Below are 57,504 nucleotides of genomic sequence, written 5' to 3' on the forward strand. Positions count from 1 at the left end.
CGCGTACTCCATTGCCGGACCGGCCGCGGTGGACCGCGATTGGGCCTACCTGGGCACGTGGCTGAACCAGGGCTACGCCATTGTCGCCGCCGACTACGCGGGACTGGGCACACCGGGCGATCACCCGTACCTCAACGGCACGGTCGAGGCGCACAATGTGGTCGATGCGGTCAAGGCCGCGACCAGCCACTATTCCTCGCTGGCGAAGAAGTGGGTGGTGGTCGGCCAGTCGCAGGGCGGCGGTGCGGCGGTCGTGACCGCGCGCTACGCGACCGAATTCGGCGGACCCGGCCTGGACTACCGGGGCGGTGTCGGCACCGGCGTACCGGCCTATATCGAGGACATTCTGCTGCCGCTGGGGCCGGGCGTGCCGCCGGTCAAGCTGCCCGCGCACAGCACCGGTTATGTGCTGTACATCCTCAATGGCCTGCGGGCCACGTATCCGGAGCTGAATATCGAGTCCTACCTCAATGATTCGGGCCGGTACTGGCTCGATCGCGCGAACGGCTCCTGCCTGGAGTCGCTCGGCGAGGAGCTGACCGCGAACAATGTGGTGGTCGGCAATCTCTTCTCGCGGCCGCTCTCGCAGATCCCGGATCTGCAGGGCATGCTGTCGCGAGTGATGGGCCTGCCCGAATCGGGTTATGACAAGCCACTTTTCCTGGGCCAGGGCCTGCTCGACACCGATGTGATCATGCCGGCGACGCTGGCGTTCGCGGCCAAGCTGCAGGCGAACGGTCAGCCGGTCACCCTGCACACCTATCCGACCAACCACGACGGCACCGTGAATGCCTCACTGCCGGACTCGGTTCCGTTCGTGCGCAACCTTTTCTCCTGATCAGCGCCCTCTTCCCGACTGAAATCTAGCATCGCTAGACAAACTAACCGCGCCACTGTTATGGTTGCTTCAGTTCCTAGCGCTGCTAGATTTCAGTAGGAAGAGGCACCTGATGCTCACCACCACCGGCCAGATCATCGCCATCGCCGCCGTACTCGCCAATGGTGCCGTCTACGGCACCGATATCTGCGCCACCGCCATCACCCGCTCGGTCAACAAGCATCTCGACGATGCGCAGGTGACCATCGCCGCCGGCTGGGGCCACTACTACGGCGACAAGCGCATGCCGATCTTCGGCGCGGGCGGCGTCATCACCGCGGTGCTCACCACAGTCCTCGCCTTGGTCTCCGGTCAGACCGGCGCGGCAATCGCCGCCGGTATCGCGGTCGTGGCCCTGCTGAGCTGGCTGGGTTTCTACGTCCGAATCGCCAAGCCGGTCAACACCGCCCAGACCGCGGCCGCCAAGTCCGGCATCATCCCCGCGAATGCCCGCGCCCTGCAAGACAAGTGGGACAGCATCCTCCCCTACCGCGTCGCCCTCCAGGCCATCGCCATGACCGGCCTCGCGTCCGCGATCGCACTGTTCTGAGCCCTCGGCAAGGCGTCCGCACAGCCGAAATCGGCCCCACACCACAGGGTGTGGGGCCGATTCGATTACGGCTCTTCAGGAGCTGAACGTCCGCGGATGCGGTTGGCTCCGAAAAGACCCATGGTGGTGACGAATACCGTCACCGCCGCCGGCCAGCTGTCCAGCAGCCCGGCCCCTATTGCGAGCCCAGCACTCACCGCGACGGCGAGTAGGGGCGATACCGACGAACCGGGTGGTCCCGTTTCTTCTGGTGGATTGTGGTGAGTAGCCATGCGAACTCCATTGGTCAGCCATGGTGGACGAGGGGAAGTGCGGCCGATCCGATTTCGAAGATCATCGACTCACCTCCTCCCCCGCACATGCCCGCCCCCGACCGGCAGTCGGAGATCCGCAGCGCCCCTGGGGATTCCGCCAGGAACCGGCAGGCACCTCGGGCTCCGCGGGTCCCTGGCGCAATGCGAGCAAGCACATGACATCCATCAGCGAGACCCCGAGTATCGCCGCATTCAGCGCGGCCATCTCGGCATCGAATTCCCCACCTGGACTGAGGAGTTCGACGAATATCATCTCTGCAAGCGCGATGCCCGCGACCGCCTGTCGACGGTCCAGCCGGTAGTGCGTAGGAAGGTAGGAAAGCACCCACCGCCCCCGGTGCGGCTCCGGCACATCGATCCGGAATGCGACCTCGTGAGCCACATCGCTGGCGATGAGCCAGTTCCCAGCAGAAATAATTGCCATTGATCCAATCCTTTACCGCCGCAAGGACTTCTCCCCGTTTCCGTCCTTGTCGAATAGATCAATTCTGGCGAGTGAGACCGCCGCACACGATCCCAGCGCCCCGAAGAATTTCTTGGCATACCGCAAGTCATTGACCAGCGGAAATATCGGCGGTACAAGGAAATATTCACAATCGGCGGGGGCGGGTCCACGGGCTACCGCAGCGGGAGGGGCACGGTGTCACAGAACAGTGAATCCGGCGCGTACGGGGCAGACGCACGAAAGGAGCTGCGGCGCATTTTACGCGACTCCGGTCTGCGCGAACACGAAGTGCTGGAACCTCTTGCGGCGGAATTGCGTCAGCGCGGGTGCCGGCCGCGCAAGGCATGGCGACTGGCCAATGAGCTGACCCAAGAGGCGGCGGCGGCGGACTACAACCGGCTCACCGGTAAGCCCACGGCCCCGATGAAGGCCAGTCGCATCTCGGAATTCGAGTCGTGGCCGGGTGAGCGCGGCGCGATGCGGAACAGGCCGCGGCCGACCATCGAGGTATTGCGCGTACTGGCCGCGGCCTATCGGACCGGTTGGCATCAACTGGTGGACACCGACGATCTGGCGTGTATGCCCCGCGCGGACCGATTGGCGTATCGCGAGGAGGTGGCCCGGCGCTGCACAACACTGCCGTCGGAAGCGGGTGCCGGGGTACCCGGGGAGATGCTTCCGTTCGTGGGCCGGCAGCGGCAGGTGGCGGAGTTGCGCCAGCGCATTCAACGGCATCTCGAGCACAATGGGCCCGCGGTGCACGTGGTGAACGGGTTGGCGGGCATCGGCAAGACGGCGCTGGTGCGCTTTGTGGTGGACGCGCACGCCGAGCACTACCCAGATGGTCTGATCTGGGAGGATCTGCACGGCCACACCGCCGGTCGATCGCCGCGCACCGCGGCGGATGTCCTGGAGCAATTGCTGCTCAAGATCGGGGTGGCCCCGGAGATCATCGACGTCGATCCGGAGCGTCGCGCGCACCGCTGGCGGGACGAGATGCGCGGCCGCCGAGTGCTGATCGTCTTCGACAATGCGCTGGACAGCCAGCATGTGCGCCCACTGCTGCCCCGGTCCCGGGATTGTCTGGTGATCATTACGAGCCGCCGCCGGCTCACCCGGCTGGCGGAGGCGGCTTCACCGGTGCAGCTGGATCCGATGACCATGACCGAAGCCGAGGAGCTCTTCCTCGAATTGAGCCATCTGCCAACAGGTTACGACGCCAGCGCGGTCCGGAGAATTCTGGAGACGGCGGGCCGGTTGCCATTGGCGATCAGGTTGATAGGCGGTCAGATCGCACACGGTGGCGAGGATATGCTGGCCGCGCTGGCCGCCGAATTCGACAGTCTCGCAGACAATTTGCGGCAGGCACCCGAGGATCCGGCGGCGCTGGAATCAGTGGCCGATCATATTCTGGACCGCTTCACCGCGGAGGGCGAAACCCTGCGCGCCGCTTTCGAATTGTCGTATCAGCGCCTGCCGGAGCCGGAGCTGCGGCGGGTGGTGCGGCTGCTCGGCTGGTTCCCGGGGCCGGAGATCACCGCCGGCACGCTGGCACCCATGGCCGCGGTGTCGGAGGCGACCGCGGGCACTCTCATCAGCCGGGTCTCCGAGGTGGGCTTCCTGGACCGGGCCCAGCGCCTGCCGGAACCAGCCGGGGTGGCCCGGGCGCCGCGTCCGGAGCGATACCGCATTCACGATGTGACACGGCTGTTTTCGCGAGCCCAGGCCGATATGGAGGATCCGTCGAGTGAGCACGCCGCAGCGATAGACCGGCTGGTCCGGCACTGTCTGACGATCGCGCGCCGGGCAGGCACCGAACTGCCGTACGAGATGGCGGGCAGCTTCCCGAATCCCTCGCCGCCGGCGCCGGCCACCCCGGCGGTGACGGACGCGATGGAGTGGTTGACCGGGGAACGAGAGATGCTGCTCGGCTGTATTCGCGCGGCCGGGTCCGGCGCCGAGACCGGTGAGCTCGCCCGGCTGCTCGGTTCACAATTGTCGAAGTCGGGTTACTGGTCGGATGCGCGCTGGTTGTTCGTGCGGGCGCTGGCCATTACCCGCGGGAACACAGATCGCACCGAGGAGTGCGACATCCTCTACGAATTGGGCACGGTGCATCGCCGTTCGTGTGACTACGACACCGCGTCCAAGTGTTTCGAGGAGGCCCGCGCCATTGCGGACGAGCTCGCCGACGAGTGGCGCACCTCGGCCGCCCTGTGGGGTTATGCCGAGGTCACCAGGCATATCGGCAGTTATGAACGGGCCCGGCACGCCTATCTCGAATTGCTGGAGATCGGTCAGCGACTGGGGCATCCGAAGTTCGAGGGCTTCGCACTACGCGGGCTCGGCCATATCGAGCGGATGCGCGGCGCGCCCGAACCCGCCCGCGATCACTACCTGGGTGCGCTGGGCATCGCCGGACACATCGGTGACCGCTACAGTCTGGGCTGGTCGCTCTGGGGCCTCGGCTTGACCACCCGGGATACCGGTGATCTGGAAACCGCGCGCAGCCAGCTGACCGATGCGCACGCCATCGCACTCGAACTGGATGATGCACTGCTGCAGGCCGATACGGTGTGCGCCCTGGGCCATATCGCACGCGACACCGGCAATCTCGATGCGGCCCAGGAGTTCTACTCCGCCTCGATGGATATCGCCCGCCGCAATCGCGACCCGCACGGTGAAGCCGATGCCCTCGATGCGCTGGCGTCCATGGTCACGCAGGTCGGACCCGAATGGCGCGTCTGCGATTTCCTGGCCAAGGCACTGACGCGCTACGAGAGCATGGGTATGCAGATCGCCGACCGAGTGCGAACCGACCTGTACCGCGCCGTGGCAGTGTGCGCGGAACGCAATGTGCAGCTCCCCGATCAGGTTCGCGAGGCATTGCACACCCTCGGGATCGACCCGTGAGCATCCGGAGCCGGCTCAGCTGCCCCGGTAGGTCGAGAAGGCGAAGGGGGAGAGCAGGAGGGGGACGTGGTAGTGCCGCTCGTCGGTGACCGTGAACGCGATGGTCACCTCGGGGTAGAAGGCGTCGACGGCCTGCGCTTCGAAATATGCTCCGGTCGCGAAGAGCAGGCGGTAGTCACCGACCGCGAGTTCGCTGCCCAGTCCGGCGATGCGCCCGTCGGCGTCGGTGCGGCCCGACCCCAATTCCTCACCACCCCAGCCGAACAGCGTGACCTCGATGCCGGCGGCGGGTGTGCCGCGCACGGCGTCGAGCACATGGGTACTCAGTGAGCTCATACCGTGACCCCCGTATTCAGCAGGCGGCGCAGCCGGATCCGGTTGATCTTCGCCAATTCCTCTCGCACGATGCGCCTTTCGGTGGCCGGTTCGTTTCCGAGACGGGCGGTGAGCACGTCCAGTAGTTCCTCCGGTGTCCGCCCGGTGGCGCACACCAGATACACGTGCCCGAATCTTGCCTCGTACTCCCGGTTTCCGGCGGCAATCGCGGTGCGCACGGCGGTGTCGGCGGCGGCCATTCCGGCTTGTTCGCGCGCCGAGTTCGCGCTGTCCGGCCGATCCCCGATGCGGGGGTGTCCGGCGAGCGCCCGGTCGATCTCGGCTTCGCTGATCTCCCCGAGCTCCGTATCGGCGGCGCGCAGCACCTCGTCGATGGTCGTGTAGGGCCGTCGCGCCGCCACCGCCTGCGCCCAGGCGGGCGACGAGCAGCATGTCAGCAACATGTCCGCCGCCGCCGTTTCCGGCAGTGCGGCGAATTCGTCCAGGCCGATCGTGTTCTCCGTCATCGCTCTCCAGGATCGGTCATGGTTTCCACCTGCGCCACTCGGGCAGCGAATATCGGCGCGCGGCGCTACCCTCGCGGGCATGAGCTCCGAATGCCGCGCCGAGAGCGTGCGGGCAAACCCTTCGCATTGCCTTCGGATCGCGGAATTGCCATGGCTGGCGATACCGCATCCTTGATTGTGCTCGGTTCGAAGCACCGAGCGGGCGCGTGTGTGAATGCCACGGGAAATTCTGGGGCCGGGACTTATTTGCATGGAAGAGCGGATATGGTGTGCGTCACGTGTGATGACCTTGCGACGGGGATCGAATGGGACTACCCGTGCGGCACACGGTGATCGGGAGCAAGTAAATGCGGGATATCGTCGACGACCTACTTCGCGTATGGCACAGCGGGCGAACGGGCGGCCTGGCCACCCTGGTGCGGACGGTCGGACCGACACCCCTGCCGATCGGTGCGGCCATGGTCGTGGATGCGGAGGGCCGGGCCTTCGGTTCGGTCTCGGCGGGATGCGCGGAGGCCGCTGCCTACGAGGCGGCCCTGGAGGCCGCGCGGACCGGCCGGCGCGGGCTGCACCGCTTCGCGCCCGGCAGCGGTCTGGATGCCGGCATGGATTGCGGCGGCACCCTCGATGTCTTCACGGAACCGTTCTCACGCAGGCATTTTCCCGAATTCCCGGATGTGGCCGCCGATATGGTCGCCCAGCGCCAGGTCACCGTGTTCACCGTCGTGTGGCATAACGATCCCGATGTGATCGGGCAGCATCTGATCACCGATCGCAAGCACGGCACCGAGCTGGTATCGCTGCCGGATTCGGATGTGTTCGTCTCCTCGTTCACCCGCCCGCCGCGCCTGATCATCGTGGGCGCCAATGCGATTGCCGGTGCGCTGGCGATCCAGGCCAAACTGCTCGGCTATCGGGTGACGGTCTGCGATGCCCGCGCCACCTTCGCCAATGCCGATGCCTATCCCGGCTGCGAAGTGGTGGTCGACTGGCCGCACCGCTATCTGAACACCCTGTCGGCGGCGGGTGAGATCACCTCCAGCACTGCGGTGGTGGTGCTCTCGCACGACGCCAAATTCGAGATACCGCTGCTCACCATCGCGCTGCGATTACCCGAGCTGGGCTTCCTGGCCGCCTTGGGTTCGACCGCCGCGAACGCCCATCGCATGGAGGCGCTGCAGGCCGGCGGCTTCGATGACGAAACCCTCTCGCGCCTGCACGCCCCGGCGGGGCTGGATCTGGGTGCCCGCACCCCCGCCGAGACCGCCGTATCCATTGCCGCCGAATTGCTGGCGGTCCGCAATGAAGCCACCGCCGAGCCGCTCTCCAGTCTGGGCGGCTCGATCAGTCAGCATTCGTCGTCGCTGGTCTCCTGATCAGGCGATCGGCGCCTTCAACTCGGGATGCTCCGCGTAGACCTCTTTGAGAATCGACATATCGAAGAGCTTGTCGGCCGTAATGCTGATCTTGGCCTTGCCCAGCGCCGCAATGTTTTTCGCGATGAGATCGTCCGACATGGTGAACAGCCCGTTGGCCTGCGATTCCGGCGAGACGACAAGACCGTTCTGCGCCGTGACCTCCTTGGTCTGCTCACCGATTTCGAGCCGCTGATCCTTGCCGTACACCTCCACGGCCAGTCGTGCCGCCTCGGCGGAATTCGCGACCGCGTCCCGCCAGCCCTTGATATCGGCGGCCAGCCAGGCCTTGAGCTTCTCGCGCTCATTGTCGATCGTCCGCTGATTCACCGTGAGCGATTCGGCGACGAGCGGTAGCCCGAAGTCGGCGAAGAGGAAATTGGCATTGGCGAATCCCTTGGCGGCCAAGGTGATCGGCTCATTGGTGACGTAGCTGACCCAGCCGTCGACCTCACCGTTGGCGAGCGGTGACGGATCGAACTGCGCCGGCACGATGGTGACATCGCTCGGCGACATGCCGTTCGCGGTCAGCAGCGCGTTGAAGATGAGCTGATTGGTGTCCTGCACACCGATCTTGCGGCCCTTCATATCCTGCGGCGAGTGAATGGGCTTCGCGGCGGAGCTGACGATGCAGAAGGGGTTCTTCTGATACGTGGCGCCCACGATCTTGGCGTTCAGGCCCTCCAGCACCGCGGGCGCGGTGGTCTGCGGGGCGGACATGCCGATCCAGATCTTGCCGGTGGTCAGTCCGGCCTCCACCGAGGTGCTGGCCGCACCGCCCGCGACCAGATTCACCGATCCGAACCCGGCATCCTTGAAGTAGCCCTTCGAATCGGCGAAGTACTCACCCGCGAATTCGATGTTCTTCAACCAGGACAGCTGTACGGCCACCGTCCCGTATTTCGACCCGTCACCGGTGGTGCCATTGTTCGACCCGGACGAATCCTTGCCGCAGGCGGCGAGGACTCCGCCACCGGCGACAACGCCGGCGGTCAGCCCGGCAAAACGGAAGAAGGATCGCCGATCCAGGGACAGCGGAGAGACCGGAACCGGCCGAGACATACGACTCATAGACCGAATCTAGGGTGTGTCAGTTTCCATCGTTTTACTTTCGCATTTCCACTACCACCCGAGTCCCGGGCAGCAACGCACTGGCAGTCAATCCGAACATGGCGTGGAAGGCATCGCTGAAATGACTCGGCGACGCGAATCCGGCGTCGATTGCCGCGGTGGTGAAATCGCCGCCCTCCCCCACGGCCCGCGCGACGTGCGCCATTCGCGCCCAGAGCCGGTACCGGCGGAAGCTGGTCCCGGTCTCCGCGGAGAACAGATGCAGGAATCGGGAGACCGAGAGATTCGCCGCCGCGGCGAGTTCGGCCGCCGTGGGGTTGGCGGCAAAATCGCTGCGAATCGTTTTCAGCGCGGCATCGATCCGCGGATCCATGGCCACCGGATCGATGTAGAAGAAGAGCATCCGGTCCCCGCCGGCAATGACCTGATGTGTCGTGCGCGGCGGAATGAGCGCACTGCGCACCACCCGCTCGGCCCCGTCGGCGGTCCGCAGCGTGAAGGGCGCGTCGACTCCCACCGCCAGGCAGTGCACCGATCCGGAGTGTGCGTCCAGGCGCAGTGACGGGCCCAGGTAGACCGCGTAGCCCGGCCCGAGCCACACAGTGGCCGGACAGCACGATTCCGGAAGCGGACCATCCTGCACGTCAGCGATCATCGCATAGGGCCGCAGGTCGCGGACCAGTGCAATGACTCCGGGAGGTTCTGTGAGTGCCGTGTTGATCGCCGTCGTCGCGGTGTTCTTTCTGCTGATGGGCGGGTATGCCCTGGCCGCGCCCGCGGCCGTGGTGCGGCCCTTCGGTTTTCGGGTCGAGACGGCGGTGGCGCGGTCGGAGATCCGGGCCGTGTACGGCGGATTCGGTATTGCCGTGGCCGCGCTGCTGGTGGCGGCAGCGGCGAATGTGGGTGGTATTCGCACGGGGGCGGTCCTGGCGGTGGCCGCCGCGCTGGGCGGGATGGCGGCCGGGCGCATTGTTTCCCGTGTGGTGGACCGCGCCGTCGGGTTCTATCCGGTGTGGTTCTACTGCGGTGTGGAGTTGGTCGCGGCCGGGTTGCTCTGTGCCGCTGCGTGATCCGGGGTCAGTCGTGGCCGCGCTGGGGGGCGAAGCGGGCGAGGACCAGGTTTTCCAGGACGCCGACTACGGCATAGGCGCAGACCGAGACGACCGTGACCAAGGCGATCGAAGCCCAGAGGCGGTTGTACTGGAAGGTGGGGATGGCGCGGATCAGGCCCGCGCCCAATCCGGTTCCGCTGCCGAGCCATTCGCCGAGCAGGGCGCCGATCAGGGCGCCCGGTACCGAGACCCGGGCAGCCGCGAAAACCGAGGGCAGGGCGGCGGGAACCGAGACCATGCGCATGGCGGTCCACGGTGAGCCGCCGTATGCGGCAACAAGTTCCATGGCCTGGCGGGGAGCGCCGCGCAGGCCGGTCATGATCATGACCAGGGCCGGGAAGAACACGACGACGGCCGTCAGGACGGTGACGCCGAGCAGTCCGCGGCCGAATACCAGCACGATGATCGGGGTCAGCGCCACCAGCGGCACCGAGCGCAGCAGCATGGCGACCGGCATGAAGGCCTGTGCGATGGCGGGTACGCCGACGAAGAGGGCGGCCACCAGCAGCGCTCCGCCCATGCCGAGGCCGAATCCGACGGTGGCGTCGCGCAGGGTGATTCGCATTTCGGCGAAGAGCGCCTGGCGAGCCGTATCCGAGTTCGGACCGGTCACCAGATAGGTCCAGACATCGCCGGGACTCTTGCCGACCAGACCGACCTGCGGGTACAGCGCCAGGAATCCGTACCAGAGCACCACCAGCAGGATGAGCGAAACCACCAGTGGCAGCAGGAATTTCCCGATGGGCCGCAGCACCTGCAACGCCTTCAGTGTTCTCATGGCGGGCTCGTTTCTCATTGCGCCTCGGCTCGGGTCCACGGCAGCGCCAGCCGCGCCACCAGGGCCACCACGGCGTAGCCGAGTCCGGCGAGAGCGGCGGCGGCCAGGGCCATGCCCCAGGTGCGCGGCACATTGTAGGAGGTCTGCGCGGCGGTCAGGGCCACCCCGATACCGCTGTCCACCCCGCCCAGATATTCGCCGATGATCGCGCCGAGCACCGCGGACGGCGCGGCGATCTTCAAGGCCGCCAAGGTATTCGGCAGCGCCGAGATGAGCTGCACCTGCCGCATGCGCTGCCAGCGCCCGCCGCCGTACGCGCGCACCAGATCGAGACTGGTGCTGTCGGCCGAGCGCAACCCGGTCACCGCACCGACCATGGTGGGAAAGAAGCAGTACATGGCGGCCAGGAACACCGTCGGGGTGCGCCCGCCGAAAACCACCAGGATGATCGGCCCGAGCGCGAGCAGGGGCGTGCAGTAGCTGAGGATGGCCAGCTGGGTGACCAGCATTTCGATCGGCGGAATCAGCACGACCAGCAGCGCCAGCACGATCGCGAGCGCATTGCCCCACAGGAACCCCTGCAGCGCGCCCTGTGCCGTGACCCGGAAGTTGGGCCCGTACAGCGCCCAGCCGTCGCTGTACATGGTGTGCAGCACCAGCCACGGTCCCGGGATGGTCCCGTTCGCCACCTTCATGGCCGCCAGCACCGCCCAGACCGCGACCAGTGCCACGATCCCCGCCAGTCCGCCGAGTCCGGTCGTGGGGATGCGGGCGCGAAGCGCGGCCCAGTCGCGAGTCTGCGCGACCTCGACTTCCGTTGCCACGCCGGTCATTCCGCCACCACCCCGCCGTGACCGGTGCGGCCGAACAGCAATTCGGAGAGGTAATCGCAGAGTTTGTGGAATTCGGGGGTGCGCATCATCTCGGGCGTGCGCGGGCGCGGCAGGTCGATATCCACCATCTCGACCACGCGGCCGGGACGCGGACTCATGACCGCCACCACATCGGAGAGGAAGACCGCTTCGGCGATGCCGTGCGTGACCATCAGTGTGGTGGCGGGCTTTTCGGTCCAGATGCGCAGCAGTTCCAGATTCAGCCGCTGGCGCGTCATATCGTCGAGTGCGCCGAAGGGTTCGTCGAGCAGCAGGATGGAGGGTTTCACCACCAGGGCGCGCGCGATCGAAACCCGTTGCCGCATACCGCCGGACAGCTGTGCGGGCTTGGCCTTCTCGAAACCCTCGAGCCCGACCAGCGCGACCAGGTCCGCGATCAGCGCCGGATCGGCGGGCAGCCCCGCGACCTGCAGCGGCAGCTTGATATTGGATTCCACACTGCGCCAGGGCAGGAGCGCCGAATCCTGGAAGGCGATGCCGAACTCGTGCCGCCGCCGCAGCTCGGCCGGGGTCTCGCCATTGATGCGGGCGGTGCCGGCGCTCGGGGTGTCGAGTCCGGCCAGAATGCGCAGGATGGTGGATTTCCCGCAGCCGGACGGGCCGAGCAGGGACAGGAACGCCCCCTGCGCGGTATGCAGATCCACCGCGTCCAGCGCGGCGACGCTGCGCCGCCCGGACCGGAAGGTCTTGCTCAGACCGCTGATATGAATGCCTGTTCCTCCGGCGGCAACGTCCGAACTCACTGGGCCGACTTCCGAACTCATAGGGCCACGGTAAAGGCCGGGAATTGCGCAGACATTGCGAATCGGGCGACGAGATGACCAACCTGTTACGGCCGATGGCCCAACTCGATTACCGAACCTTCACCAGGCGGCGGGTTCGAACCAGTCCCGGGCTTCCCGGCGGAAGAGCAGCACGATCACCACGAGCGCACTGATCGGCCCGAGCGGCCCCGGCGGATGCCCCTCGGTAATGGACGGCACCGTCCAGAACATGTCCAGCGCGGCCAGCAGAATCGCCCCGATGCGCACCGACTGCCCGACGGACCGGAAGGTCAACGCCACCAACCCGAGCAGCCAGCTGGGCAGGAACGGTACGGCCGTCTCCATCGCGGACCGGGCTCCCAGCAACCATCCGGACGATGCGGTGCACAAGATTCCCACCACGGCCATCCCGACCGCGATCACCTGTGCCGCGCGCACCGCCCGCGGCATTCGGTATGTCTCATCCAGGTCCGGCCCCTGATCGGGCGGCATTCGGAGGTCCGACATCCCACCGAATTTACCCCGTCATCCACCCCCGCCCCCGAAACCACGCCGCACCGCGGGGGCCACTACGGCCGGGCGGCAACGGGTTCGAGTTCGGTCACCCGAACGGTGGGAGTGAGGCGATCCCGGAGCACACGGTCGATCTCACCCGCGACCGGAATGACAACGGCCGCCGCGGAGGTGGCGACCGCATCGATGAGCAGGGTCGGCCAGTGCGGGGCCGGATTAGCGGACAGGCCGGAGATGACCGCGGCGACGGCCGCGTCTCCCGCACCGGTGGGATTGCCCGCGAGCGCCTTCGGGAGCGCCGCGGACCAGGCCCGGCCGCCGGTCACGGCGATCATGCCGAGCCCACCGCGGGTGACGATGACCGCGCCCACGCCGTCCGCGATGAGCGGATCCACGGCAGCCAGGATTTCCGAGGCGGTACCGGCGGGACGGCCGGTGAGCCGTTCCAATTCCTCGATATTGGGCATGAGGACCACCCCGGGCACCTTGGCGGAGAGTTCGAGGGCCGCGCCGTCCACATCACAGATGGTGGGCACCCCGGCGCGCACGGCGGTCCGGGCGAGCTCGGCGGGCATACTCGCGTCGACGCCGCCGGGCAGCGATCCGGCAATCACCATGCCGCTCATATCGGACAGCATTCCGGCCACCCGCACCCGCAGCTGGTCCACGGCGTGCGGTTCGGAGATGCGCGGGCCGGGCTCCCACAGCGCGGTGGCGGTGCCGTCATCGGATTCGCTGATCACGACGGTGCGGCGCACCCACGGCAGCGCGTGCACGAAGTCGACCGGCATCTCCAATTCGGCCGCAGCGGCGAAGGAGTGGTCCGAGAATCCGGTGGCGCGCGCGTACTTGCCCAGCTGATTGAGCACCCGGTTCACATTGATGCCGCGACCGCCGAGCCGCTGGTCCACCGATCGCACCCGATGCGCACGACCCCGCTCGAAATGCTCGACCCGGTACGTCATGTCGTAGGCGGGGTTCATGGTCACGGTGAGGATCACCACTACAGCTAGTCCACGTCCGAGCAACGGACGCAACCCCCAAACCTCGCGAAAGGGCAGCAAAGAGGTTCGCAAAGGCAGCAATTCGTGCGAGGAAGACTTGCTGGTCGACAGCTCAGTTCGGCACGGCGCGCAGCGTGCGGGCCGCGATGACGCGCAGGTGATGTTCGACGTCCCGCTGTATGCCGAAACGTCCCGGACCTAGGTACTTTCGCGGATCCGAGGCTCCGGGGGCGGCGGCCAGTGCGATGCGGACGGCCTCGGTGAGCGCGATATTCAGGCGCGTGCCGTAATTGATCTTGACCATGCCGTGCCGGACGGCCGCGCGCAGACCCTCGTCGGGCACTCCGGAGGAGCCGTGCAGCACCAGCGGAATATCGAGAGCCGCGGCCAGGCGGGTGATGAGCTCCTCGTCCAACTGTGCCGCCCGCGTCTGCATGGCATGCACCGAGCCGACTGCCACGGCCAGAGCGTCCACGTCGGTGGCGGCGGCGAAGGCGGCGGCCTCGTCCGGATCGGTGCGCACGCCCGGGGCGTGTGCGCCGTCCTTACCGCCGACCTCGCCGAGTTCGGCTTCCACAAAAACCTCCCGCGCATGACACCAGCGCGTGATTTCCGCTGTCGCGGCGACGTTTTCGCCGTACTCGAGAGCCGCGCCGTCGTACATGACCGAGCCGAGTCCGAGCTCGACCGCCTCCCGGATCAGCGCGGTATCCGTCGCATGATCCAGATGCACCGCGAGATCGGCCGTACTGTCCTCGGCAATGGCCAGGCATGCGCGGCCCAGTGGCTTCAGACCACCGTGATACTTCACCGTATTCTCCGAAATCTGCAGTATCGCAGGCCTTTCGGTGGCCTCGGCGGCAGCGGCGATGGCTTCCGCATGCTCGAGCGTGATCACATTGAAGGCGCCGAGTCCCCCCGGCCCTGCTAGCTCGATCAGTCGCGGGACGGGTCTCAAAGGCATGGCTGCTCCTGGATATTCGGCCCGCCCACCGGTTCCACCCGAACCTGTCGAATGAGGCGATCCCGCAGTTCGTGGTCGATCTCGCCCGCCACCGGCCGGGCCACGGCCGCCGCCGAGGTGGCGACGGCATCGGCAAGCAGTGCGGGCCAGTCGATTCCGGCGACCAGACCGGCGATGACGGCAGCGGCGGCGGCATCACCCGCACCGGTCGGATTACCGGTGATCACCTCCGGCAGGCGTGCGGACCAGGCGCCGGTCGCGGTGACGGCCACCATGCCCGCGCTGCCCCGGGTGGCGATGATCGCGGCGACTCCGGCCTCGAGCAGCGGCTTCGCCACCGCCACCACGTCGGCCGCGGCGCCCGGCGCGGTACCGGTCAGGGCAAGCAGCTCATCGGTATTGGGCATGAGCACCACACCCGGCACCCGCGCCGCCGCGTGCAGCGCCGCACCGTCCACATCGCAGATGACGGGGATTCCGGCGGCGACCGCGAGCCGCGCCAGCTCGGCCGGGAAGCCGGACCGCACCCCGCCCGGCAGCGAACCGGAGATCACCATGCCGCGCGCCGCGGGCAGCAGTTCTCCGATCCGGCGGCGCAGGTCCGCCGTATCGCGCTCAGGATCGGCCAATTCCGCACCCGGCTCCCACAATCCGGTGGTGGTGCCGTCGGCCTCGCTGAGGACGACGGTGCGCCGCACCCGCGGCAGCGCCGTCACGAAGTCGACCGGCAGTTCGCGCGCCGCCTCGACGGCGAAGGCGTGATCGGCGAATCCCATTGCCACGGAACTGTTCCCCAGCGTGTTCAGCACTCGCGAGACATTGATTCCCTTACCGCCGATCCGCTGGGTCAGCACCGGAACCCGCTGCACCGCACCGTATTCGAACCGATCGAGCCGATAGGTCAGGTCGTAGGCGGGATTCATGGTCACCGTGAGAATCACAGCCAGCGCCCCCGAGACAGCACGCGGCGCAATGCCAGGTCGTGGTCGACCACCAGAAGATCCGCATAACCCCCGGCGCGCACCTCACCGATATCGGCGAGACCGGCAATGCCCGCCGGTGTCGCGGTGGCCGCGCGCACCGCATCGGCCAGCGGCACACCGCATTCACGCACCGCCCAGGCCACGCATCGCAGCAGGTGCGCGGTGCCACCGGCGATGGAACCGCCGGCAATACGCGCCACCCCCTCACTGACCTGGACATCCTGCGAGCCGAGCCGGTAGGTGCCGTCCGGCATCCCGGCTGCCGCCATGGCATCGGTGATCAGCGCGACCCGCCCCGGAGCGGCGGCGAAGGCCAGTGCGCCGAAACCGGCGTCGACATGCACCCCATCCCCGATCAGCTCCACCGAGGCCGCGCCACCCGCCGCAGCCGTGAGCGCGGCGGCCACCGGCCCGGCCGATCGGTGGTGCAGCGGTGGCATCCCGTTCCCGAGATGCGTCACCGAACTTGCCGGACCTTGGGGCCGCATGGCCGCCCGGAAGCACGCGAAATCGGCATCACTGTGACCGAGTGAGACCGTCACCCCGTGATCAGCCAATAGCCTTGCCACCGAATCGAATCCGGGCAGCTCCGGAGCCAGGGTCATCATCCGCAGATGCCCACCGGCAGCCGCGAGCAGCCGCCGGACCAGCCCCGCATCCGGATCGATCAGATACCGCGGATCGTGTGCGCCGCAGCGTATTCCCGCCAGAAAGGGCCCCTCGGCATAAATCCCCCCGATCACCCCGGACTCGGCCAGTTCCCGCAGCGCCGCGACCTGCGCCACCATGTCGTCCGGCGCGGCGCTGACGATCCCCGCCAGCACGGTGGTACTCCCCCGCTTCCGGTGATACTCCGCGGCCCCCGCCGCCTCCCCCTGATCCACGGTGTCGAACCGATGCCCCGCACCCCCGTGCACATGAATGTCCACCAGCCCGGGCAGCAATACCCCTTCGAACAGCGGTTCCGCCGAATTCGGGTGCCGCGCAGCCCATTCGGCAAAGGTGTGCACCGCGGTGATCCGCTCCCCCGCCACCGACACCACACCGTCGTCGATGGCATGGGTCGCCGACAGGATCCGCCCCCGAACCCGCACCCCCGCGATGCTCACGCCAGTACACCGCATCTGGCGAAGAGGGCGGCGCCGGTGAGGCCGGCGCGGGCGCCGAAGGCGCCGATGACCACCTCGGGCGGGGGGACCACGCGCAGGCGTTCGGTCAGGGCCTGGTGCAGGGGGTGGGCCAGGGCGTCGCCCGCGCCCGCGAGGCCGCCGCCGAGCACGATCAGTTCGGGGCAGGTGGCGTGGATGACGCCGAGCAACCCGTCGGCGAGCGCGTCGACGGCATCGTCGAGAACCGCGCGAGCCTCCGAATCATGGGCGAGACGGTCGAAGACGACCGCCGCACTGAGGCATTCGGTGCCGGTGCGCCGGGCGTAGGCGCGGGCGATGGCGGCGGCCGAGGCCACGGTCTCGACGCAGCCGGTATTGCCGCAGGGGCAGGGCAGGCCGTCCTTGCGGACCGCGATATGGCCGTATTCCCCGGCTTGGCCGATGCCGCCGCGCACGAATCGCCCACCCACGGACAGGGTTCCGCTGATGCCGGTGCCGATGATGACCACGCAGACCGAGTCCCGATCGCGCCCCGCGCCGAACCGCCACTCCGCCCAGCCGGCCGCCGCCACATCGTGTTCGAGCAGCACCGGCATCGCCCACCGATCACTGAACCGCGTCCCCACCGCCACATTCCGCCAGCCGATATTGCTGCTGAACACGGCGATCGACCGGTCCGTGTCGACCACTCCGGGCAGCAGCACCGCCGCGCGTTCCACCCGCGACCGGTCCGCCGGGGAGAGCTTGCCCAGCAAGAGATCTCCGAGCTCCAGCATGGCTGTGAAGGCCGCAGCACCGTGCGGGGTGGCGATATCACCGGCGGCCAGTACGACGCCCTCGGCGTCGGTGATCTCCGCCTTGATGGTGGTGCCGCCGACATCGAGACCGAGGACGAGCGCGTCCGCTCCAAGTCCGATGACGGTTTGCAGATTCATGCCGGGCTCCGCTCAGGAATCGAGAACTACCGAGCGAGTGAGGCTACGCGGATGGTCGGGATCCAGGCCCAGATCGGCCGCACGGAGCACACAGAGCCGGTGCAGCCGAACGAGATCCGCCATCGGATCGATCTCGCGATGTTCCAGATGTGCCCCGGTCGCGGCGATATCCGCCGCGAATCCGGGCAGCAGCGGCCCCAGCGCCCACACCGCACGCCCGGGCGCGGCGATACTGATCGGCCCGTGCCGGTACTCGGTGGACAGATAGGACTCGGTCCAGGACTGGCAGGATTCACGCAGTTTGAGCGCCGCCTCCTCGCCCAGCGCGGCGGCGAAACCCATTCCGGTGAAGGTGATCTGGTCCGCATATCGCACCGCGCCGAGGGCAGTCGCGGGGTCCTCGGCCAATACCGCTCGGGCCTGGGCGATTACGGGGGTGAGATCCTCCCCGAGGCTCCAGCGCAGGATGGCCAGCGCGGTGGTGGCGAAGCGCGTCTGCACCACCGACCGCTCGTCCACGTCATCGATGAGGATCGAATCACCCAGGGCGAGCACGGGCGTGCCGGGGCTCGAGCAGATGATCGTGCGCGGCGTCCCGGCCGGGAGCGCGCGCAGCGCGTCGATCACCTCGGTGGTGGTGCCGGACCGGCAGATCACCACATAGCGGTCGTAGTGGCGGCCGGAGGGCACCTGCCCGGCGGGCCAGGCGTCGGTCAGCCCCTGTCCGGACCGCTCGCGCAGCGCCGCATACGCGCGCGCCATGAAAAGAGATGTGCCACAACCGATCGCGGCCACATTTTCGCCGGAGACCGGAAGCAGTGCGCGATGGGTCTCGGCGACGATCCGCGCCCCTGCCCAATTATCGGGCTGCGAGGCGATCTCGATGGAGAGATGAGTAGCTGAGGGTTTTTCGGCGGAGGACAGCACCAGCCCAGCCTGCGCCCAGTGATCGTTCATGTCAAATTTACAGCCAAAGCAGTCACAATCGATCACGCCTGCGTTAGATTCGACAACAATCACCCGTTCGACCTCATCATCCTCGGTTTCGCCCGGGTGCGTGTATCGAAAGGTTCCACAAGTGAAAAGATCCCTCCACCAGACCATTGCGGGCGTGGCAGTGCTCACGGCAGCCGTCCTCGTCACCTCCTCCTGCGGCTTCGGCTCGAAAAGCTCCTCCGATAACGGCCCGAACAGCCTGAACCTGCTGGTCCCCGCCTACAGCGACGGCCCGCACGGCACCAAGGCGCTGTGGGAGGGCATTCTCAAGGGCTTCCACGACCAGAACCCGGACATCACGGTGAATCTGCAGGTGGAGTCCTGGGACACCATCAATGATGTGGTGCGAACCGATCTGCAGTCGTCCTCCAGCACGCCGGACGTCCTGAATATCGACGCCTACTCCAGCTTCGCCGGCGACAAGATGCTGTATCCGGCCTCGGATATCGTCTCCGATGCGGTGCTCGCCGATATCCAGCCCGGCTTCAAGCAGAACGCCACCATGGACGGAACCCAGTGGGCGCTACCGCTGTTCGCCTCCACCCGGACGATGTTCTACAACACCGACCTGCTCACCCGCGCCAGCGTCAGCAACCCGCCGAAGACCTGGGCCGACCTCACGGACGCGGCCAAGAAGGTCGAGGCGCTCGGCGGTGGCGTCTCCGGCTACGGCCTGCCGCTGGGCAGCGAGGAGACGCAGGGTGAGACCTCCATCTGGACCTTCGGCGCCGGTGGCAATTGGTCGGCGGACGGCAAGGTCACCGTGGACACCCCGGAGAATCTGACCGGCGTGCGCGCCATGAAGTCGCTCGCCGATGCCGGTGTGACGCAGCCCAATCCGGGTGCGACCGACCGCAAGGACGTCCTCAATGCCTTCATCCAGGGCAAGATCGGCATGATCGAGGGCCTGCCGCCGCTGATCGGCATGATCGCCGACAAGAATCCGAGCCTGAAGTACGCGACCGCGCCCTCGCCGACCGAATCGGGGCAGCCGGTGACCCTCGGCGTGGCCGATCATCTGATGGCCTTCAAGAAGGACGGCAGTAAGCAGGCCGCCATCAAGAAGCTGCTCGACTACTTCTACGCGCCGGACGCCTATACGAATTTCGTGAAGTCCGAGCACTTCATTCCGATCACCGTCAGCGGCCTCACGGCCCTCGCCGACGATCCGGTGACCAAGGCCTTCTCGGCCACCCTGCCGGTCGCCAAGTTCTACCCGAGCAATAATCCCAAATGGGCGGCGGCGCAGGGTGCGATCAAGCAGCAGCTGGGCACCATCACCCAGGGCGCCGATCCGGCCGATGTGCTGAAGAAGATCCAGCAGGCCGCGAATTGAGCAGGCGCAGAACACGATTCACGGCAGGGCTGGCCGCCCTGCCGTGGGTCGGCCCGGTGCTGATCCTGGTGGTCGCGATCGTGGTGTTCCCGGCCGGATACATGTTCTGGACCAGTACCCGGAATCTGTCGCCGTACGGCCAGGATCGCGGTTCGGCCGGATTCGCGAATTACCGGGCGCTGTTCGCGATCCCGGAATTGGAATCGGTGCTCTGGCACACGGTCTTCTGGGTCGCGGGAGTCGTCCTGATCACCCTGGTGCTGTCGGCCGCGCTGGCGCAGTTCCTGAACAAGGACTTCCCGGGACGGACGGCCGTGCGGCTGGCGGTACTGGTGCCGTGGGCGGCCTCCGTGGTGATGACTACGACGATCTTCTACTACATGCTCGACCCTGATGTCGGCGTCGCCAATCGCCTCCTGGTCGATATCGGCGTACTGGACCGGGGTTTCGGCTTCACCAAGGAGCCCACGCAGGCCTTCCTGGTGGCGATCGGCGTCGGCGTCTTCGTCTCCATCCCGTTCACCACCTACACGATTCTGGCCGGGCTGCAAGCGATTCCGGCCGAGGTGGTGGAGGCGGGCCGGGTGGACGGCGCGAATTCCTGGCAGCGCTACCGCCATATCGTGCTGCCGCAGCTGCGCCCGGCCATGGCGGTGGCCGCCATCATCAACATCATCAACGCCTTCAATTCGCTGCCGATTCTGCAGGTCCTGACCGGCAGCATCGCCGGGTTCGCCGCCGACACCACAACCACGCTCACCTTCAAGCTCATCCGGCAGAACCAGCAGATCGGTACCGCCGCGGCCATGAGCGTGCTGAATTTCGTGCTGATCGCGGTGATCATCGCGATCTACGTGAAGGTGATCCGCCCGACCGATCAGGTGGACTCGTGACGACTACGCTCCCCACTCCCGACCCGAGCGCCGCCACAGCGAAACGCCCTGTGCCCCGGCGGAAACGACGCCGCTGGGAACTGACCGCCGTGGGCGTACTGCTCGCCGCGCTCTTCCTGATCCCCTATGTGGTGATGGTGCTCGGCTCGCTCAAGTCGCGCGCCGAGATCCTGCGGATTCCGCCCACCTATCTGCCGCACGTCTGGCATCCGGACAACTACTCCACCATGTGGAGCACCCCGGAGACGCCGCTGCCGTTCAATCTGGTGAGCACGATCGTCATTTCGGTGAGCGCGACCCTGCTGGTGCTGGCGGTGGCCATCCCGGCCGCGTATTACACTGCGCGCCGCCGCTTTCCGGGCCGCGCCGCCTTTCTCGGCGTCGTGCTGATCACCCAGATGCTGCAGCCGACCGTACTGGTGACCGGTCTGATCCGGGAGTTCTTCGCGCTCGGCATCAATGACACCTGGCTGGCCATGATCCTGGTGAACGCGGCCTTCAATCTGTCCTTCGCGGTGTGGATTCTGCACAGCTTCTTCGCCGCGGTGCCGGTGGAGATCGAGGAGGCCGCGCAGCTGGACGGGCTCAGCCGGTGGCAGATCCTGAGCCGGGTGAGCCTGCCGCTGGTGTGGCCGGGCATCGTCACCGCGACCATTTTCGTGATGGTGGCCTGCTGGAACGAATTCGCCGCCAGCCTGGTGATTCTGACCACGCCGGAGAACCAGCCGCTGTCGGTGGCCCTGACGAAGTTCATCGGTCAGTACGACACGGCTTGGCAATACGTCTTCGCCATCTCTACCGTCGGTATCGTGCCGGTCGTCATCCTCTTCGCTTTCATCGAAAAACGCCTGGTCGCCGGTCTTACAGCCGGCAGTGTGAAATGACAGGAGGCGTGAAATGACCGCAGCGGCCGATCGATCCACGCGCTGGAACAGGCTGCTCGAGTTGCTGGCCGAATCCGGCCGGCTCTCGGTCGAGGAGGCGGCCGAACGATTGGCCGTCTCCCCCGCCACCGTCCGCCGCGATTTCACCTCGCTGGCCGAGCAGCAGCTGGCCACCCGCACGCACGGCGGCATTGTGGCGACCTCGGTCGCCTACGATCTGCCCGCCCGGTACCGGCACGGCGACGAGGCCAAGCAGCGCATTGCCGAACATGCGGCAGGTCTTATCGATACGCATGCCGTGGTCGGGCTCAACGGCGGCACCACCACCACCGCCGTGGCACGGGCGCTGGCGGGCCGGCCCGATCTGGCCACCGCCACGGACGAACGGCTCACCATTGTCACCAACGCGCTGAACATCGCCTCGGAGCTGGTACTGCGGCCGTATCTGCGCACCATCTGCCTCGGCGGCATGGCCAGGCGCGAGTCCTACGAACTGCACGGGCCGCTCGCCGAACGGTCACTGGCCGAATTGCGGCTGGACACACTGGTTCTCGGCGTGAACGCCATCTCCGTCGACGGCGGTGCGCAGTGCACCCATCTCGACGAGTCCGGCGTCAATGCCGAAATGGTCCGCCGCGCACGGCATGTCATCGCGGTGGCGACCTCGGACAAACTCCAGCGCACCGCACTGGCCCGGATCTGCCCGATCGAGCAGATCCACGTCCTGGTCACCGATTCCGAGGCCGACCCGGAGACCGTCGCCGGTCTGCGCGCCGCCGGCGTGCGAGTCGACCTGGTGTGAGCCGCGCGGATTGCTGACCGGTTGCCATGGGAGAGCCGATGATCCGGGCGCCGGGCGGGCTGGCGGCCCGGCGATTGTGCACGGCAAGATGAGCCGGGTGCAGATCGGGATGCTTGGACCGCTGGTCATTCGGGCGGATGACGGCGAGTTGATAGAGGTACCGGGCGCCCGGCTGCGTGCGCTGTTGATCGCACTCGGCCTCGAACCCGGGCGCGCCGTCTCGAAGGCGAAGCTGGTCGACTGGATCTGGGGTGAGCAGCCTCCCGCCGATGCGGCGAATGCGCTGCAGGCATTGGTCTCCCGGCTGCGGCGGGTACTGCCGGACGGGTCGATCGAGGTGCAGGCGGGCGGGTACCGGCTGACCGTGGAACCCCACGCGGTCGATGCCGTGCGCTTCGAAGAGCTGCTCGACCAGGCCCGCGGCAGCGCGGACCCGCGACGCGCCCAGCTGCTGCGCGAAGCCCTCGCACTGTGGCGCGGCACCGTGATGCAGGACGTCGGCCTACAGGACAGCGAAGCCTTCGACGCCGTCGTCACCCGGCTCGAGGGTCTGCACCTGGCCGCGCTGGAGGATCGCTACGAGGTGGAGATCCGCCTCGGCCGGGGTGCGGAGCTGGTCGCGGAGCTGACCGAATCGGTGTCCCGGTATCCGGTGCGGGAACGGCTCGCCGCCGCGCTGATGCGCGCGCTCGGCGCCGCGGGTCGTGGCACCGAGGCGCTGCTGGTGTACCAGCGGGCGCGCGAGGCCCTCGCCGACGAGCTGGGCGTGGACCCCTCGCCGGAACTGTCCGGACTGCACGTCGCGCTGCTGCGCGGCGAATTGGACGCGCCGGAGCAGGTGCCGGTGCCCGAGGAAGTCCGCAGGACGAATCTGCGGGCCGAGCTGACCACCTATGTCGGCAAGTCCGCCGATGTCGCCGCGGTGGCCGAACTTGTTGCGGAGCACCGGCTGACCACGGTGAGCGGACCCGGCGGCTCCGGAAAGACCAGGCTGGCCGTGGAAACCGCCCAGACCCTGCTCGGCGAGCTGCCGGACGGGGCCTGGCTGGTGGAGCTCGCGCCCATCGGCGCGAGCGGCGATGTGGCCCAGGCGACGCTGGCCGCGCTCGGACTCCGGGAGGCGCTGCTCGGCGGCGCACCGGACGCGGAACCGATGGACCGGCTCATCGCCGCGTTCCGCGAGCGCGAAGCGCTGGTGATTCTGGACAACTGTGAGCATGTGATCGAAGCCGCCGCGACCTTCGCCCACCGGTTGCTCGGAGAGTGCCGGAAGCTGCGGATCCTCGCGACGAGCAGGGAGCCGCTGGGCATTACGGGTGAGGCGCTGTGGCAGGTCGAGCCGCTGGCGCTACCGGCCCCGGACGCGGCACCCGCCGATATCGAATCCTCCCCGGCTGTTCAGCTCCTGCAGGACCGCGCCGGCGCGGTGAGCCGGTCGCTGACGCTCGACGCACACACGCTGTCGAATATGGCGCGCATCTGCCGCGCCCTCGACGGGATACCGCTGGCAATCGAACTCGCCGCGGCCCGATTGCGCACCATGTCCCTCGATCAGCTCGCCAATCGCCTCGACGATCGGTTCCGCCTGCTGACCGGCGGCAGTCGTACCGCGATACCGCAGCACCGGACGCTGCGCGCGGTGGTCGACTGGAGCTGGGAGCTACTCACCGACGCCGAACGCACTGTGCTGCGCCGACTTTCGGTCTTCTCCGGCGGCGCGAGCCTGGACGCCGCCGAGCAGGTCTGCGCACGGGATACCGTCGAACAGTGGGAAGTACTCGAACTGCTGACCACCCTGACCGAGAAATCGCTGCTGCGCACCGTGGCGAACCACGCCGGCCCCGCGGCGGGCGACAGCCCACCGCGCTACCGGATGCTCGAGACGATCAAGGAGTACGCGCGCGAACGGCTCACGGAGGCAGGGGAATCGGAGTCCGCCCGCCGGGCGCATCTCGCCTGCTTCACCGAACTCGCCGCCACCGCCGATCCGCATCTGCGCCGCGCCGAGCAGCTGGAGTGGCTCGCCATCCTCGAGGCCGAGCACGACAATATCGCCGCCGCCGTGCGCGCCGCGCTCGCGGCCGGTGATGCGACCGGGGCAATGCGGCTCGCGGCGGCCGCAGGCTGGTACTGGTGGCTGGGCGGGCACAAGGCCGAGGGCATGGAGCTCGTCATCGCGGCCGCCGAGGCGCCCGGTGAGGTGGACGACGACACCCGGGCCATGGTGTACACACTGGTCGTGCATTTCGTGTCCGCCGGGCGGAATGACGAGTTCCAGGTGGAGGATTGGATACACAAGGCGCACCGGTACAGCCGGAACACCCAGGTGCGCAATCCACTGCTCGGGTTCGTCGGCGCGCTGGAGCGCATGCTGCAGGGGCCGGACGCGTTCCTGACCGCCTTCGAACCGCTGCTCGCCGACGAGGACCCGTGGGTACGCGCACTGGCCCGGCTGCAGATGGGCAAGATGCGGATCGTGCTCGGCGTGGACATGCAGCATGTGGACGCGTATCTGGAGCAGGCGCTCGCGGAATTCCGGGCGATCGGCGAGCGCTGGGGTATGTCGTTCGCGCTGACCGAGGTGGCGAATCGCATCGCCATGCGCGGCGAATTCCGCAGTGCGATCGAGTATTTCGACCAGGCCATCGCGGTGGTCACCGAGGCCGGCGCCATCGAGGACGTGGTACAGCTGCGGGCGCGGCAGGCGCAGCTGTACTGGCTGCTGGGTGATGCGGAGTCGAGCGCGGCCGCCATGGCCGAGGCGCAGCGGTGCGCGCAGCGGTGCGCCTGGCCGAACGCACTGGCCGAACTGGCCCTGGCACAGGCGGAGCTGGCCCGCTGGAGCGGCGACACCGACCAGGTCTACCGCCAAATCGACGTCGCGACAGTCACCTTGGATACCGAGTCGACCAATATCCGGGCGGTGACCCACGATCTGCTCGGATATGTCGCCGAAAGCCTCGAGGATGCCCGCGAGCACCGCGTCACGGCCTTCCGGGCGGCGTCCGAGGCGGGGTACGCACCCCTGATCGCACAGGTGCTCATCGGAATCGCCGACCAGGCGCTGCGCGGGGACCAGTACGAGCAGGCCGTGCGGTTGCTCGCGGCGAGTGCGACCGTACGCGGACTGCCGGATCGGTCGCATCCGGATGCGGCCCGCATCGAACAGGCCACGCGCGAAAGCCTCGGCGAACCGAAGTTCGCCGAGGCGATGCGGGAGGGTGCGCAGACCAGCTGGCATGAGCTGATCGAAACTACGCTCGCCTGCTGAAAGTGGCACGGGACCACAGGTATCCGACCAGGGCGATACCGGCGCACCAGGCCAGCGCGGCGGCCGTGTAGCCGCCCGACGGGTTGCCGGTGAGCAGGCCGCGCAGCGATTCGATGATCGGCGTGAAGGGCTGGTACTCGGCGAATTGCCGGATGCCCTGGCCCATCTGGTGCGCCGGGACGACCGCACTGCTGACGAAGGGCAGCATGATCAGCGGCACGGTCGTCATGCCCGCCGATTCCGGGGTCTTCGCGGCCATGCCCAGTGCGACGGTGAGCCAGGCGGTGGCGAAGGCCGTCGCCGCGATGACGCCGATCGCGCCGAGCCACTCCAGCGGGCTTGCCGCCGAACGGAATCCCAGTGCGAAGCCCACGCCGATGACGGCCGCGGTGGAGATCGCGATGGTCAGCATGGTGGCCACCACGTGGCCGGTCAGTACCGCGCCACGGGAGACGTCCATGACCTTGAACCGGTTGATGATGCCCTTGGTCATATCGGAATTCACCGATACGGCGGTGGCGGACAAGCCGTAGCTGATGGCCAGCAGGATCATGCCCGGCAGCGCGTAGTTGATGTACTTCTCGCCGACATTGAAGGCATTGCCGAAGACGTAGACGAAGATCAGCAGCATCATGATCGGCATCAGGGCCGCGTTGAAGATCGTGACGGGCGTCCGGGCGGTGTGTTTGAAGTTGCGCCGCAACATGATCGACGCGTCTGCCAGTGGTGCGGAAAGGGTGCTCATGATGCGTCGGCCTCCGTGGTCGCGTGTCCGGTCAGGGCAAAGAAAACGTCGTCGAGATCAGGGGTGTGGATGGAGACGTCCTCGGTCTCGATCGAGTGGTCGGCGAGCCGATTCAGCAATTCGCGCAGCGATGTGGTGCTGCCGTCGCCGGGAATACGCAGGGCCAGCGCCTCGTCGTCGCGGGTGGAACCGGGCAGAATCCGTTCCGCCGCATCCAGTTCCGCGACAGCGGTGAAGGTGACCTGGATATGGCTGCCCGGTATCTGGCGCTTGAGGTCGGCGGGAGTGCCCTCGGCGACAATGCGCCCCTGATCGAGCACCGCGACCCGGTCGGCCAGCTGATCGGCCTCCTCGAGGTACTGGGTGGTGAGGAAGACGGTCACGCCGTCGGCCGTCAGATCCCGCACGATGTCCCACATCGTGCGCCGGCTGCGCGGATCCAGTCCGGTGGTCGGCTCGTCCAGGAAGATGATTTCCGGCCTGGTCACCAGCGTCATCGCCAGATCCAGCTTCCGGCGCATGCCGCCGGAGTAGGTCGACGCGTGCTTGCGCGCCGATTCCACCAGATCGAATCGCTCCAGCAGGCCGGTGACCACCCGCTTGCTCTCACTGCCCCGCAGGCGATGCAGATCCGCCATCAGGCGCAGGTTCTCCTCGCCGGTCAGCAGATCGTCCACCGCCGCGAACTGCCCCGTGACGCCGATCGCCTTGCGGACCGCCTTGGGTGCGGTGGTGATGTCGTGCCCGGCCACACTCGCCGTGCCGCCGTCGGCGGTCAGCAGCGTGGTCAGCACATTGACCGCCGTCGTCTTGCCCGCGCCGTTCGGACCGAGCAGCGAAAAGATGGTGCCTGCGCCGATATTCAGATCAATGCCATCGAGGACTGTTTTGTCCCCGTACGTCTTTCGCAGCCCGGAAGCCGCGATCGCTGAAGTTGTCATGGGAATACCTTCGCCAGCTCGCCTGATACCGACCTGACGCAGACCTGACACGCTCCCTGATACGGGCGGGAGCACCGGCGGCGCGGTGCCGACCACCGATCCGAGCCCTCCGGAAAATGATTGTTAATGATCAGTTTTCATATAGACAGAGCATAAACGCTCAATTACTCTCGGATAAACCAATTCCAGAGGACTGCTCATGCATGAACTTCCCGCACCTGATCTCCTCGGCACGATCGTCGGGTACATCCTCATGTCCCCGCTGTCGCTCCTGCAGAATTTGAGCCAGCTCATCGCGAACCTGTACTGAGGGGAGGGCAGCGATCATGAGGAATCGACTGTTCCACGCACTCGCCGCGACCGCGCTGTTCGCGGCGGGAGCCACACTGAGCCTGACGCCCGCCTCCGCCGTGCCCATCCCGGGCGGGCAGATCACCACGATCTTCCTCCCCGGCGCGGACGGGGTGCCGATGAATGCCGTGATCACGGCGCCGCCGGACCTCGCCGCTCACAAGAACGCGCTGGTATTGCAGCCGTCCGGCTGGGGCGTGCCCTCGATGGGCAGCCTCGGGTCGGCCTACAAGCTTTCCGCCGCAGACGGTTTCGTCTCCATCGAATACACCGCGCGCGGCATGTATCTCTCCGGTGGTGATGTGGACCTGTTCGGCGAGAAGGATGCCGAGGACGCCTCGGCGATCATCGACTGGGCCATCGCCAACCTCAATGTGGACCCGGAGCGCATTGCCGTGGCGGGCGGATCCTACGGTGCGGGGCTGAGCGTGCTTGCGGCAGCGCATGATTCGCGCATCAAGGCGATTGTCGCCGACTCCCCGCCCGGCGATCTGGCCGATGCGCTCGCACCGAACGGCACCCCGAAGACCGGCGGCCCGGTCGCCCTCGCCCTGGCCGGCGTCGCGACCAACCGATTCAGTCCCGAGCTCGTGCAGCGCGGCCTCGACGCGATCGTGCGCGGGAACGGCGTCGCCTTCGATTCACTGGCTTCCCGGCACGTGCTGGCCGATGCCATCCCGAAGCTCAATGCCCATGGCACGGCGGTCTTCCTGGCGCACGACTGGCAGGACAGCCTGCTGCCCGTCGGACCCACATACTCCATGTTCGATGAGCTGACCGGGCCGAAGATGTTGTATCTGGCGCCCGGTGACCATTCGACCGCCGGTGGTGCGGGCCAGATCGTCGGACTGCCCAATGCGTTCTGGGACGCGGGACTGCGGTGGCTGGACCACTACGTGAACGGCGCCGACAATGGCATCGATCGGGAGCCCGCGGTGAATATCCAGGCCGCCGACACCGTCAGCCTGCTGCCCGATCCGAATGCGCTCGTGCACTTCGACTCGGTCGCCGACGCACAGGCCACGCTGCGCGACTTCCCGCTCTCGGCCCCGGCGGCCGGTGTCATGGGCGGCGACCCGAACGAATCCTGGAGTCAGCCACTGACTTCCGGTCCGACCACCGCCATTGCCGCGGTCCCGTACGTCACCGGTTCACTGGCCCAGCTCGGCCTGGCTCCGGCCATCCCGATCGGCAGCGTGGATCGCACTGTCGCGGGTGTCTGGCGCACCGCGCCGTTCGCGAACGGCGGTGTGGTTTCCGGCAGGGTGCACCTGAATCTGACTGTCGCACCGTCGAGTTCGGACCTCACCATGATCGGCATCCTCTACGACGAGGGACCCGACGGTAATGGCAAGAACATCAGTTACTGGCCCATCACCCGGCACGGTCTCGTACCCGGAGCGCCCACCTCGATCGAATGGGACCTCGCGCCGACCTATTGGAATCTCGCACCGGGACACCGATTGACGCTGACCGTCACCACCCAGGACCCGATCCCGTTCGAGAGCGCCACCCCGATGGGCAGCCAGGTCGTCTTCTCCGCGCCGTCCGTGGCGGAACTGCCGGTGCGCGCCTCGTGAGCCGGCTGCCGCGGGCGATCGCGGCCGTACTGGGGGCGGCCGCGCTTGTCGCCGGAGCGCTCTCGCTGCCCGCACCGGCCGGGCGAGCCGACAGCGCGCCCGCCCTGCCGGTGACGGTTCCGAGTCTGCACGAATTCGCCCCGGGCTCAGGACGTTTCGATCTCGCGGACGGCGCGCACATCGCGGCTTCGGGGGCGGCCGCGCCGATCGCCGAGCGTTTGGCCGAGGATCTGACCCGCGCCGGTCGCGCCGTGACAGCCGGGAGCGGCGCCGCGGGTCCGGGCGAGGTGGTCCTGCGCATCGATGATTCCGGTCCGCCGCAGCCGGAGTCGTATCGCATCGATGTCGGCGATACCGTGACCGTCACCGCCCGCACGACCGAGGGCGCCATTCACGCCACACAGACACTGCTGCAATGGTTTTCACAGAGCACCGCACTTCCCGCCGGAACCGTGACGGACTGGCCCGATGACAGCGAGCGCGGGCTGCTGCTCGATCTGGGTCGGAAATTCCTCAGCGTCGGCTGGATCGAGCAGCGTATCCGCGAGCTGGCGTACTACCGAATGAACCTGATACAGCTGCATCTTTCGGATCGTTACGGTTTCCGGCTGGAGAGCACCTCGCATCCGGAGATCACCGCGCCGGAGCATTACAGCCGGGCGGATATCGCCGAAATCATTTCCTATGCAGCTGATTACGGCATCGAAGTAGTGCCCGAGATCGGATTCCCCGGGCATATGAACGGTATTCTGGCATCGCATCCGGACCTGATTCTGCACCCGGTCACCACGAGTCCGGTCGATGCCGCCACCGACAGCCTGCTGGCGGGAACCGCGGACGGCCGCATCGATCTGTCGAATCCGGCGGCCCGCCCGCTCATCGAAGACCTGCTGCGCGAGTTCGTCCCCCTGTTCCCCGGCCGGTATTTCCACCTCGGCGGCGATGAATATGTCAGCGATTACAGCCGCTTTCCGCAGCTCACCGAGTACGCGCACACGGTGCTCGGCCCGCAGTTCGATGGTCAGGATCTGGTCTCGGACACCGTCGACTGGGCCGCGGGCATCGTCCGGTCCTACGGCAGAACGCCGCGCCTGTGGAATGACGGCATTCCCGCCGGTGCCCATATTCCGGTCGACCGGTCGATCATCATCGACTATTGGACGGGTGGAGACGGACTGATTCCATGGACGGGCACCCGGAACAGTCCCGAATCCCTTGTGGACCAAGGCTTCACGCTCAGTAATTCCAGCTTCACCCCCACCTACTGGGCCACCGGCGGAACCGCCGCCGCGCTGAACGCACCGCCGGAACTGCTCTATGCCTGGGACCCCGGACTTTTTGTCAACGGCACCCGGCTGCGGGCCGACCAGCGTGATCGATTGCTCGGTGCGAAGCTGTCCGTCTGGGCCGACGATCCGAATGCCTTGACCGAACAGCAGATGGTCGATCCGGTCCGGGCGAGAGTGCCGATCATGGCTCAGCAGCTGTGGGCGGGCACCGGGGGCATTCCCTATCCGCAATTCACCGAGCGGGTGCGCTCCGTGGGCACACCACAACACCATTCATGATAGGAGAGGGCAATGGTTCGACTCTCGGGCACGGCCCTCGCGGCAGCAGTCGCGACAGCCGTCCTCACCGGTATGGCCGCCACACCCGGTACCGCGACCGCCGGACCCGCCGATCCGTCCGGAACCTGCCGCCCGACCGCCGGCCATCCGTACCCGGTCGTACTGCTGCACGGAACCATGGATGATTCGAGCGCCTGGAATGTGCTGGCGCCCAACCTGACCGCGGCCGGATACTGCGTCTTCGCGCCCAGCTACGGGCAGGACAGCTCACCGCTGCCCTACGGCGGCATCGCACCCATCGCCCGCGCGGCCACCGAGGTCGCGACCTATATCGACGGGGTGCTGGCACAGACCGGTGCCACCCGCGTCGATATCGTCGGGCACTCCCAGGGCGGCACCATCGCCGAGTACTACGCCAAGAATCTGGGGCAGGCGCGGCATGTGCACACCGAACTCCTGCTGGCCCCCGGTACACACGGCACCACACTGTCGGGCCTGGTCGATCTCGCGGATCGGGCGCCGGCGGTGCGCAGCGCCGTGGATACCGCGGTACTGCCCGCGTTCTGCGCGGCCTGCGCCGATCTGGAGGTGGGCTCGACCTTCATGAACGCACTCGATGACGGCCCGATCGCCCAGCCGGGCGTGCGCTACGCGGTCCTCGCCACCCGCGACGACACCACGGTCACTCCGGCGGGCCCGGCCTCGTTCATCGACGAGCCCGGCGTGAGCAATCAGTTCGTGCAAGATCTGCGACCCGGCAGCGTGGCACATCAGCATCTGCCCCTCGACCCCACCGTCGATCAGTGGATCCTCGACCAACTCGGATCCGGGCGGTAGCCACCGCACCGACACGGGATCGCCTCGCAGGTCCGGCGAATGTTGTTGCCAATCGGAGATATTCGCGTAGCACTATGGCGGCCGTGCCTCTGCTCCCCCCGAAACATCTGCTGCTGCAAGCCTGCCGCGGCCTGCCCCCCGAAGACCATCCGGTACTGCGCTGCGCCGGACTGCTGGCGGACCTGCACGAGCGACGACTGACCGCGGCGGCGCCCGGGCGCATCGATCAGGAACGGGCGCGCATGGTGCTCGATATCGACCGCTGGGTGGCGACCGAACTCCCCAAGGCCGCCCGTGACGCCCAGCTGCATACCGAAACCGTCGGCACCGTGGTGGATCGCCTGGCGCAATTCTCGGCCCTGGCCTACGTGACCCTGGCAAGCGCGCCGGACGATGCGATCAATGATGCGGCGCTGCGGCTCACCGAACTCTCCATCGCCTACGAACATCTGGCGACCGAACTAGCCGCGGGCCGCCGGCGCCTGCCCAATCTCACGGGCAATCGCGAATACGAGTACTGAATGCGGCGGAGCTGCCGCCGAGGTACGTCGGCGGCGCCCGGCGAGGGGTCGGGACGCCGCCGACAGCACAGGTGGATCATGCGCAACCCACCGTTGAAAGCCCCGGCCCGGCACACGGAGAGCAGAACCCACATGGGAGATGCGGAGGCAGTGTCCACTCCCCGTCACCTGACAACAACCAGGCCCGAGCTATCAACACAACGAATCCTGCACCCCCAACCTCGGAGGACCCTGTCGATCCACCTGTGAATCCGCTGTGGGCTGTGTTTTATTTGCCTCCGCTTCGCTTCGGCGGGTGCTGTGTCTAATTTGCCTCCGCTTCGCTCCGGCGGGTCGTGGCCCTGTTACCCGGTTCTTCCCTCCCTGCGCTCGCCGCTGCGCGGCATTGCTCCGGTCAGTCCAGAACCGGGCGGGCCACGACCTTGGAATTCATATCGTTCAGGGCGGTTTCCAAGGCATGCGCGAACTGCGCCGTGCGGGCGGGAGGTTACTGATCGGCGGGAAGTGTTGGGGTGGTGGACATTTCCGGGAGCAGGGCGCGCAGGGTGGTGATGGTGTCGGCCTGATGGGGTTCCTTGTCCGGGCGGTAGCGGACGACGCGGGCGAAGCGCAGGGCGATGCCGCCGGGGTAGCGGGGGCTGACCTGGACGCCGTCGATGGCGATCTCGACGACCAGTTCCGGGCGCAGGTAGAGGGTGTTGCCGTCCTGGCGGCGCTCGTGCCGGGGGAATTCGGCGGTCTGCCAGTGCAGGAGCGCGTCGGTGAGGCCCTTGAAGGTCTTGCCGACCATGACGGGCTCACCGCCGTCCGGATCCAGGGCTCCCAGATGCAGATTCGACAGGTATCCGGTGCGGCGGCCGTAGCCCCATTCCGCGCCCAGGACGATGAGGTCCAGGGTGTGCGTGGGTTTGATCTTCTGCCAGGCGCGGCCGCGCCGGCCGGCCGCATAGGGCGCGTCCAGGGATTTGATCATGATGCCCTCATGGCCGGCGGCCAGGGCGCCGTCGAAGTATTCGGCAGCGGCCTCGGCATCGGGGGCGATGAGAGCCGGAATGCTCAGTCCGCAGGCTACTTTCGTGAGCGCGACGCGGCGCTCACGCAGCGGGGCGTCGAGCAGGTCCACACCGTCCAGATGCAGGCAGTCGAAGAAGTACGGGTGCAGAAGCAGCTCCTGCGCGGTGGCCGCCCCGAATCGGCTCATGGTCTCCTGGAAGGGGCGGGGACGGCCGGAGTCGTTGAGCGCCAGCGTCTCTCCGTCCAGCACCACGCTGGTGCAGTCGAGTTCCTTTACCAGGCTGACCAATTCGGGAACACTGCCGGTGATATCGCGCAGCGTGCGGGTGAACACCCACACCCGATCACCGTCCCGGTGCACCTGGATGCGCGCGCCGTCCATCTTGTGCTCGACGCTCACCTCCCCGTCGAACTCGCTCAGCGCCTCATCGAGCGTGGCCCCGGGCGAGGCGAGCATGGGCTGAATCGGCCGCCCGACCTCCAGCCGGAAGGCGGCCAGCGCCTCCGCGCCGCCGGTGCGGGCCGCCAGCGCCGTCACGGGCAACCGCCCGGACAGCATGTGCGCCCGGCGCACCAGCTCGATCGGTACCTCGAAGGCCATGGCGACCGCCTCCGCCACAATGGCGGTGAGCGCACCCTGCCGCATCTCCCCGGTCAGCAGGCGGATCAGGAATTCCTGCTCCGGGGCGGTGGCGACGGTGAACATCTGTGCCAGCAGCTGCTTGCGCCGGGCGGTCGACCCGCTGCCCGCGACCTCCGACAATTCGGTGAAGACCTGATCCACCTGCGGCACCGTCAGCGTCTGCAGCCCGGCGGGATCGGTGTCCATCGCGGTCAGCGTCCGCCAGCCGGTACCAATTCGCCCCTGCGGTAATTCCCCCGAAACCCAGGCCACGACCTGGGCCAATTCCCACGGATCGGCCTCGCCGAGCAACCCGGCCAGAGTGCTGATCTTGGTCTTGCGCGAAGACGTCGCGCGCACGGCCTGTGACGCCTGAACCACCTGCGACAAGAACACCTGAACGACGGTAGCGCCCGGGTATGACAGATCCGGGACCTGCACGCCGCGCCCGCCGTGACGCAGCACTCAGCAGAGTTGCTAATTCCGGGTTGGCAGGCCTGCGAAACCGCCCATAAACTGGGCACATGGCCAAGACTTTCGTCGGCGCGCGCCTGCGGCAATTGCGCACCGAACGCGGGCTGAGCCAGGTCTCCCTCGCCAAGAAGCTGGAGATTTCGGCCAGCTACCTCAACCAGATCGAACACGACGTTCGCCCGCTCACCGTACCGGTCCTGCTGCGTATCAGCGAGGTCTTCGGCGTGGACGCCGGATTCTTCTCCTCCCAGGACGACACCCGCCTCATTGCCGAACTGCAAGAGGTGGTGATGGACCAGGAGCTCAGCATCGAGGCCGATGCCCAGGAAATCGCCGAAATGGTCTCCGCGCACCCGGCTTTGGCGCGCGCCATGGTGAATATGCACCGCCGCTATCGCAATACGACCGCGCAGCTGGCCGCCGCCACCGAGGACCGCTTCGCCGACGGCAGCGGGTCCGGCGCCATCTCCAAACCGCACGAGGAAGTGCGCGACTACTTCTATCAGCGGCAGAACTACATTCACGAATTGGATACCGCGGCCGAGGAACTCGCGAACCGCATGCGTTTCCACGGCGGCGACCTGAAACGGGAGATCGCGCGCCGCCTCACCACCGCGCACGGCGTGCAGATCGTGGAACGCATCGATCTGCACGACGGCGTATTGCACAGATACGATCCCGAGCAGCGCCGCCTGGAAATCGCGCCGCATCTCTCCGGTGGGCAGCGGGTATTCAAACTCGCCGCGGAACTCGCCTATCTGGAGTGCGGGGATCTCATCGAAAAGCTGGTCGAGGAGGGCAACTTCTCCAGCCCCGAATCACGGGTGCTGGCGAAACTCGGCCTGGCGAACTATTTCGCGGCGGCGACGGTGCTGCCGTACACGCATTTCCACGAGATGGCCGAGGACTTCCGCTACGACATCGAACGCCTGTCGGCCTTCTTCACCCAGAGCTACGAGACCATCTGCCACCGCCTCTCCACCCTGCAGCGCCCCCGGCTGCGCGGCGTCCCGTTCTCGTTCGTCCGGGTGGACCGGGCGGGCAATATGTCGAAACGCCAGTCCGCCACCGGATTTCACTTCTCCTCCAGCGGCGGCACCTGCCCGCTGTGGAATGTCTACGAGACCTTCGCCTACCCCGCGAAGATCATGACCCAGATCGCCCAGATGCCCGACGGCCGGAAGTATCTGTGGGTGGCCAGAACCGTGGAACGCCGCGCCACCCGCTACGGCGAACCGAGCAAGGTATTCGCCATCGGCCTCGGCTGCGAACTCCGTCACGCCGGCCGCGTCGTTTATGCCGACGGCCTGGATCTCAACGAACCCAAGGCAACTCCCATCGGCGCGGGCTGCCGAGTCTGCGAACGCTCCAACTGCCCCCAGCGCGCATTCCCCCCACTCGGCAAATCCCTCGATATCAGCGAACACCGAAGCTCCATCTCCCCCTATGTAATCCAGTAACACCGGCACCGCACCATGGCGTACCACCCACTCCGAGGTAGGAGATCTCACAATCCGCACCGGGCCGGTGTCAGCTCACGCTGACCCGGCCCGGCGCCGTTTACGCCGCTCACCTGCACCGATATCGGCGCTGCCGATCACGAACCCTGTTGCGGTGAGCGGAAATTCACTCCACGGAAACATCAGCAATCGGACCGTCACCGAGAGTCATTCCGGCGCAACACTTCCCGTTTACCGTTCGCAACACGAATACAGCCGTTGTATACGCGGCGGTATTCGCAAGCGGCGCACGTGGCGTCGCTGTGCTGGTAACCGGCTGATGCCGAACCCCGTGAAGTGAGAAGGGTCCGCCCCATGCAAGATTCCCTCCGCCGACAGCGAACTGCGCGCCTGGTCAGAGCAATCACCATCCCGACCGCCCTGGTGCTGTCCGTAGCGCTGATCTCCGGCTGCGGTTCGCGCGACGACAACACCGCGTCGGGCTCCAACGCCAAGTCCTGCGTCGACACCTCGAAGGACACCATCAAGATCGGTTCGCTGCACTCGCTGACCGGCACCATGGCCATCAGCGAGGTCACCGTCGCGAATGCGACCAAGCTGGCGGTGGACCAGATCAACGCGTCCGGCGGCGTCATGGGCAAGAAGCTCGAGGTGGTGCTCGAGGACGGTGCGTCCGACCCGAAGACCTTCGCCGAGAAGGCCGAGAAGCTGATCAGCTCCGACTGCGTCGCAGCGGTTTTCGGCGGCTGGACCTCCTCCAGCCGCAAGGCCATGAAGCCCAAGTTCGAATCGCTGAACTCGCTGCTCTACTACCCCGTCCAGTACGAGGGCCTGGAGGACAGCAAGAACATCTTCTACACCGGCGCGACCACCAACCAGCAGATCGTGCCGGCGCTGGACTACCTGAAGCAGAAGGGCATCACCTCCCTCTACCTGGTCGGCTCGGACTACGTGTTTCCGCAGACCGCCAACCGGGAGATCAAGGCGTACGCCAAGGCCAACGGTATCGAGATCAAGGGCGAGGACTACGCGCCGCTCGGCTCGACCGACTTCTCCACCATCGTCAACAAGGTTCGCAACTCGCATGCCGGTGCGGTGTTCAACACCCTGAACGGCGACTCCAATGTGGCGTTCTTCCGCGAGTACTCCAACGCGGGCCTGAAAGCCGCTGAGATGCCGGTGGTTTCGGTCTCCATCGCCGAGGAGGAGGTCGCGGGCATCGGTGCGCAGAACATCACCGGCCAGCTGACCGCTTGGAACTACTACCAGACCGTCGACACCCCGGCCAACAAGGCGTTCGTCGCCGCGTACAAGGCCGCCTACGGCGCCAACAAGCCCACCTCCGACCCGATGGAAGCCGCCTACACCTCGGTCTACCTGTGGAAGAACACCGTCGAGAAGGCGAAGTCGTTCGCAGTGGCCGACATTCAGGCCGCGGCCAATGGCGTCACCTTCGACGCCCCGGAGGGCACCGTCACCATCGACGGCGACAACCACCACATCACCAAGACCGCCCGCATCGGTGAAATCCACCCGGACGGCCTGATTTACACCGTGTGGGATTCCGGCAAGCCGATCCAGCCGGACCCGTACCTGACCACCTACGACTGGGCCAAGGGCCTCAAGTAGAGCCATCGGTGTAGCCGCCGATTGAGGGGCGGCCGGTGCGGAATCACTCCGCACCGGCCGTACACGGCAGCTACCCACATCACAACGACGAAGTCCACCCGCACCTCCGAAGTCCACCCGCAACGCCGAGCCGCCATCCCCGACCCGCCGCGACAGCCGCACGCACGCAAGACAATCCGCCCCTCCCGAACTGCCGGACGGAGGAGCACAGAGCACAGCGAGCCGCCCGTCCGCGACCATCGCGGCACCGGAGCGCCGCAGACGCGATCCGCTCCCGCCCGCACGACGCGCCGCCACCGCCCCGCAGCGCGAGAGAATCACAGAGGTAATCACATGGAAGTCGCTGTCGGACAGCTCTTCACGGGCTTGAGCCTCGGCTCTATCCTGCTGCTCGCCGCGCTGGGCCTGTCGCTGACCTTCGGTCAGATGGGCGTGATCAATATGGCGCACGGCGAATTCATCATGGCCGGTTGTTACACCACATTCGTTGTGCAGCAGGTCATTCACTCGACCGGCGTCGCACTCATCGTGTCGCTGTTCGTCGGCTTCCTGGTCGGCGGGCTACTGGGCGCGGCCCTGGAAATGGGTCTCATCCGCTGGATGTACGACCGTCCGCTGGACACCCTGCTGGTCACCTTCGGCGTGGGCCTGGTGCTCCAGCAGGCCGCCCGCAATATCTTCGGCGCACCCGCCAAGAATGTGGTGGCCCCCGACTGGCTGACCGGCGGCATCACCATTGCCGGCACCGTGGTTCCCAAGACCCGCATCTTCATCATGGTGCTGGCCCTGGTCGCGGTCATCGCGCTGGCCACCGCGCTCAAGACCACTCCGCTGGGCCGGCGCATCCGGGCCGTGGTGCAGAACCGCAGCCTCGCCGAAACCTCCGGCGTCTCTTCCCGTTTCACCGATATCAGCACCTTCTTCATCGGCTCCGGCCTGGCCGCGGTCGCCGGGGTGGCGCTCACCCTGATCGGTTCCACCAGCCCGACCATCGGACAGTCGTATCTGGTCGACGCCTTCCTGGTGGTGGTCATCGGCGGCCTGGGACAGATCAAGGGCACCGTCATCGCGGCCTTCGGCATGGGCCTGCTGAATTCGTTCGTCGAATACTCCACCACCGCGTCGGTCGCCAAGGTGATCGTCTTCATCGTGATCGTGATCTTCCTGCAGGCCCGCCCGCAGGGCCTGTTCACCGTTCGCACGAGGAGTCTGGCATGACTCTCATCCAGCGCACTTTCAAAGACGCTTCGTCGTTCAAGGTCGTGGGCGGTTTCGTCCTGGCGGCCATCGTGCTCTTCGGCATCGCACCGGCGATGCTCAGCGATTTCCGCCTGAGCCTGCTGGCGAAATTCCTCTGCTTCGCCATTGTCGCCGTCGGCATCGGCCTGTCCTGGGGTCGCGGCGGCATGCTCACCCTGGGCCAGGGCGTGTTCTTCGGCATCGGCGCGTACATCATGGCCATGCATATGCAGATGGCCGACGCCAGCAAGGCGCACGAGGATGTGCCGGAGTTCATGTCCATCGCCGGCATCTCCGAATTGCCCTCGTACTGGCGGCCTTTCGCCTCCGCACCGGTTGCGATCCTGGGCATTCTGGTGGTGCCCGCACTGGTCGCGGCGGTGCTCGGCTTCGGAGTGTTCAAGCGCCGCGTCAAGGGCGCGTACTTCGCCATTCTGAGCCAGGCGCTCGCGGCGGCGCTGGCCATTCTGCTCACGGGTCAGCAGACCATCGGCGGCTTCACCGGTCTGAGCGACTTCAAGACGTTCTTCGGCTTCCGCCTGGACGATCCGGTGAACCGGCGCATGCTGTTCTTCATCGCGGCGGGCGCCCTGCTCGTGGTGGTCGCCATCGCGCGCCAGCTCATGAACAGCCGCTACGGCGAACTGCTCGTGGCCGTGCGCGATCAGGAGGAGCGCGTGCGCTTCCTCGGCTACGACCCGGCCAATATCAAGATCGTCGCGTACGTGGTGGCCGCGTTCTTCGCGGGTATCGCGGGCGCGCTGTTCACCCCGATCGTCGGCATCATCTCCCCCGCCGATATCGGTGTGGTGCCCTCCATCGCCTTCCTGGTCGGCGTCGCCATCGGCGGCCGCACCACCCTGCTCGGCCCGGTGCTGGGCGCGATCGGCGTGGCGTGGGCGCAGACCACGCTCTCGGAGAATTTCCCCTCGGCCTGGACCTACTTCCAGGGCGCGCTGTTCATCGTGGTGATCGGCTTCCTGCCCGCCGGCCTGGCCGGATTGCTCCCGCTGGCAAGACAATTGGCGGAGCGGGTGCGCCCGGCGCAGAGCTCCGGCCCGGCCGCGGCAATCACCGCCCCGGTCGTATCGGTCGACGCACCGGCCGAGGAGACCGCCGAGCCCGCTACCGAGCCGGAAGCCCCTGCGGACGAAGAGAAGGTGAAGGCATGACGACCGCTGCCGTGCAGGAACCCAAATTCGGCGGCAATGCCGGAATGGACAGCGAATACCTCGAAATCCGCGGCCTCTCTGTGAGTTTCGACGGTTTCAAGGCCGTCACCGATGTGGATCTCACTGTGCTGCAGGGTGATCTGCGCTTTCTCATCGGACCGAACGGCGCGGGCAAGACCACGCTGATCGACGCCATCACCGGTTTGGCCGCCGCCACCGGTTCGGCGCGCAAGTCCGGCAGTGAGCTGATCGGCAAGAAGGTGCATCAGATCGCCCGGCTGGGCGTCGGCCGCACCTTCCAGACGGCCAGCGTTTTCGAACAGCTCACCGTGCTGCAGAATCTCGATATCGCCGCCGGCGCCGGACGTTCCGCGCTGACGCTGCTGCGCAAGCGCAAGTCGGTGCTCCCCGCCATCGAGGAGGCGCTGGAGACCACCGGCCTGACGGCCCTGCGCGACAAGCCCGCCGGGGTGCTCGCGCACGGCCAGAAGCAGTGGCTGGAGATCGGCATGCTGCTGGTGCAGAACGCCTCGGTGCTGCTGCTCGACGAACCGGTCGCCGGTATGAGCGCCGAGGAGCGCGAGGAGACCGGAAACCTGCTGCGCCGCATCGGCGGTGAACGGATCGTGGTGGTCGTCGAACACGATATGGACTTCATGCGCGCCTTCGCCACCTCGGTCACCGTGCTCGCGGGCGGCCGGGTGCTCAGCGAGGGCACCGTCGAACAGGTCCAGGCCGATCCCAAGGTGCAGGAGGTCTACCTCGGCACCGCGGCGGCCGGTGACCTGCCGCCCGCCGCCGACTCGGCCGGTCCCGCCGAGAGCGCATCCACCGACGCAGAGGAGGCCGCGAATGCTTGAGATCATCGACCTACAGACCGGATACGGTCGCAGCCAGGTGATTCACGGTGTCTCGCTGACGGTTCCGAGTGACGGCGTGGTGGCCGTCATGGGCCACAACGGCGTCGGGAAGACCTCCCTGCTGCGCGCCGCGGTGGGCCTGCTGCCCGCCAAATCGGGGCGTATCCGCTTCAATGACGAGGACATCACGAAGATGGCCCCGTCGCGGCGGGTCAAGCGCGGCATCGCCTATGTGCCGCAGGGGCAGCAGTCCTTCCCGCAGCTGACCGCGCTGGAGAACCTCCAGGTGGTGGCGGACGGGCGCAAGCGCGGTAAGGAGCTCATCGCCGAATCGCTGGAGCTGTTCCCGGCCCTGAAGGAATTGCTCACGCGCAAGGCCGGATTGCTCTCCGGTGGTCAGCGGCAGCAGCTGGCCATCGCACGCGCGCTGATCACCGAACCCAAACTGCTGATTCTCGACGAGCCGACCGAGGGCATCCAGCCGTCGGTGGTCGCCGAAATCGAGCGCACCATCATCGATCTCACCAATCGCGGTGGTCTGAGCGTGCTGCTGGTGGAACAGCACATCGGCTTCGCCCTGCAGGCCGCTCAGCAGTACTACGTGCTGCAATCGGGCCGCATCACCTCCTCCGGGGCGGGCGGAGCGGGCGCGGAATCCAACGTCCGTCTGGCCATGGCGATCTGATCGGCCGTCCCGATATGGCGCGCAGGGGGCGCATTCCGTTGTCCGAACGGGTCTATCTGGCTCTGCAGCGGGATCTCGCGGCGGGGGTGCTGGTGCCGACCGAACGGCTCGGCGAGGAACGCCTCGCCGAGACCTACGGGGTCTCCCGCACTCCGGTCCGTGAGGCCCTGGCCCGGCTCTTCGCCGACGGACTGCTCGAACGGCACCCCGACGGCTTCTACCCCTACCGGCCGCGAGTGGATGAACTCGGCGACCTGTACGAACTGCGAATAGTGCTGGAGGCCAGGGGAATCCAGCGACTGCAAACCACGCCCGCCGGGCTCGGCGGACTGGATCCGATCCCGGTGGAGGCCTATCCCCAGGATTCCGCCTACGGCTACGCGGGCGGATCACAGGCACACGAGGCGGCCTCGGAATACCCCGCCTACGGCGCCATGCGGCGCACTCCCGCGCCGGGCCCGGGCTTCGCTGCGGCGCACCTGCTGCAGGACGCGGCCGCGGTGCTGCGCGAACTGGAAACGTGGCGATATCTGCGCGACAACGCACCGGAACCCGACGCCGACCTCATCGCCGCCGACGAGCGCTTCCACATCACCCTGCTCGCGGCAGCGGGCAATTCCGCACTGGCCGACGCCCTCTCGACAGTGCACGCCCGCGTCCGCCCCGTCCGCGCCATCGATATGCCCACCCCCGAACGCGTCGCCGCCATGGCCGAAGACCACATAGCCATTGCCGAATACCTCCTCATGGGCGACCTCGACGCCGCCCTCCGCACCCTGCTCGCCCACCTGACCAGCTCCCGAGCCCACGTCCTCACCCGCGCCCGCCGAGCCCTGGAAATGACGAAACTCGCCCAGGCCGTGCGGGAGTGACTCCCTTTCCCCCACACTTCGGGTGACCGCCGCCCGCCCTCTCGGCTGCTGGTGACCGCCTCGGCGCGTTCGGCCAGATCCACCTGTGCGGTGTGAATCCCGGCCGAACGTATGCCGGATTGCCGAAGGTGCAGACCTGTGCGCCGAGTGAGTGGGCCGGGCGCAGGGGCGAATGGCTGGTGCGGCGGGGACGAACGGTGGCCAGTGGCTGGGACAGACTGTTAGCGTTGGGCATGGTGTCGACGCAGCCACGTATCGCGCCCGGGCGTCTCCGGGAGCTGGGTCCGGTCAACTGGGTTGTCTGGCAGGCGCTTTCCCGCGCCGCGGGCACGGATGACGCGCACCTGTTCAGCACGCTCGGGCGCACCGGCGGCCTGTTCCGCGGCTGGCTGCACTTCTCCGGGAAGCTCATGCCCGGCGGGCGGCTGCGCCGCTACGAATCCGAAATGGTGATTCTGCGAGTCGCGCACCTGCGCGAATGCGAGTACGAGACCGACCATCACATTCGACTCGGCAAGCGCGCGGGCATCACCCAGGAGATCCTCGACCGGCTGCGCCTCGGCCCCACCGCCCCCGGCTGGACCGACAAGGAACGCGCCCTCCTCACCGCCGTCGACCAACTGGTCACCACCCGCAACCTCGACGACCCCACCTGGACCACCCTCGCCGAGCACTACGACGACCGCCGCCTCATCGAAATCGTCCTGCTCACCAACCAGTACGAGGGCCTCGCCAGCACCATCACCGCCCTGCGAATCCAGACCGATCACTGAGCAATCCCCCTCATCCCAGCGCAATCCCCCGCCACCCCAGCGCAATCTCCCTCATCCCAGCGCAATCTCCCTCATCCCAGTGCAATCCCCGTCATCCCGGCGCGCTTTTGGCCGGGATCCCCACCCGGGCGGCTGTACCTCGCTGACGGATCCCGGCCAAAGCATGCCGGGATGACAAGGGCTCCCACGTCGGGCGGTTGCTAGCCGTCCGCGCGATGCCGCGCCCGCGAACCCAGTGCGAGCGGCAGGGTTTCGGTCGACAGATCCCCCGCGACCCGGGCGTGCATATGCATGTCGTGCCAGCCGTCGGCGTGCAGGGTGGCGCTGCGGTTGGTGCCCTCCAGGGCGTAGCCGGATTTCATCGCCACCCGGCAGGACTGCGGATTGTGCACGGAATGGCGGAGTTCCAGGCGGTGGAAGCCGATTTCGTCGAATGCCCACGAGGTGAGCGCGGCAACGGCCCGCGGTGCGATCCCCTGCCCGCGCGCCCGCGGCGCCACCCAGTACGCCATCTCACCCAGCCCCTGCGACAGCAGCATCGACCGCAGCGACGCCCGCCCCACCACATGCCCGGTATGGCTGTCGGCCACAGCCCAATTGGCATCGACCCCACCACTCCACGCATGCAGCCACAACTCGATCCAGTCGTCCGCCTCCTCCACCGATTCGGCCGTCCGCGCATGCCACCGCTGAATCGCCGGATCCTGAAAGGCCGCGAACACCTCCGGCGCATCCCGCCGCAGCCAGGGCCGCAACACCAACCCCTCGCCCGCCGGAATCACCGGCTGCGCGCCCTTCGTAAAGACTTCAGCGGCAATGATTGCCGGCACCGATCGCGGCATACCTGAAATTCTGCCCCGCCCCGGCACCCCGTGTCGCCGGAATTCCGATCAGCCACCCGGACCACCCGAAACGGTCGCCCACACCAATCAGCCCGGCTCTCCGCAAGGCCGTTCCGCGCCACACTATTCCGGCGCAGCGAGCGCAGCCCGCCGACAACGTGGCTCAGCCGGACGAGGTTTCGATGAGGGCGGCGAGGCCGTCGAGGAGGCGGGCGAGGCCGAAGTCGTAGGCGTGGTCGGCGCTGTAGGCGCTGTTGTGGGCCTGGCCGGCGGCGGCGCCGACGCGGGCGGCGAGGGGGTAGCGGTCGGCGGAGAAGACGCGTTCCAGGAGGGGGGCGGCGCGCTGCCACCACTCGTGGTCGGATTCACCGCTTTCGGCGGCGGCGCGGGCGGTATCGATGGCGATGCGGGCGACCGAGGTGACAAAGCCGAGGACGTGGGTGAGGGCCGCGTCCATATCGACGTCGCCGAGGCCGAGGCCGTCGAAGGCCTGGAGTTCGTGGTCGTATTTGGCGGCGACGCCGGGGCCCAGGGGCGGACGGGTGGTCGGGACGTAGGCGACCCAGGGGTGCGCGGCCAGCAGCGCGCGGTTCTCGGCGGCGACGGTGGAAACCCTTTCACGCCAAGGCATTCCGGTGAGATCGTGGCGCGTCATCCGCTGATAGACGGTATCGAGCATGAGGTCGAGGAGTTCGGCCTTGCCCGGCACATACGTGTAGGTGGCCATCGGCGTGAGCCCCAGCTGCGCCGCGACCGACCGCATGGTGAGCGCCGCCAGCCCCTGACCGTCGGCGATCTCCAGCGCCGCATCGACCACCGCGTCGACGGTGGTGCGCTGTTTCGGACCGCGTGCCGACCCGCCCTGCCCGGGCTCGCGCCACAGCAGTTCCAGGGTGCGCACCGGATCTCCGGCACTGCTCCGCTCACGTGCGCCCATGCCTCACCTCCGCCCTGATCGTATAGATGTGACGCTCGTCACGATACAGCCCGCCGGGAATTTACGTACAAAGTACAGCGTACTTAGTACAGAGTTTATCGGCAGCAAGGAGCACCCATGAAAATCACCGCATCCGCCCTCTCCCTGAACGTGGCCGAACCCACCACCTCGGCGAAATTCCTGATCGACCACTTCGGCTTCGCCGAGGATATGTCCGCCGATGGATTCGTCTCCCTGACCAGGCCTGATGCGGGCTTCAACATCATCTACCTGCGCACCGGCCTGTCCACCTTCAAGCCCGCGACCATTGCGGGCAGCGCCGGACAGGGCGTCCTGGTGGTCTTCATCGTGGAAGACATCGACGCGGAGTACGAGCGAGTCCGGTCCGAGGGCGTTCCGATCGTCACCCCGATCGAGACCGAACCCTGGGGCGAGCGCTACTTCCAGGCCGTCGATCCGAACGGAATCATCATCCAATTGGTCCAGTGGGTCTGATCGTGTCGATTCCGGGCCGTCCCGTTCGAGGAGTAGTCATGGGCCGAACCGCGGCCCGCTCCTCGACGGGAAGGAACCAGCCATGCGGAAAGTCGTGGCAATCGAGAACATGACCCTGGACGGGTACGTGGACTCACAGACCGGGCTCGGGTTCGAATGGACCTTCCGGGGTTACAGCCCCGAGGTCGACGCCTTCGGCAATCAGCACGTGCGCTCCGATGTCGACACCGCGATGTACGGACGTCGTACCTTCGAAGGCATGCGCGACTTCTGGTCCGGCGTCGCCGGCAATCCGGATGCGGCCGACGGCGAGAAGGCGCACGCCGATTGGGTGACGAACGTGAGCAAGATCGCCTTCTCCACCACGCTGCGGGAGGCGGGCTGGAAGAACACCCGGATCATCGCCGCCGACGCGGCCGCCCGTGTCGCCGAACTCAAGGCGGAAGACGGTGGCACGCTTGCCATCTACGCCAGCCCGAAACTGGTGCACTGGTTCATCGACAACGGTCTCATCGACGAATTCCGAATCATGGTGCATCCGGTGACGGTCGGCTCCGGCACGCCGCTGTTCCATGACAAGGCCGCGCTGAATGTGGATCTGCTGGAATCGAAGACGTTCGACTCGGGTGCGGTCTACCTCCGCTACCAGGTCGCCTGAGCCAAGGAAGAGAGAAGACAATGCGAAATCTGGTGCTGATCCGTCTCGATCCGTCCAAGGCCCCCGAACAGGGCCCCGACGAGAAGCTCATGGCGGATATGAACACGCTCATCGAGGAGATGACCAAGGCGGGCGTCCTGCTCGACACCGCCGGATTGCGGCCGACCGAAGAGGGCACCCGCATCCACCAGGTCGACGGGAAGCAGACCGTCATCGACGGCCCCTTCACCGAATCCAAGGAGATCATCGGCGGCTACTGCCTGCTGCAGACCCGATCCACCGCCGAGGCGGTCGAGTGGGCCTCCCGCTTCCTGCGGGTGCACGGGCCGGAGTGGGATATCGAGGTCGAGGTCCGGCAGCTCGCCGATCAGGACTGAGCAGTGCGCGAGCGGTCACCGCGGGAGCGAGCGCGCCAGGCCGTCGAGGCGGCCTGGCGCATCGAGTGGCCGCGCCTGGTCGCCGGCCTGACCCGCGTGGTCGGCGATATCGGCGTGGCCGAGGAGCTCGCCCAGGACGCTCATGTGGCGGCCCTGGAGCAGTGGCCGCGCGACGGAGTGCCCGCGAATCCGGGCGGCTGGCTCATGCTGACCGCCAAACACCGTGCCATCGACCGGATTCGGCGGGACGCCACCTTCGCCCGCAAGCTCGAACTGCTCGGCCGGGAGGTGGAGTTGGACGAACAACCGCCGGAACCGGTCGAGGCCATCTCCGACGATCTGCTGCGCATGATCTTCACCGCCTGCCATCCGGTGCTGACGCCGCCGGCCCGCGCCGCACTGACACTGCGCATGGTCGGCGGCCTGACCGTCGAGGAGATCGCCCGCGCCTACGTCATCTCGGAATCCACTGTGGCACAACGTATCGTGCGCGCGAAGAAGACCATCGCGACCCGCAGGGTGCCGTACGAGGTGCCACAGGGCGCGGAACTGACGGCCCGGCTGGATTCGGTCCTCGAGGTGATCTACCTGATCTTCAACGAGGGCTACACCGCGACCTCGGGCGAACGCTGGGTGCGCGCCGAATTATGCGAGGACGCACTGCGTTTGGCGCGCATCCTGTCGGCGCTCCTGCCCGATGAACCGGAAACGCACGGCCTGGCCGCGCTGCTGGAATTGCAGGCCTCCCGCACCGGAGCCCGCAGCGCGGACGGCAATGACATGGTCCTGCTCGCGGATCAGGATCGCGCACACTGGAATCGGCTCTACATTCGGCGCGGTTTCGCCGCGCTGGCCCGCGCGCACACCCTCGCCCGCACCCGCGGCGGTCCGGGCCGCTACGCGCTGCAGGCGGCGATCGCCGCGGTGCACGCCATGGCGCCGACCGCCGCAGACACCGATTGGCGGCGCATTGCCGGACTGTATGCCGTACTGGCCCAGCGGTTTCCGTCACCGATCGTGGAATTGAACCGGGCCGTGGCCGTCGCCATGCTGCACGGCCCCGCCGCCGGACTGGAACTGGCCGATAAGGCGGCGGCCTCCGGCGCCCTCGACGACTATCACCTGCTGTACGCCGTCCGAGGTGATCTGCTGGCCCGGCTCGGTCATACCGAGGACGCCCGCGCCGCATTCCTGCGCGCGGCGGAACTGACCGCCAATGCTACTGAGCAGGCCCTGCTGACCGATCGAGCGAACAGGGCTTGAGCAGCGAAGATAGCCCCGCAAATTACTGAACGACGCGCCGGGAGCGCTCCCAGGCGAACTCCCCGGGCGCGAGTACGTTGACTCCTGATTACGATTTCTCGACCGACTATTCGTGATTGCTCAGCTACCCGAATCGGCTACATCGCAACGGCGGGGACTCCGAGCGAAAACCCTCGGAATGCTCCTGGTGGTGGCCGCACCGATCGTGATCGGCGCAGGCAGTCCCACCGCGCAAGCGACTCCCGACGAACAGGTCGCCCAGCTGGTCGATATGACCTCGTCCGCGCTGCAACTGGCGGCGAAATCCCTTGGCCCGGTGGCGACCACGCTCATTCCCACGGTGACGGCCCTCGGCCTGGACCCGTCCTCGGCGTTCCCCAGACCGGTGCTCAAAGCCATGGCGCTCACCGTCGTTCCCCTCGATCAGTTCGGGGCCTTCGATGAGGTGATCACCCATGAGAGCAGCTGGCGGGTGTTCGCCGTCAATCCCAGCTCCGGCGCCTACGGCCTGGCCCAGGCGCTGCCCGCGCTCAAGATGTTCAGCGCGGGCCCCGACTGGCTGGTCAATCCGATGACCCAGCTGCGCTGGGCCTATCGGTACATGGTCGAGCGGTACGGCAGCCCGGTCGCGGCCTGGGATTTCTGGCAGGCCCACCACTGGTACTGATTCGAGCTGCGACGGCGCTCAGGCGAGAGCGGCGCGGAACACCTCGACCGCGGGGGTAGGCGTGCGGCCGAGCAGCCGCTGCAGATCACCGGTCTCGATATCCAGAATGCCCTGGGCGATACCGGCATCCGCATCGGCGAGCACCTGCGCGTACTGCGCGGGGACGCCGTTCTGCGTGAGCGCGGCGGCGTAATCGGCCTGCGGCAGATCCTGGTAGCGCACCGGCTTGCCGGATGCCTCCGAAATCGCCTGCGCCAGATCGGCATACGCGAGAGGCTCGCCGCCGAGCTCGTAGTTCTGCCCGCCGTGACCGTCCGTGGTCAGCACCTTCGCGGCGGCTTCGGCATAGTCGGCGCGGGAGGCGCCGGCCACCCGGCCGGTCCCGGCCGCACCGTAGAGCACACCGGATTCGATGGCGGGCGCCAAACCGCTGAGGTAGTTCTCCCAGTACCAGTCGTTGCGCAGCCGGACCACCGGCACACTCGCCTCGTCCAGGACCGCCTCGGTGCCGCGGTGCTCCTGGGCGAGGATCATTTCATTGCTGTCGATATTGGGAATGCTGGTGTAGGCGAACAGCTCCACACCCGCGCGCTCGGCGGCGCGAAGCACATTGGTGTGCTGGGCGACTCGGCTGCCGAACTCGTTGCCGGACACCAGCAGCACCCGGTCCACACCCTCGAAGGCGCGGTCCAGCGCGGCCGGATCGTCATAGCCGGCCTGCCGGATCTCGGCGCCCAGTGCGGCCAGATCGGCCACCTTGGCGGGATCGCGGACGACCGCGACCGGGGTGACGCCCTGCTTCAAGAGGGTTTCGACAACAAGCCGGCCGAGCTGACCACTGGCTCCGGTGACTGCGACGGTCATGACTTACTCCAGGTTCTCGGTGGGAACAAACTGCACTGTCTGGATGTACTAACTAATAGTAAGCACATGCTATTCCAGAACCGCAACCCGAAGGGTAGGTAATCTCGAACCATGAGTACGCCGCCCGATGACACCGACCCGACCCTGGAAGCCGACGTCTTCGCGCGCAACTGCACCTCCCGCCCGGTCCTGCAGAACATTGCCAGCCGCTGGGGAGTGCTGGCCCTGGTCGCGCTGAAGGAAGGCCCCACCCGCTTCAGCGCCCTGCGCCGGCGCGTCGACGGCATCAGCGAGCGCATGCTCTCGCAAACCCTGCAGACGCTCGAACGCGACGGCATGATCCACCGCGAGGTCCAGCAATCCATCCCCCCGCACGTCGAATACACCCTCACCGATCTCGGCGCCAAGGTCGCGGACCAGCTGGAGGGCCTCGTCCACATGCTGGAGACCAATATCGACCAGATCCGGGCCGCGCAGAACGCCTACCACCGCGAGTGAACAGGAGCCCGATGACCGACGACCTGAAATACCTCGAGCGCTGCGTGGAGCTGGCGGCCGAGGCGCTCGCGGCAGGTGACGAACCTTTCGGTTCCGTGCTGGTCGCGGCCGACGGCACCGTGCTCGCGGAGGACCGCAATCGCGTCTCGGGCGGCGATCAGACCCAGCATCCCGAATTCACGCTGGCACGCTGGGCCGCCCAGAACATGGCTCCCGCCGACCGTGCCGCCGCCACGGTCTACACCTCGGGCGAGCACTGCCCCATGTGCTCGGCCGCGCACGCCTGGGTCGGCCTGGGCCGGATCGCCTATGTCGCCTCGACCGAACAGCTCATCGGATGGCTTACCGATCTCGGCGTCGGACCCGGGCCGGTGCTGCCCCTCTCGATCAACCAGGTTGCGCCGAATGTGCCTGTCTCGGGCCCGTTCCCGGAGCTCTCCGAGCGGGTACGCGAGTTGCACCGGCAATTGCATCAGCGCTGATTTCGCGCTCGCACAATAGAAAAGGCGTCCCCCGGTTCGAAAACCGCGGGACGCCTTGGTGATTCGGGGCGGATCAGAAGTTGATCATGTGCCCGGCGAGGCCGTGGATGGCCTCCTGCAGGGCTTCGCTCAATGTCGGGTGGGTGTGCACATTGCGGGCCAGCTCGTTGACCGTGAGGTCCCACTTCTGGGCCAGGGTCAGCTCGGGCAGCAGTTCGGAGACATCCGGGCCGATGAGGTGGCCGCCGATGAGTTCGCCGTACTTCGCATCCGCGATGAGCTTGACGAAACCATTGGGGTCGCCCAGGCCGTGCGCCTTGCCATTGGCGGTGAACGGGAAGGTGGCGACCTTCACGTCGTAGCCCTCGTCGCGGGCCTGCTGCTCGGTGAGACCGAAGCTGGCGACCTGCGGCTGGCAGAAGGTGGCGCGCGGCATCATGCGGTAATCGCCGAGCGGCAGGGTCTCCGCGCCCGCGATGGTCTCCGCGGCGACGACGCCCTGCGCCTCGGCGACGTGCGCGAGCTGCAGCTTGGCGGTGACGTCACCGATGGCGTAGATGCCGGGGACATTGGTGCGCATGACATCGTCGATGGCGATGGCGCCCCGATCGGTCAGCTGCACGCCGGTGTTCTCCAGGCCGTAGCCCTTGACCCGCGGCGCGAATCCGACTGCCTGCAGCACCTTGTCGACCGTGACGGTCTCGATGGCGCCGGACTTGTTGTCCTTGATCGCGACGGTGACCTTGGAGCCGTCATCGTCGATGGACTGCACGGCCGCACCGGTGGTGATGGTGACGCCGAGCTTCTTGTACGCCTTGGTGATCTCCTTGGAGACGTCGACGTCCTCGTTCGGCAGGGCGCGATCGAGGAATTCGACGATCCGCACATCCACGCCGTAGTTCTTCAGGACGTAGGCGAACTCCATGCCGATGGCGCCCGCACCCACGATGAGGATGGAGCCCGGCAGGTCGCGGGTGAGGATCTGCTCCTCGTAGGTCACCACATTGGCCGAGAGCGAAGTGCCCGGCAGCAGCTTGGTTTCGGTACCGGTCGCGATGATCACGTTGTCGAACGTGAGGGTCTCGGTGCCGCCCTTGGTGAGCGCGACCGAGAGCGTCTTGGCGTCGGTGAAGGTACCCGCACCGTCGAACTCATCGATCTTGTTCTTCTTCATCAGGAAGTGGACGCCCTTGACGCGGCCGTCCGCCACCTTGCGGCTGCGGTCGAACGCCGCACCGAAGTCGAAGCTCACCTCACCGGAGATGCCGAAGGTTTTGGCTTCTTTATTGAAGATATGGGCCAGCTCCGCGTTCCGAAGCAGCGCCTTGGACGGAATGCAGCCCACGTTCAGGCACACGCCACCCCAGTATTTCTGCTCGACGATCGCTGTTCGCAGGCCGAGTTGAGCGGCGCGGATCGCGGCGACGTAACCGCCGGGACCAGCGCCGAGAACGACGACATCGTAGTGGGAAGTCACGCCCCCGACTCTAACCCCGGCGCGCCCGCCGCACTCATCCAGCCTGCCCGGTTTCGAAGCGGCTGATGAGGCCGTCGCGGACGGTGAAGCGCCAGGCCGTGCGCATGCTCCCCCACCGGTCATTGCTGTAGTCGGCGACGAATTCGGTCGGGCTGGTGGTGGATTCGACGCTCATGCGGGCATTGGTGGCGAAGATCTCCGAATCGGTCCACTGAGCGAGATTCCGCTCATTGCCGTCATCGGACATGCTGGCGTCTTCGCTCAGGGTTTCGAAAAAAGCATCCGAATCGTGCGCATTGATAGCGTCGACGAATTTCTGCACCGTGCGATCGAGCTGCGTCATCTGTTCATCCCTCTCGGCTTCGGAATGGCAAGAGCAGGGCAAACACACCGCGTTCGAGTCTAACCGCGCGACTCAATCGCGCCAGACCTGCTGCGCGACCCGGGCAAAATTTCCGCCGAATACGGCCGCGCGTTCGGCATCCGAGAATCCACGGCCGATGAGCACCTCGTTCAAGCCGGGCACCTCGGATTCACCGAGCAGATCCTCCGGCGGCGTCCACTGCAGCGGGCCGTAGCGGGTGAATTCCTCCGAGAAGATCTCCGGATTCCGCGCGATCTCCTCGTTGAAGTCGTCGCCATCGAAGGAGAAGTCCGAGCTCACGCCGATGTGCTCGATGCCGACCAGCATGGCGCCGTAGGCAATGTGGTCCGCGATGGCCTCGATGCGTTCGGCCCGCTGACCGGGTTCATTGCGGCCCAGGAAGATTCCCACGCCATTGATGCCGATCACCCCGCCGGTGCCGGCGCACGCCCGCGCCTGATCATCGGTGATATTGCGCGGATGCGCCCGCAGCGCAGCGAAATTGGAGTGGCTGTAGATCATCGGGACTTCGGTGATATCGGCGATGTCCAGCCCCGTGCGCACCGAGCAGTGTGAGCCGTCGGCGAACATGCCCACCGCATTGAGCGTGCGAATCAGATCGCGGCCGTACGCGGTGAGTCCGGTGTCCTCCGCATCCAGGCAGCCACATCCGGCCGCATTCGCATAGTTGTAGCTGGGCAGCAGCGAGCGCACGCCCAGGTCGTAGAACATCTTCACATTGTCGAGGTCGCCGCCGAGCGGTCCGGAATCCTCCAGATCGAAGGCCAGCGCGACGGTGTCGGGATCGGGTTCGACCGCATCCGCGATCCGCTCGACGAGCCGGAATCGGCCGTCCGCCAGGGCATCCCGGCGGAACTGGTCCAGCAGCACCAGCGAATCCCGGGTGGAATGCGGCGAATACCCCACGTTCACCGACAGATACGAGCCGAGCGGGTAGCGGGCCAATTCGGAAATATCGGCCGACGGCAGCAGCGGGAGACAGCAGTGCTGCTCCCACAGCCGGGGCCCGGTCTGTTCCGGCGACTGAGACGGCAATCCGGGACCTCCTGGAGCGGATCGGCATAGACCCAGCAATCGTACTGACCGTTATGTGACAACCGGCGGACTCGATCGGCCCGCCTCGACCGGTCGGGGCACCACGTCCCCTCGGACTCGGCAAGAATGTAGGGCATGACCGGTGATGGCGAGACCGTGACAGACCCGTACCTGTGGCTCGAAGAAGTCACCAGTGATCGTGCGCTGGATTGGGCGCGGGCGCACAACGAGGTGGTGCTGGCGCGGTTCGCGGCCTCGGAACGGTTCAGCGGGCTCGAGGCGCGCATCCTCGACATGCTCGATACCGATACGCGCATCGCCTATCCCGGGCGGCGCGGGCCGTGGCTCTACAACTACTGGCGGGACGGCGAGCACCCCAAGGGACTGTGGCGTCGCACCACATTCGCCGAATACGCCAAGGACGAACCGGCGTGGGAGATCCTGATCGATCTGGACGCGCTCGCCGCGGCCGAGGACGAGAACTGGGTGTGGAGCGGCGCCGCCGTACTGCGGCCCGAACAGCACCGGGCCCTGATCAGCCTCTCGCGCGGCGGGGCGGACGCCAAGGTGGTCCGCGAATTCGATATCGAGACACGGTCTTTCCTCGAACCGGCGGACGGCGGCTTCGCACTGCCCGAGGCCAAATCCGAGATCCGCTGGATCGATATCGATACCGTTTATGTCGGAACGGATTTCGGTCCCGGCTCGCTCACCGACTCCGGATATCCGCGTATTGCCAAGCGCTGGAAGCGCGGCACGCCGCTCACCGAGGCCGTCACCGTCTTCGAGGGCGAGGCCGGGGATGTGGCCGTCTCCGCCGGATACGACCGAACCCCGGGCTACGAAAGGCATTTCGCCGGTCGCGCCACCGACTTCTTCAATGAGGAGGTCTTCCTGCTCGAGGACGACGGCAGCCGCCGGCTCATCGAGGTGCCCAGCGACGCCTCCGAATCCTGGTACAAAGACTGGCTGCTGGTGCGGCTGAAATCGCCCTGGGAGATCGGCGCGGTCGGCTATCCGGCGGGTGCGCTGCTGGTCATCGATTTCGAGCGATTCCTCAGCGGCGCACGCGATTTCGAGGTGCTGTTCACCCCCGACGAGCACACCGCGCTGCACGGTTACGGCTGGACCGAGAATCACCTGCTGCTCATCACCCTGCAGGATGTGCAGACCAAACTGCATGTGGTCACCCCCGGGCCGGGCGGCTGGGTGCGCGAGGTGCTCGGCGATGCCCCGCCGATGGCCACCACCAGCGTCATGAATCTGGACCCGCTCGAGGGCGGCGACGAATTCATGCTCTCCACAAGCGGTTTCACCAGTCCCACCACACTGCTGACGAGTTCGGTCGGCGGCGCCACCGAAATGCTGAAGAAGGAACCGGAATTCTTCGACGCCGCCGGCGTGGAGACCGAGCAGTTCTTCGCCCGCTCCGACGACGGCACCATGATCCCGTATTTCGTGCTGCGGCACCGGGATCGGCGCGGCGCCCCCGGCCCCGCGGTCATGTCCGGCTACGGCGGCTTCGAGGTCTCCCGCACCCCCGCCTACAGCGGTGCGGCCGGTATGGGCTGGCTGGAACGCGGCGGCACCTGGGTGATGACCAATATTCGCGGCGGCGGCGAATACGGGCCCGAATGGCACACCGCCGCGCAGAAGGCCAACCGGCACCGCGTCTACGAGGACTTCTCCTCGATCGCCCGCGATCTGGTCGCGCGCGGCATCACCACCCACGATCAGCTGGGTGCGGTCGGCGGCAGCAATGGCGGCCTGCTCATGGGCGTCATGCTCACCCGCTACCCGGAACTGTTCGGCGCCATCGTGTGCCAGGTTCCGCTGCTGGATATGAAGCGCTATCACCTGCTGCTGGCGGGCGCGTCCTGGATCGCCGAATACGGTGACCCGGACAAGCCCGAGGAGTGGGCGTACATCTCGAAGTACTCGCCGTACCAGAACACCGATCCGGACGCGAAGTATCCGCCGATCCTGCTCACCACCTCCACCCGCGACGACCGCGTGCACCCCGGCCATGCGCGAAAGATGGCCGCGCTCTTGGAATCCCAGGGTCACCCGGTCTGGTACCACGAGAATATCGAGGGCGGGCACGGCGGTGCGGCGGACAATAAGCAGTCCGCGTTCCAGGCCTCGCTCATCTACGAGTTCTTCACCCGCACGCTCATCGAGAAGGACGCCTGACTCATCTGTCCCTGAGCCACTTTTCGACGTAGTCGACGGTGGAACCCGGGTCGCTGATCCACCCGTTGTGGCCCAGCGGCGCCGGGTTGTGCCAGGTCGTGATGTCGGCCTTGGGAAGCTTGTCCAGCAGATGCCGGGCCGAGCTGATCGGGGTGCGCTCATCGCCGGTCATGGTGATCGACAGCACCGGCAGTTTCAGCCGGCCGATGCGCTCCTCGTAATCGATATCCGCACCGGCCGGTTCGAAGCGCCCGGTGCGGGCCAATCGCGCGAGGTCGGCGATCAGCACCTTCGATTGCGGGCCGAATCCGCCGGCGGTGATCTTGTCACCGGGCCAGAATCCGGCGAGGTTGGCGGCCAAGGAGACTGCGGCGCTGCCCAGCAGGAAGCCGGGCGCGGCCAGGCCCCGGTAGCCGCGGTGATACGGCGTTCCGGAGGCGATGAGAATCAGCCCGCCCAGGCGTCCGCGAATGCGCGATGCGTACATGACACCCAGTTGCCCGCCCATGCTGTGCCCCAGCAGATACGGGGTGCTGTCCGGAAATCTGTTGCGCACCACCTGGAACATGGCGGGAAAGTCCACCGACACCAGTTCCTGATAGCCGTAGGGTCCGGGCGGATTCGGTTTCGGCCGACTGTCGCCCTTCCCGCGCAGCTCCAGCAGCGCGACGTCGAATCCTCTTGCCGCCAAGGGATTTCCGAATAGCGAGTAGTACTCCCCCGGCACCCCCAGGCCCGGCACGATCACCACGACCGGCCGCGGCGAATCGGCGGTGATCGGATGCCGGTGCGCACCCTTCGCCGGAATCAACCACACGGTGACCGTCGACCCGTCCGGCATCTGAATCGGCACACTCTCCACGCCCCGCACGCTACCGCGCGTCCGGATTTCCAGGAGAGAAGGCGCGCTTACCCTTCGGCGGGAGCAAGATCAAGTCCGGGCGGCGTCGCCAGGTGGGCGGTACGACCGGCTGGCTTGCCCGCTACGGGGTTTGCCTGCGGCGGCTGGGATTGCGTGAGGCCGGGACCGCGGTGGCCGCCCAGCGGCGCGCACCGAACGGTCCGCCGAAATTGCGCGGGCGGTGGCCCGGGCCGTCCTGACCGCACCCGGTGGTGTGATAGGTGAATCCGGAGTCCAGCACGGTGGCGAGGGCGCGCCAGCCGGAGAGGTCGGTGTGGCGCGGGACGGCGAGCGCGGTGCCGGCATCGCGCATGGGGCGGCGGCAGACCGGGCACGGCCGGGCCGGATTGCCGTGCCCGAGGGCACGTTTCATCGACACACGACAGCCGGTGCACACCAGGTGCGTACTGCGAATTCCCCCGTACATGCCCGCCACGGTACCGCCCCCGGTACACACCCGCGAATGGAAATCGGTGCGGCCGAGGGCGGTTGACGTGCGGTCAGGCGCTGACGGCGCCCATGATGACGCGGCGCAGCACGCTGATGACCTCGTCCAGCGGCGACCGGGGTTCGGAACCGCTCCAGGCATCCACCACGTAGTTGACGGCGCCGATGATCGCCAGCACCCGCATCTCGTAGTCACCGGGCGGGATTTCACCGTGCAGGGCGGCATCCTCGGCGGCGCTGGCGAGCAGTGCGCCCCAGGCGCGGCGCAACTCGAGCCGGAACTGCTCGACCTTCGGCCCGGCGCCGACGACCTCGACCAGCGCAACCCGGGCTTTTCGGGGATCGCGCCCGATCGACTCGATATACGCGCGCACGGCGGCGTCGATGATGTCGATGGCGTTGGCATCGGAGTGCTCGGCGATGGTGGCCGCCACGGCTTCCCGTGATTCGCGGTCGATCTGCTCGTAGAGCTCGAGCAGCAGCGATTCGCGACCGGTGAACTCCTCGTAGAACTGCCGTGAGGAGAGGCCGGCGTCCTTACAGATGGCGCCGACGGAGCTGTTTGCGTATCCGTCTCGCGCGAACACCGTCAGCCCCGACTCCAGAAAACGCGCACGACGCTGCCGTTGCCGGTCTTCTACGGGCTGTCCGGCGTACATTCTTCCCGCGTTCGTTTCCTGTGACATTGCGCCAGACAATACCGAAGGGCCCGATCCCCTCGTCATGGATCGGGCCCTTCGTTTGCACCTTCGACATCCCGCGCGATAGCCGAAAGTTGGCTCAGCTGCTTCGGGCCAGTACGGCGTACCTGGGGCGGCGGGTATTGGCAGGGGAACCGCCCCAGGTTCGGAACGCGGTTCCGGGGGAAGAAACGCATTCCGATGCCGCATTGGCCCGAAAGTCACTGATCGTTTGCCAATCAACACGATACAGAGCGGACGAACTGGACGGAATACTTTTGCAGGAGATTTTTAGA

Annotated in this window: 56 protein-coding genes (1 of these 56 cut by a window edge); 30 read left to right on the forward strand and 26 right to left on the reverse strand. The window is 67.0% G+C overall.

The features are described 5' to 3' along the window. The 3 genes from OG326_RS41315 to OG326_RS41325 form a co-directional block, all read left to right on the forward strand. On the forward strand, positions 1-838 hold the 3' portion of the coding sequence (locus tag OG326_RS41315) for an alpha/beta hydrolase family protein (protein WP_327142504.1). The gene continues 308 nt to the left of window position 1, outside the view; only the last 838 of its 1,146 coding nucleotides appear in the window; the start codon falls outside the window, past its left edge; it ends in the stop codon at positions 836-838. A gap of 112 nt (positions 839-950) precedes the next feature. Next, on the forward strand, positions 951-1,427 hold the full coding sequence (locus OG326_RS41320; RefSeq protein ID WP_327142505.1) for a DUF1772 domain-containing protein: 477 nt from the start codon (positions 951-953) through the stop codon (positions 1,425-1,427). A gap of 954 nt (positions 1,428-2,381) precedes the next feature. After that, the gene (locus OG326_RS41325) at positions 2,382-5,099 is read left to right on the forward strand and encodes an NB-ARC domain-containing protein (RefSeq protein WP_327142506.1); all 2,718 of its coding nucleotides are present in this window, start codon (positions 2,382-2,384) and stop codon (positions 5,097-5,099) included. Positions 5,100-5,114: 15 nt separating this feature from the next. On the opposite strand, the gene uraH is transcribed toward OG326_RS41325, so the two are convergent. After that, positions 5,115-5,435 carry a hydroxyisourate hydrolase gene (uraH, locus tag OG326_RS41330; protein ID WP_327142507.1) on the reverse strand — a complete coding sequence of 107 codons (321 nt, stop codon included), beginning with the start codon at positions 5,433-5,435 and terminating at the stop codon, positions 5,115-5,117. Beyond that, on the reverse strand, positions 5,432-5,941 hold the full coding sequence (gene uraD, locus OG326_RS41335; protein WP_327142508.1) for a 2-oxo-4-hydroxy-4-carboxy-5-ureidoimidazoline decarboxylase: 510 nt from the start codon (positions 5,939-5,941) through the stop codon (positions 5,432-5,434). The genes uraH and uraD overlap by 4 nt, the downstream gene beginning before the upstream one ends. A 347-nt stretch (positions 5,942-6,288) precedes the next feature. Here uraD and OG326_RS41340 point away from each other — a divergent pair, with 347 nt between their 5' ends. After that, a complete protein-coding gene (locus OG326_RS41340; protein ID WP_327142509.1) occupies positions 6,289-7,317 on the forward strand; it encodes an XdhC family protein in 1,029 nt (342 codons plus the stop codon). Here the strand turns inward: OG326_RS41340 and OG326_RS41345 are convergent, their stop codons facing one another. Continuing rightward, entirely contained in the window at positions 7,318-8,418 is a 1,101-nt protein-coding gene (locus tag OG326_RS41345) for an ABC transporter substrate-binding protein (protein ID WP_327146768.1), read from the reverse strand. It abuts the gene before it with no gap. Between the two features lie 43 nt (positions 8,419-8,461). Then, the gene (locus tag OG326_RS41350) at positions 8,462-9,070 is read right to left on the reverse strand and encodes a helix-turn-helix domain-containing protein (protein WP_327142510.1); all 609 of its coding nucleotides are present in this window, start codon (positions 9,068-9,070) and stop codon (positions 8,462-8,464) included. A gap of 61 nt (positions 9,071-9,131) precedes the next feature. On the opposite strand from OG326_RS41350, the gene OG326_RS41355 reads away from it, so the two are divergent. After that, positions 9,132-9,497 (forward strand): DUF4345 family protein, encoded by a 366-nt coding sequence (locus tag OG326_RS41355; RefSeq protein WP_327142511.1) that lies wholly within the window; start codon positions 9,132-9,134, stop codon positions 9,495-9,497. A 7-nt stretch (positions 9,498-9,504) separates the two neighbouring features. On the opposite strand, the gene OG326_RS41360 is transcribed toward OG326_RS41355, so the two are convergent. The 10 genes from OG326_RS41360 to OG326_RS41405 form a co-directional block, all read right to left on the reverse strand. Next, complete coding sequence (locus OG326_RS41360) at positions 9,505-10,317, reverse strand: ABC transporter permease (RefSeq protein ID WP_327142512.1); 813 nt, start codon at positions 10,315-10,317, stop codon at positions 9,505-9,507. Between the two features lie 14 nt (positions 10,318-10,331). Then, positions 10,332-11,150 (reverse strand): ABC transporter permease, encoded by an 819-nt coding sequence (locus OG326_RS41365; RefSeq protein WP_442790891.1) that lies wholly within the window; start codon positions 11,148-11,150, stop codon positions 10,332-10,334. Further along, entirely contained in the window at positions 11,147-11,974 is an 828-nt protein-coding gene (locus OG326_RS41370) for an ABC transporter ATP-binding protein (RefSeq protein ID WP_327142513.1), read from the reverse strand. The genes OG326_RS41365 and OG326_RS41370 overlap by 4 nt, the downstream gene beginning before the upstream one ends. A gap of 99 nt (positions 11,975-12,073) precedes the next feature. Next, the gene (locus tag OG326_RS41375; protein WP_327142514.1) at positions 12,074-12,481 is read right to left on the reverse strand and encodes a hypothetical protein; all 408 of its coding nucleotides are present in this window, start codon (positions 12,479-12,481) and stop codon (positions 12,074-12,076) included. 62 nt (positions 12,482-12,543) lie between these two features. Continuing rightward, positions 12,544-13,491 (reverse strand): hexose kinase, encoded by a 948-nt coding sequence (locus OG326_RS41380; protein WP_327142515.1) that lies wholly within the window; start codon positions 13,489-13,491, stop codon positions 12,544-12,546. A gap of 112 nt (positions 13,492-13,603) precedes the next feature. Continuing rightward, positions 13,604-14,455, reverse strand: a complete 852-nt coding sequence (locus OG326_RS41385) for a class II fructose-bisphosphate aldolase (RefSeq protein WP_327142516.1) — start codon at positions 14,453-14,455, stop codon at positions 13,604-13,606. Beyond that, positions 14,446-15,384, reverse strand: coding sequence for a hexose kinase (locus tag OG326_RS41390; RefSeq protein WP_327142517.1), 939 nt, complete (start codon positions 15,382-15,384; stop codon positions 14,446-14,448). The genes OG326_RS41385 and OG326_RS41390 overlap by 10 nt, the downstream gene beginning before the upstream one ends. A gap of 8 nt (positions 15,385-15,392) precedes the next feature. After that, complete coding sequence (locus OG326_RS41395) at positions 15,393-16,547, reverse strand: N-acetylglucosamine-6-phosphate deacetylase (protein ID WP_327142518.1); 1,155 nt, start codon at positions 16,545-16,547, stop codon at positions 15,393-15,395. Next, the gene (locus OG326_RS41400) at positions 16,544-17,482 is read right to left on the reverse strand and encodes an ROK family protein (RefSeq protein ID WP_327142519.1); all 939 of its coding nucleotides are present in this window, start codon (positions 17,480-17,482) and stop codon (positions 16,544-16,546) included. Before OG326_RS41400 ends, OG326_RS41395 begins: the two co-directional genes overlap by 4 nt. A gap of 12 nt (positions 17,483-17,494) precedes the next feature. Beyond that, positions 17,495-18,439 carry an SIS domain-containing protein gene (locus tag OG326_RS41405; protein WP_327142520.1) on the reverse strand — a complete coding sequence of 315 codons (945 nt, stop codon included), beginning with the start codon at positions 18,437-18,439 and terminating at the stop codon, positions 17,495-17,497. A gap of 121 nt (positions 18,440-18,560) precedes the next feature. Between OG326_RS41405 and OG326_RS41410 the strand changes: the two genes are divergently transcribed. From OG326_RS41410 to OG326_RS41430, 5 genes are all read left to right on the forward strand, one after another. Then, positions 18,561-19,814 carry an extracellular solute-binding protein gene (locus OG326_RS41410; RefSeq protein ID WP_327142521.1) on the forward strand — a complete coding sequence of 418 codons (1,254 nt, stop codon included), beginning with the start codon at positions 18,561-18,563 and terminating at the stop codon, positions 19,812-19,814. Continuing rightward, entirely contained in the window at positions 19,811-20,707 is an 897-nt protein-coding gene (locus OG326_RS41415; RefSeq protein WP_327142522.1) for a carbohydrate ABC transporter permease, read from the forward strand. The genes OG326_RS41410 and OG326_RS41415 overlap by 4 nt, the downstream gene beginning before the upstream one ends. Further along, the gene (locus OG326_RS41420) at positions 20,704-21,591 is read left to right on the forward strand and encodes a carbohydrate ABC transporter permease (protein WP_327142523.1); all 888 of its coding nucleotides are present in this window, start codon (positions 20,704-20,706) and stop codon (positions 21,589-21,591) included. Before OG326_RS41415 ends, OG326_RS41420 begins: the two co-directional genes overlap by 4 nt. 13 nt (positions 21,592-21,604) lie before the next feature. Further along, positions 21,605-22,393: a DeoR/GlpR family DNA-binding transcription regulator gene (locus OG326_RS41425; protein ID WP_327142524.1), complete on the forward strand. Its 789-nt coding sequence runs from the start codon at positions 21,605-21,607 to the stop codon at positions 22,391-22,393. Between the two features lie 109 nt (positions 22,394-22,502). Then, positions 22,503-25,664: a BTAD domain-containing putative transcriptional regulator gene (locus OG326_RS41430; protein ID WP_327142525.1), complete on the forward strand. Its 3,162-nt coding sequence runs from the start codon at positions 22,503-22,505 to the stop codon at positions 25,662-25,664. Here OG326_RS41430 and OG326_RS41435 read toward each other — a convergent pair. Next, positions 25,648-26,409, reverse strand: coding sequence for an ABC transporter permease (locus tag OG326_RS41435; RefSeq protein ID WP_327142526.1), 762 nt, complete (start codon positions 26,407-26,409; stop codon positions 25,648-25,650). The genes OG326_RS41430 and OG326_RS41435 overlap by 17 nt on opposite strands. Beyond that, entirely contained in the window at positions 26,406-27,350 is a 945-nt protein-coding gene (locus tag OG326_RS41440) for an ATP-binding cassette domain-containing protein (protein ID WP_327142527.1), read from the reverse strand. The genes OG326_RS41435 and OG326_RS41440 overlap by 4 nt, the downstream gene beginning before the upstream one ends. A 326-nt stretch (positions 27,351-27,676) precedes the next feature. Between OG326_RS41440 and OG326_RS41445 the strand changes: the two genes are divergently transcribed. The 4 genes from OG326_RS41445 to OG326_RS41460 all read left to right on the forward strand — a co-directional run bounded on the left by OG326_RS41445 (position 27,677) and on the right by OG326_RS41460 (position 32,207). Further along, entirely contained in the window at positions 27,677-29,281 is a 1,605-nt protein-coding gene (locus tag OG326_RS41445) for a CocE/NonD family hydrolase (RefSeq protein WP_327142528.1), read from the forward strand. Then, a complete protein-coding gene (locus tag OG326_RS41450; RefSeq protein ID WP_327142529.1) occupies positions 29,278-30,849 on the forward strand; it encodes a beta-N-acetylhexosaminidase in 1,572 nt (523 codons plus the stop codon). The genes OG326_RS41445 and OG326_RS41450 overlap by 4 nt, the downstream gene beginning before the upstream one ends. Positions 30,850-30,861: 12 nt before the next feature. Further along, complete coding sequence (locus OG326_RS41455) at positions 30,862-31,686, forward strand: lipase family alpha/beta hydrolase (RefSeq protein ID WP_327142530.1); 825 nt, start codon at positions 30,862-30,864, stop codon at positions 31,684-31,686. 83 nt (positions 31,687-31,769) lie between these two features. Continuing rightward, entirely contained in the window at positions 31,770-32,207 is a 438-nt protein-coding gene (locus tag OG326_RS41460) for a DUF4254 domain-containing protein (RefSeq protein ID WP_442790892.1), read from the forward strand. 487 nt (positions 32,208-32,694) lie between these two features. Here OG326_RS41460 and OG326_RS41465 read toward each other — a convergent pair whose 3' ends face one another. Beyond that, positions 32,695-34,239 (reverse strand): ATP-dependent DNA ligase, encoded by a 1,545-nt coding sequence (locus tag OG326_RS41465; RefSeq protein WP_327142532.1) that lies wholly within the window; start codon positions 34,237-34,239, stop codon positions 32,695-32,697. Between the two features lie 128 nt (positions 34,240-34,367). On the opposite strand from OG326_RS41465, the gene ramB reads away from it, so the two are divergent. From ramB to OG326_RS41505, 8 genes are all read left to right on the forward strand, one after another. Continuing rightward, positions 34,368-35,777 (forward strand): acetate metabolism transcriptional regulator RamB, encoded by a 1,410-nt coding sequence (ramB, locus tag OG326_RS41470; protein WP_327142533.1) that lies wholly within the window; start codon positions 34,368-34,370, stop codon positions 35,775-35,777. Between the two features lie 354 nt (positions 35,778-36,131). Then, positions 36,132-37,406, forward strand: a complete 1,275-nt coding sequence (gene urtA / locus OG326_RS41475) for an urea ABC transporter substrate-binding protein (protein WP_327142534.1) — start codon at positions 36,132-36,134, stop codon at positions 37,404-37,406. A gap of 333 nt (positions 37,407-37,739) precedes the next feature. Next, positions 37,740-38,624 carry an urea ABC transporter permease subunit UrtB gene (gene urtB / locus OG326_RS41480; RefSeq protein ID WP_327142535.1) on the forward strand — a complete coding sequence of 295 codons (885 nt, stop codon included), beginning with the start codon at positions 37,740-37,742 and terminating at the stop codon, positions 38,622-38,624. Next, positions 38,621-39,817 (forward strand): urea ABC transporter permease subunit UrtC, encoded by a 1,197-nt coding sequence (gene urtC / locus OG326_RS41485; RefSeq protein ID WP_327142536.1) that lies wholly within the window; start codon positions 38,621-38,623, stop codon positions 39,815-39,817. The genes urtB and urtC overlap by 4 nt, the downstream gene beginning before the upstream one ends. Next, a complete protein-coding gene (urtD, locus tag OG326_RS41490) occupies positions 39,814-40,677 on the forward strand; it encodes an urea ABC transporter ATP-binding protein UrtD (protein ID WP_327142537.1) in 864 nt (287 codons plus the stop codon). Before urtC ends, urtD begins: the two co-directional genes overlap by 4 nt. Next, positions 40,670-41,362: an urea ABC transporter ATP-binding subunit UrtE gene (gene urtE, locus OG326_RS41495; RefSeq protein ID WP_327142538.1), complete on the forward strand. Its 693-nt coding sequence runs from the start codon at positions 40,670-40,672 to the stop codon at positions 41,360-41,362. The genes urtD and urtE overlap by 8 nt, the downstream gene beginning before the upstream one ends. Before the next feature lie 14 nt (positions 41,363-41,376). Next, positions 41,377-42,234 (forward strand): GntR family transcriptional regulator, encoded by an 858-nt coding sequence (locus OG326_RS41500; RefSeq protein ID WP_327142539.1) that lies wholly within the window; start codon positions 41,377-41,379, stop codon positions 42,232-42,234. A gap of 233 nt (positions 42,235-42,467) precedes the next feature. Then, the gene (locus OG326_RS41505; protein ID WP_327142540.1) at positions 42,468-43,007 is read left to right on the forward strand and encodes a carboxymuconolactone decarboxylase family protein; all 540 of its coding nucleotides are present in this window, start codon (positions 42,468-42,470) and stop codon (positions 43,005-43,007) included. Positions 43,008-43,207: 200 nt separating this feature from the next. On the opposite strand, the gene OG326_RS41510 is transcribed toward OG326_RS41505, so the two are convergent. Then, complete coding sequence (locus tag OG326_RS41510; RefSeq protein ID WP_327142541.1) at positions 43,208-43,849, reverse strand: GNAT family N-acetyltransferase; 642 nt, start codon at positions 43,847-43,849, stop codon at positions 43,208-43,210. A gap of 163 nt (positions 43,850-44,012) precedes the next feature. After that, a complete protein-coding gene (locus tag OG326_RS41515; protein ID WP_327142542.1) occupies positions 44,013-44,786 on the reverse strand; it encodes a TetR/AcrR family transcriptional regulator in 774 nt (257 codons plus the stop codon). A gap of 117 nt (positions 44,787-44,903) precedes the next feature. Here OG326_RS41515 and OG326_RS41520 point away from each other — a divergent pair, with 117 nt between their 5' ends. From OG326_RS41520 to OG326_RS41540, 5 genes are all read left to right on the forward strand, one after another. Then, a complete protein-coding gene (locus OG326_RS41520) occupies positions 44,904-45,281 on the forward strand; it encodes a VOC family protein (RefSeq protein ID WP_327142543.1) in 378 nt (125 codons plus the stop codon). An 82-nt stretch (positions 45,282-45,363) separates the two neighbouring features. Beyond that, entirely contained in the window at positions 45,364-45,939 is a 576-nt protein-coding gene (locus tag OG326_RS41525; protein ID WP_327142544.1) for a dihydrofolate reductase family protein, read from the forward strand. 20 nt (positions 45,940-45,959) lie between these two features. Beyond that, positions 45,960-46,316, forward strand: a complete 357-nt coding sequence (locus OG326_RS41530; RefSeq protein ID WP_327142545.1) for a YciI family protein — start codon at positions 45,960-45,962, stop codon at positions 46,314-46,316. A gap of 3 nt (positions 46,317-46,319) precedes the next feature. Then, positions 46,320-47,579 carry an RNA polymerase sigma factor gene (locus OG326_RS41535; RefSeq protein WP_327142546.1) on the forward strand — a complete coding sequence of 420 codons (1,260 nt, stop codon included), beginning with the start codon at positions 46,320-46,322 and terminating at the stop codon, positions 47,577-47,579. A gap of 190 nt (positions 47,580-47,769) precedes the next feature. Then, a complete protein-coding gene (locus tag OG326_RS41540) occupies positions 47,770-48,246 on the forward strand; it encodes a hypothetical protein (RefSeq protein WP_327142547.1) in 477 nt (158 codons plus the stop codon). Positions 48,247-48,264: 18 nt separating this feature from the next. Here OG326_RS41540 and OG326_RS41545 read toward each other — a convergent pair whose 3' ends face one another. Continuing rightward, a complete protein-coding gene (locus OG326_RS41545; protein WP_327142549.1) occupies positions 48,265-49,110 on the reverse strand; it encodes an SDR family oxidoreductase in 846 nt (281 codons plus the stop codon). Between the two features lie 111 nt (positions 49,111-49,221). On the opposite strand from OG326_RS41545, the gene OG326_RS41550 reads away from it, so the two are divergent. Further along, a complete protein-coding gene (locus OG326_RS41550; protein ID WP_327142550.1) occupies positions 49,222-49,608 on the forward strand; it encodes a winged helix-turn-helix transcriptional regulator in 387 nt (128 codons plus the stop codon). Between the two features lie 11 nt (positions 49,609-49,619). Further along, complete coding sequence (locus OG326_RS41555) at positions 49,620-50,090, forward strand: nucleoside deaminase (RefSeq protein ID WP_327142551.1); 471 nt, start codon at positions 49,620-49,622, stop codon at positions 50,088-50,090. A 73-nt stretch (positions 50,091-50,163) separates the two neighbouring features. Here OG326_RS41555 and lpdA read toward each other — a convergent pair whose 3' ends face one another. The 3 genes from lpdA to OG326_RS41570 all read right to left on the reverse strand — a co-directional run bounded on the left by lpdA (position 50,164) and on the right by OG326_RS41570 (position 52,987). After that, positions 50,164-51,567 carry a dihydrolipoyl dehydrogenase gene (lpdA, locus tag OG326_RS41560; protein WP_327142552.1) on the reverse strand — a complete coding sequence of 468 codons (1,404 nt, stop codon included), beginning with the start codon at positions 51,565-51,567 and terminating at the stop codon, positions 50,164-50,166. 34 nt (positions 51,568-51,601) lie between these two features. After that, complete coding sequence (locus OG326_RS41565; RefSeq protein WP_327142553.1) at positions 51,602-51,910, reverse strand: nuclear transport factor 2 family protein; 309 nt, start codon at positions 51,908-51,910, stop codon at positions 51,602-51,604. A 72-nt stretch (positions 51,911-51,982) separates the two neighbouring features. Next, positions 51,983-52,987 (reverse strand): dipeptidase, encoded by a 1,005-nt coding sequence (locus tag OG326_RS41570; protein ID WP_327142554.1) that lies wholly within the window; start codon positions 52,985-52,987, stop codon positions 51,983-51,985. 135 nt (positions 52,988-53,122) lie between these two features. Here OG326_RS41570 and OG326_RS41575 point away from each other — a divergent pair, with 135 nt between their 5' ends. Then, positions 53,123-55,180, forward strand: coding sequence for a prolyl oligopeptidase family serine peptidase (locus tag OG326_RS41575; protein WP_327142555.1), 2,058 nt, complete (start codon positions 53,123-53,125; stop codon positions 55,178-55,180). A 1-nt stretch (position 55,181) separates the two neighbouring features. On the opposite strand, the gene OG326_RS41580 is transcribed toward OG326_RS41575, so the two are convergent. From OG326_RS41580 to OG326_RS41590, 3 genes are all read right to left on the reverse strand, one after another. After that, positions 55,182-56,042 (reverse strand): alpha/beta fold hydrolase, encoded by an 861-nt coding sequence (locus OG326_RS41580; protein ID WP_327142556.1) that lies wholly within the window; start codon positions 56,040-56,042, stop codon positions 55,182-55,184. A 121-nt stretch (positions 56,043-56,163) separates the two neighbouring features. Then, positions 56,164-56,454, reverse strand: a complete 291-nt coding sequence (locus OG326_RS41585; RefSeq protein ID WP_327142557.1) for a hypothetical protein — start codon at positions 56,452-56,454, stop codon at positions 56,164-56,166. A 127-nt stretch (positions 56,455-56,581) separates the two neighbouring features. Continuing rightward, positions 56,582-57,214 carry a TetR/AcrR family transcriptional regulator gene (locus OG326_RS41590; RefSeq protein ID WP_327142558.1) on the reverse strand — a complete coding sequence of 211 codons (633 nt, stop codon included), beginning with the start codon at positions 57,212-57,214 and terminating at the stop codon, positions 56,582-56,584. Positions 57,215-57,504 lie beyond the last annotated feature (290 nt).

The sequence above is a fragment of the Nocardia sp. NBC_01327 genome (genome assembly GCF_035958815.1).
Taxonomy (GTDB): Bacteria; Actinomycetota; Actinomycetes; order Mycobacteriales; family Mycobacteriaceae; genus Nocardia.

Coding starts and splice junctions, on each gene's coding strand:
- OG326_RS41555 (WP_327142551.1), top strand. CDS start 49,620: ATGACCGACGACCTGAAATACCTCGAGCGCTGCGTGGAGCTGGCGGCC.
- OG326_RS41430 (WP_327142525.1), top strand. CDS start 22,503: ATGCTTGGACCGCTGGTCATTCGGGCGGATGACGGCGAGTTGATAGAG.
- OG326_RS41545 (WP_327142549.1), bottom strand. CDS start 49,110: ATGACCGTCGCAGTCACCGGAGCCAGTGGTCAGCTCGGCCGGCTTGTT.
- OG326_RS41435 (WP_327142526.1), bottom strand. CDS start 26,409: ATGAGCACCCTTTCCGCACCACTGGCAGACGCGTCGATCATGTTGCGG.
- OG326_RS41445 (WP_327142528.1), top strand. CDS start 27,677: ATGAGGAATCGACTGTTCCACGCACTCGCCGCGACCGCGCTGTTCGCG.
- OG326_RS41505 (WP_327142540.1), top strand. CDS start 42,468: ATGGTGTCGACGCAGCCACGTATCGCGCCCGGGCGTCTCCGGGAGCTG.
- OG326_RS41365 (WP_442790891.1), bottom strand. CDS start 11,150: ATGACCGGCGTGGCAACGGAAGTCGAGGTCGCGCAGACTCGCGACTGG.
- OG326_RS41520 (WP_327142543.1), top strand. CDS start 44,904: ATGAAAATCACCGCATCCGCCCTCTCCCTGAACGTGGCCGAACCCACC.
- OG326_RS41530 (WP_327142545.1), top strand. CDS start 45,960: ATGCGAAATCTGGTGCTGATCCGTCTCGATCCGTCCAAGGCCCCCGAA.
- OG326_RS41360 (WP_327142512.1), bottom strand. CDS start 10,317: ATGAGAACACTGAAGGCGTTGCAGGTGCTGCGGCCCATCGGGAAATTC.
- OG326_RS41525 (WP_327142544.1), top strand. CDS start 45,364: ATGCGGAAAGTCGTGGCAATCGAGAACATGACCCTGGACGGGTACGTG.
- OG326_RS41515 (WP_327142542.1), bottom strand. CDS start 44,786: ATGGGCGCACGTGAGCGGAGCAGTGCCGGAGATCCGGTGCGCACCCTG.
- OG326_RS41440 (WP_327142527.1), bottom strand. CDS start 27,350: ATGACAACTTCAGCGATCGCGGCTTCCGGGCTGCGAAAGACGTACGGG.
- urtD (WP_327142537.1), top strand. CDS start 39,814: ATGACGACCGCTGCCGTGCAGGAACCCAAATTCGGCGGCAATGCCGGA.
- OG326_RS41575 (WP_327142555.1), top strand. CDS start 53,123: ATGACCGGTGATGGCGAGACCGTGACAGACCCGTACCTGTGGCTCGAA.
- OG326_RS41550 (WP_327142550.1), top strand. CDS start 49,222: ATGAGTACGCCGCCCGATGACACCGACCCGACCCTGGAAGCCGACGTC.
- OG326_RS41590 (WP_327142558.1), bottom strand. CDS start 57,214: ATGTCACAGGAAACGAACGCGGGAAGAATGTACGCCGGACAGCCCGTA.
- uraH (WP_327142507.1), bottom strand. CDS start 5,435: ATGAGCTCACTGAGTACCCATGTGCTCGACGCCGTGCGCGGCACACCC.
- urtB (WP_327142535.1), top strand. CDS start 37,740: ATGGAAGTCGCTGTCGGACAGCTCTTCACGGGCTTGAGCCTCGGCTCT.
- OG326_RS41510 (WP_327142541.1), bottom strand. CDS start 43,849: ATGCCGCGATCGGTGCCGGCAATCATTGCCGCTGAAGTCTTTACGAAG.
- OG326_RS41585 (WP_327142557.1), bottom strand. CDS start 56,454: ATGAAACGTGCCCTCGGGCACGGCAATCCGGCCCGGCCGTGCCCGGTC.
- OG326_RS41320 (WP_327142505.1), top strand. CDS start 951: ATGCTCACCACCACCGGCCAGATCATCGCCATCGCCGCCGTACTCGCC.
- OG326_RS41405 (WP_327142520.1), bottom strand. CDS start 18,439: ATGAACGATCACTGGGCGCAGGCTGGGCTGGTGCTGTCCTCCGCCGAA.
- uraD (WP_327142508.1), bottom strand. CDS start 5,941: ATGACGGAGAACACGATCGGCCTGGACGAATTCGCCGCACTGCCGGAA.
- urtC (WP_327142536.1), top strand. CDS start 38,621: ATGACTCTCATCCAGCGCACTTTCAAAGACGCTTCGTCGTTCAAGGTC.
- urtA (WP_327142534.1), top strand. CDS start 36,132: ATGCAAGATTCCCTCCGCCGACAGCGAACTGCGCGCCTGGTCAGAGCA.
- OG326_RS41345 (WP_327146768.1), bottom strand. CDS start 8,418: ATGTCTCGGCCGGTTCCGGTCTCTCCGCTGTCCCTGGATCGGCGATCC.
- OG326_RS41375 (WP_327142514.1), bottom strand. CDS start 12,481: ATGTCGGACCTCCGAATGCCGCCCGATCAGGGGCCGGACCTGGATGAG.
- OG326_RS41455 (WP_327142530.1), top strand. CDS start 30,862: ATGGTTCGACTCTCGGGCACGGCCCTCGCGGCAGCAGTCGCGACAGCC.
- OG326_RS41340 (WP_327142509.1), top strand. CDS start 6,289: ATGCGGGATATCGTCGACGACCTACTTCGCGTATGGCACAGCGGGCGA.
- urtE (WP_327142538.1), top strand. CDS start 40,670: ATGCTTGAGATCATCGACCTACAGACCGGATACGGTCGCAGCCAGGTG.
- OG326_RS41425 (WP_327142524.1), top strand. CDS start 21,605: ATGACCGCAGCGGCCGATCGATCCACGCGCTGGAACAGGCTGCTCGAG.
- OG326_RS41565 (WP_327142553.1), bottom strand. CDS start 51,910: ATGACGCAGCTCGATCGCACGGTGCAGAAATTCGTCGACGCTATCAAT.
- OG326_RS41400 (WP_327142519.1), bottom strand. CDS start 17,482: ATGAATCTGCAAACCGTCATCGGACTTGGAGCGGACGCGCTCGTCCTC.
- OG326_RS41385 (WP_327142516.1), bottom strand. CDS start 14,455: ATGCCTTTGAGACCCGTCCCGCGACTGATCGAGCTAGCAGGGCCGGGG.
- ramB (WP_327142533.1), top strand. CDS start 34,368: ATGGCCAAGACTTTCGTCGGCGCGCGCCTGCGGCAATTGCGCACCGAA.
- OG326_RS41500 (WP_327142539.1), top strand. CDS start 41,377: ATGGCGCGCAGGGGGCGCATTCCGTTGTCCGAACGGGTCTATCTGGCT.
- OG326_RS41370 (WP_327142513.1), bottom strand. CDS start 11,974: ATGAGTTCGGAAGTCGGCCCAGTGAGTTCGGACGTTGCCGCCGGAGGA.